The following is a 57,671-nucleotide window of genomic DNA, read 5'->3' as shown; positions in this document are numbered from 1 at the left end:
ATCACTTCGAGACGATCCACGAGACCACGGGCCTGCTGCCGTACTTCGATTTCATCCTCACGGCGAGCGACGTCACGCGCGTGAAGCCCGACCCCGAGCTGTACCTGAAGGCGGTGGAGCGCAGCGGCTGCCGGCCGGAGGAGTGCCTGGCGATCGAGGACTCCGAGCGCGGTCTTCGCGCCGCCCGCCTCGCGGGCGTCCCGTGCGTCGTCGTGCCCACGGCGCTGACGAGGGGCACGACGTTCGAGGGCGCGGCGCGCGTGCTGCGCGACGCCGGCGAGCTCCTGGATCTTCTCGAGCGTGACACCGCGGGCGAGCCCGCGAGGTTGACAGCCCATCCGTCCCGGTGATTAATTCCGGACACAATCCGTCGACGCAGGCGTGAACGCGGCCCCGGTGGCCTACCGGCGGCAACGGCACGGCTACGCCCGGCGTGGAGGTTCGTCCCATGTCCTATACCCGACGTGAAATCGGCAAGATGGCGCTCGCTTCGCTGGCCGTGCCGGGCGTGCTGTCCAGGACGCTCGCGGCCCAGATCAAGGACGCCCGGTTCAACGGCGTGACGCTCGGCGCCCAGACGTACAGCTTCCGATCGATCAACAACCCGGCGACCCGGATCATCGACGCGATGAAGACGATCGGCCTGTGGGAAGCGGAGCTGATGTCTGGCGACGCGGAGAACCTGGCCGGGATGCCGGCGCTGCCGAACGTCGGCCGCGGAGGACGCGGCCAGCAGATGACGCCCGAGCAGCAGGCGCAGATCAAGGAGGCGCAGGACGCGCAGCGCAAGTGGCGCCTGTCCACGTCGCCCGCCACCTGGGCGGCGGTGAAGAAGCAGTGGAACGACGCCGGCATCGACGTCCGCTTCCTCTGCTACAACATGAACCAGAACACGGCCGACGACATGATCGAGTACGGCTTCCAGATGGCGAAGGCGCTGGGCGTCAGAGCGATCACCACCTCGACGCAGGTGAGCATGGCGAAGCGCATCGCGCCCTTCGCCGACAAGCACAACGTCCTCGTCGGCGTCCACGGGCACGCGTCGGTGGAGAACGCGAACGAGATCTCGACGGAAGCGACGTTCCTGCAGTGCTTCGAGGCGTCGAAGAACATCTGGGCGAACCTCGACATCGGCCACTACACGGCAACCGACGCCGACCCGATCGCGTTCATCCAGAAGCACCACGGCCGCATCACGAACCTGCACGTCAAGGATCGGAAGAACAAGAAGAACGGGATGGCGAACCTGCCCTTCGGTCAGGGCGACACGAACATCAAGGGCGTCCTGCAACTGCTGAAGACCCAGAAGTACGACATCCCGGCGAACATCGAGTTCGAGTACGAGGGCGATCCGCTGGTCGAGATGCCGAAGTGCCTCCAATACATGAAGGATGCGCTGGCATAGGCGGAGGCTGGCGCGCCGGAGAGCTACACGTTGTCGATGGCGTCGCTCAGTTCGGTGAGCGTGCGGATCCGCGCGACGTCCATATCGCCGTAGAGGTCGTGCTCGTCGAGGAGGATCGCGCGAAGGCCGGCGCGCCGCGCGCCGACGACGTCCACGTGGAAGAGGTCGCCGACGTGGACGGTCGTCTCGGCGCGGCTGCCGGCCCGGGCGAGCAGCCGCTGGAAGAAGCGGGGATCCGGCTTCTCGACGCCTTCGAAGAACGAGTCGCAGATCACGTCGAAGTAGGGCGTGAGGCCCAGCCGGTCGAAGCATCGGTGCAGCACGCCGTTCGCGTTCGACGCAACGACGAGCTTCGCGCCGCGGGCCTTCAGCGCCTCCAGCGCGGGCACGACATGAGCCGGCGACCGTTCCCAGATGTTGTGCGTGGCGTGGTACGCGCGCACGTCGGCCATCGCGGCGTCACGCGTCTCGCCGGCGGGAACGCCGGCCCGATCGAGCACCGTGCCGAAGAAGTCGAGCATGCGCGACGCATCGGCCGACCCGGCGTGCCGTGCGGACTCGTCCATCAGCCGTTTGGCGCCGGGCTCCATGGCGAGAAGCGCGTCGCTCTCCGCCGCGATGCCGTGTGCGCGGAGCATGTCCGCGACGCGATGCCAGTTCGGGTAGATCAGGACGCCGCCGGCATCGAGGAAGATCGTGTCGACCGGGAGCGCCGCAGGCATCCCACTATTATTTCGTTTTGGTAGGCTGTGCGTCATGCGGTGGGCGGCGGTGTTCGTCGTGTTGTTCGCGCTGATCCTCGTGCCGTTCGTCCTCTTCGAAGACCGGTTCAACGCGCTTGGCGACCGGCTCCTCCACGCGAATGTTCCGCCGGCGTACGCGGCCGGCGCCGTCGTCGGGTTCCTCACGGCCGACGTGCTGTTGCCGATTCCGTCGAGCGTGGTGTCGGCCGGCGCCGGGCTGATCCTCGGGTTCTGGCGTGGCGCGGCCGCCGTGTGGGCCGGCATGACGGCGTCGTGCCTGGTCGGCTACGCGTTCGGCGCGGGCGCGGCGGGCGCGGCGCGGCGGTTCGTGGGCGAAGGCGGGATGGCGCGCGCCGGCGCCCTGTCGGCACGCTACGGCGACTTCGCGCTGGTGTTGTGCCGCCCCATCCCGGTGCTGGCCGAAGCCAGCGTCATCGTCTCCGGCATCGTCAAACGCCCGTTCGGCCGGTTCGTCCAGCTCACGACGTGGGCGAACCTCGGGGTCGCGATGGGATACGCGGCGATCGGCGCCTGGTCGATGCGCATGGAGAGCTTCCTGCTCGCATTCCTCGGTTCGCTGCTCGTGCCGGCGATCGGCATGCTCGCCTCGAGATGGTGGTTCCGGCGCGCGTGACCTATCGCCTGCAACGTGCAGTCGTCAGGGAGCTCACCCTCACGGCTTCGCTTCGGTGTCTCGCAGATGTCGCAGCAGGAGCGCGTAGACATCGGTGGAGCGGAGGCGCGTGCTGTCGAAGAGCGAGCGTGACCTGCTCATGATGACGGGGCCGTCCGGTCCGGTGCCGCCGGGCCGACCGTGCGAGCCGCGGACGAGCGTGGCGTCGAGCGGGATCACGTCGAGCAGGCTGCGGAAGCCCATCTTTCGCTTGGCAAGTTTCCAGCCGACGGCGAGCGAGGGCAGGCGGAGCGCCGGATCGACGAACAGCTCGGCCGGGTCGTAGCCCGGCTTGCGATGGATCTCGACCGTGCGCGCGTAATCGGGTGCGCGCCGATCGTCCAGCCAGTAGTAGTAGGTGAACCAGGCGTCCGCCGATGCGATCGCGACGAGATCGCCCGCCCTCGGATGGTCGATCTGGTGGCCGCGCAGGCCGTCACGGTCGAGCACCGTCTCGACGCCCGGCGTGTCGTGGAGCAGCCGGCGCACCTCCGCGAGCCGCGAGGCATCGTTCACGTAGACGTGCGCCACCTGGTGATCCGCGACCGCGAATGCGCCGCTCGCGCCCGGGTCGAACGCGTCGCGGCCGAGCTCCTCGCGCACGGCGACGAGCCCATGCTGCCTCAGCACCCGATTGAGATGCACCGGCGTCGACACGTCCGTGATCGCGTACTCCGACAGCACGACGACGCCGACGCCGCGCGCTTCGTAGAAGCCGATCAGGTCCGACGCGACCTCGTCGATGGCCGCGAGGTCGGCGTCCACCGCGGGTGACGAGGGGCCGAGCCGCTGGAGGTTGTAGTCGAGGTGCGGCAGGTAGACCAGCGTCAGCGTCGGGCTGTAGCGCTGCTCGACAATCCGGGCCGACTCGGCGATCCAGCGCGACGAGCGGATCGACGCGCGGGGGCCCCAGAACTCGAAGAGCGGAAACGTACCGAGCGCCGCCTGCAGATCGTCGCGCAGCGCGGTGGGCCTGGTGTAGACATCCGGGATCTTGCGGCCGTCGGCCGGGTACATCGGCCGCGGCGTCACGCTGTAGTCCGCGGTCGAGTACATGTTGAACCACCAGAACAGGTTCGCGACCGTGAACGCGGGATCCTCGGCGCGCGCGCGATCCCAGATCTTCGGCGCGGCGACGAGCGGGTTCGCCTGCTTCCAGAACCTCACCTCGCAGTCCTCGCGCGAGTACCACCCGTTGCCCACGATCCCGTGGCTCGACGGGGGCAGGCCGGTCAGGTAGTCCGCCTGCGCGGTGCAGGTGACCGCCGGGAACGCCGGCTCGACGTCCGCGTGTGCCGCTTCCTGCGCCCAGCGCGACAGGCGCGGCATCCCACGCTCGATGAGCGCGCGCGTGAGCCCGACGACGTCGAGGACGGCGATCCGGTTCACGGGGAGGGCCGGGCGGAGGCGGCCGCCAGTTCGCCGCGCACCCAGTCGTATTCGCGGGCGATCGACTCCAGCAGATCGATCTTGAGCGGCGCCGGCAGCACCTCCCACGTGTAGGTCTCGATCTCGAGGTGCGAGGTCAGCGCGCGCGTGGCCGCGGCGGCGAGCACGCGCCGCACGTCGGACTGCGTGGACTGCAGGCCGTCGTACTCTCCCGTGAAGAGCGGCACGTGGAAATGGATCCGCCATTCGCCGGCGGGCGGCCGATCGAGCGCGGCGTCGAGATCGGCGTAGTGGTGATCGGTGCGATCGTGCCGGCAGATCACCTGGTGGAGGTAGGTCGAGTCGGCGAACGGCCGAAGGCGCGCGGCGACGCGCGCCGCGGCGGACACGTCGGCCGGCATCTGGAGCCGCAGCGCCGAGCTGAGCTGCACGCGGCCGATCCTGATGCCGGCGGCGAGCAGCCGGTCGAGCGCCTCGATCGGATCCTCGTGCGCGACCGAGAAGTGGCAGCAGTCGAAACAGAGACGGACGTGATCGAGCACCGCACGCGCGACGTCCGCATCCGGCATGCCCAGCCTGGGCGAGAGCGTCGCGCAGGCGGCGGGGACCAGGCGGCGCTCGAAGAAGTCGAGCGTCTCGGCGGTGTTCTCGAGCACGCAATCGGGCTCGGGCTCGATGTCGAGGTGGATGACGGGTCCGCCGTCCGCGCGCAGCCGGATGAGCCGCTCGGCGATCGAGAGGACGTTGGCCGTCAGGCGTTCCCAGCCCTCCGCCGCGGCTGCGGCCATCCACGGTTTGTACGACAGCGGAACGGTCGACACGCCGCCGTCGACGCCGGGCGGCACGAGCGCGGCCAGGATGTCGACGAGCTGGGTCGTGTACGCGACGCGCTCGTCAGTGCGCCAGTCGGGCGCGTAGACGTCGGCCTTGACGGGCGTGCCGTGAAAGGCGCCGTACGGAAACCCGTTGATGAGCGCGACGTAGAGGCCCTCGCGATCGAGGAACGCCCGAAACTCGTCCAGGGCGCGGGGGGCCGACAGTTCGCTGGCATCGCGGGCGGAGAGGCGGAGGCCGATGCCGAACGGCGCGGCCGGCGAGAGGCGGGCCTTGAGCGCGGGCGCGTATCTGCCGATCGTCGCCCGCACGGCCGTCCAGCCATCGGCCGCGTGGATGTTCGTGCAGTAGGTGAGGTGCAGCGGCTGCGGCGTGGAGATGCGCAAGACGTCGCGTCAGCGGGCGATGGCCGGGCTGGAGTCGGGAAGGCCGCTGGGCACGACGAACTTCGGCGACTGGCCGAGGAAGCGGATCGGGTTCCACAGCACGATCTGCTCGATGAGCGACTCGGGGTGGCGCCGGCGGCGCATCTCCATCACGAGCTTCGGCACGGCGATGGGCTCGCTCGGGCCCCAGTCGCACGCGCCGGCCACGAGAATCCGATCCGGCCCGTACTGCTCGATCATGTCCACGGCGCGCTGCGCGGAGACCTTCGTCTGCGGGTACAGCGTGAGACCCGCCCAGTAGCCGTGATCGAGGATGGCCTCGATCGTGTGCTCTTCGGCGTGATCGATCAGCACGTGCCCGGGCTTCAACGCCGAGTGCCGCTGCAGCACGTCGATCGTAACGCGCGTGCCCTTCAGCTTGTCCTCGAGGTGCGGCGTGTGGATGAGCACGAGCTGCTGGAGCGCCTCGGCCAGCGCGACGTGCTCCGCGTAGGTGGCGATCTCGTTGCGCGTCACGCGGTTCAGCCCGATTTCGCCGATGCCGAGCACCGTGGGCCCCTCGAGCCACGTCGGCAGCCGGGCCAGGACCTGCCGGGACAGCTCGCGGTTGTCCGATTCCTTGGGGTTCATCCCGAGCCACGTGTAGTGCGCCACGCCGTACTGCGCCGCGCGCCGCGGCTCGAACCCGGTGAGCTGGCGGAAGTAGTCCTCCACGCCATCGACCGTGCTGCGATCCCAGCCGGCCCAGAACGAGGGCTCGGTCACGGCGAGGCAGCCGGTGAGCGCCATCTGGACGTAGTCGTCCGTCGTGCGCGACACCATGTGCGCGTGGTGGTCGATGTACTTCACGAGCGGTCTCCGCGTCCCGGTGGCTCGTACGCGCCGACCGCGCCCTTGCGATCCAGCGCCGGCCGCGGCTCGGTCGTCGGATCGCTGAAGATCAGTTGAATCCGGTGCAGCCGATTCGGACCGGCGGTCGTGAGCGCCACGAGCGCGTCGTGGAACGCGGCCATCCGGAAGTCCGGCGTCCCATCCGCGCCGGCTCGATCGAGCCGATCGAGGAACGCGGCGACCTCGAGCAGCCGGTTGCGGTTCTCGATGAAGTACTCGTCGACGAGTTGCGTGCCGTTCAGCGGCGACTGCAGTCGGGTCATGGCCTCCGTCCCAGCGGCGCGGCGACGGTCGCACCGCACACGCCGGCGCCGTTCGTGACGTCGAAATCTCGAAGCGTCCGGATCGCGCGCATCATAACGCTCGTCTCGATTTCGTGCACGTCCACCGCGCGCCCGATGGCTTCGAGCAGCATCACGGTCAGCTCGCCGCCGAGGTGCTCCCGGAACTCGGCGAGCCCACGGAACACCGATCGCGGATGGTCCGGGCGGTCGGCCTGCTCGTCCAATTCGGCGGCGTAGACCGGCAGTCGAAGCGCGAGCATCAGGTCGATCATCCGGCGCCACTCCGATTCGCCCAGCAGGCCGCGCAGCCACGAGTAGGTCGCGTCGAGCGCCATGCCGATCGACACGGCCTCGCCGTGCCGGAGCCGGTGGCCGCTGAGCGGCTCGAGCTTGTGCGCGGCCCAGTGCCCGAAATCGAGCGGGCGCGAGGATCCCAGCTCGAACGGATCGGCGCCCGCGATGTGCGCGAGGTGCAGGGCCGCCGAACGCCGCACGACCGTTTCCATCGCGGCGTCATCGCGCGCGACCAGCCGCGGCGCGAGCCGTTCCAGCTCGGCGAAGAACGGTTCGTCCTTGATCACGGCGACCTTGATGGCCTCCGACAGGCCGCCGAGCCAATCGCGGTCCTCGAGCGTCGCGAGGAAGCCGAAGTCGTTGATGACGGCGGCCGGCGGCGCGAACGTGCCGTAGTAGTTCTTCTTGCCGAACCCGTTCACGCCGTTCTTCACCCCCATCCCCGAATCGTCCTGCGCCAGCACCGTCGTCGGCACGCGAACGAGCCGGATGCCGCGGTGGGCGGTGGCGGCCGCGTAGCCGGCCACGTCCAGGACGGCGCCGCCGCCGACGGCGACGACGTAGGAGTGGCGGCAGAGGCCGCCGTCGTGGATGGCCTTGTGGACGGCCGCGAGGTGCCGCGGATCGTTCTTCGCGTCCTCGCCGCCGGGGATCACGAGCACGGGCGTGGCGAGCCGGAGCGCGTCGTGGCGGTGCCGAACGTAGCGGGCGATCGCGCCGGCGAGCCCCGGATGAGCTTCGACGACGCCGGCGTCGGCCACGACGACCAGCTCGGCGGGGAGCCGGGTCGCCCGCGCGCCGAGCACTTCGCGCAAGACGAGGTTGTCGATCGAGAAGACCCCGCGCGTGAAGTACACGGGGTACTCGAACGTAACGGTCACGGTCTGCCGAATCAGGTCCATCGAGCTACGTCACCGCGAAGAACCGCGCCAGGTACCCGGCGACGAGGCCGGTCGCGATGACGGCCAGCGCGCAGGCCGGTCCGGCATAGGCCGCCGCGAGGACTGCATCCAACAATACCAAGGAGAGGACCCCGCGCTTGACTGCCTGCCGGATCGCCGCGGGCGCAGGCTGCCGGTACGCCTGCCAGAAAGGAGGCACGACGCGCCAGGTGAACGCGGCCGTCAACACGAGTGCGAGCGCGATGGCACCGTCGTGCCGGAGCGCGACGACGGCGAGGGCGAGCGCGGTCGCGCAGATGAGCGCCAGGCTCGCGGCGGCTGCGGCGCGCGGCGCGCCGGAGACTTCGCCACGGCTGAGGAGGGTGACGCCCGCGATGTAGAGCACCGCGAAGAGCGCGACCGGCCAGCGCACTCGGAGCACGTCCGGCGCGGCGGCGAGGCCCAGGGCGAAGTTCAAGCCTCGGCAGCCGCCCATGACGAGCGGACCGGCGAGCGCGCTCCTCTTCGCCAGCGCGTCGTAGAGGAGCACGGCACCCGCCAGCGCGGCTGCGACGAGGCCAGCCGTCGGATTCGCCGAGGCGGCGGCGAGCGGGCCAGCCGCGACGAGCGTTCCGCCCAGCCAGCCCGCGCGCGCCGGCCGGATCCGTCCGCTCGGAATCGGCCGTTCCGGGCGCTCGCGGGCGTCCACGTGCCGATCGAACAGGTCGTTGAGCACGACGCCGCCGGCGTACAAGCAGGCGGATGCCGCGACGAGCCACGGCAGCCGGCCGACCTCCGGCGTGCCGGCCACCGCGTAGCCGGCCACCACGTCGGCTGCCGCCGTCGCGACGTTCGCCGGACGAAGGAGCTGGAGGACGGCGGTCGCCACGGCGTCGAGATCCTACAGCCGAGAGAGAGGCGGGCGCCGGGTTCGAGGCACCGGGACCGTCACTTGAATCGCTTCCAGTCGATCCCGAGCTTGCGGACCTTGTAGTTGAAGATCCGATCGGTCGTGCGCAGCAGCCGCGCGGCTTTGGCGCGGTTGCCGCGCGCGCTCTTGAGCGCGTCCTGCAGGATGTCGCGCTCGTACGCGTTGAGCGCTTCCTCCAGCGACACGCTCATCACCGTGCCGGACGCCTCCGCGGTCTGCAGCGTCGGCGGCAGATGGTGCGCGTGGATCACGTGGCCATCGCACACGAGCACGGCGCGCTCGATCACGTTCTGCAGCTCGCGGACGTTGCCGGGCCAGTGGTAGGCCGTGAGCATGTCGATGGCGGGCGTCGAGATGCGGCGGATGTCCTTGCCGTGCTCGGAGGCGAACCGCTCCAGGAAGTGATCGGCGAGCACCAGCACGTCTGGCTTCCGCTCGCGCAGCGGGGGAACGAAGATCGTGAACACGTTCAGGCGATAGAACAGGTCCTCGCGGAACGTGCCCTGCGCGATCGCCTGCTCCATGTCCTTGTTCGTGGCGGCGATCAGCCGGACGTTCACCTTCACCGGCTCGGTGCCGCCGAGGCGCTCGAATTCCCGCTCCTGCAGCACCCGCAGCAGCTTGACCTGCGTGCCGAGGTGCACGTCGCCGATCTCGTCGAGCAGCAGCGTGCCGTTGTTGGCCAGCTCGAAGCGGCCGCGCTTGCGATCGTTCGCCCCCGTGAACGCGCCCTTCTCGTAGCCGAACAGCTCCGACTCGATCAGCGTCTCGGGCAGCGCGCCGCAACTGACCTTCACGAATGGCCGCTTCGATCGCAGCGAGTTGTAGTGGATGGCCTGCGCGACCAGCTCCTTGCCGGTGCCCGACTCGCCGCGGATCAGGACGGTCGTGTTGGTGCGGGCGACCTGGGCGACGGCCTCGTAGACGCGCTGCATGGGCCCGCTGTTGCCGACGATGGCCGAGAAGTCGTAGCCCTCGCGCAGCTCCTGGCGGAGCCGCGCGTTCTCGTTGACGAGCTTGCGGTGCTGCGCGGCGACGAGCCGCTGCACCTTGACGGCCTGCGCGATGATCGAGGCGACCACCGCGAAGAACTTGGCCGAGCGCTCGTAGTTGCGGTCGGGCACGAAGTTGACCGCGGCGGCGAGCGCGCCCACCGGCTGGCGATCGATCGTGACCGGCACGCAGAAGAAGCTGTACTCGGCGCCGGGATCCTGGCGCCCGAACATCTGCGCCACGAGCGACGGCTCCTGCGTCATCCGATGGAGGAGGACCTGCCGTCCCGTCTCGATGACCTTCGCGATGGCGCCGTCGCCCGGACGGAGCAGGGTGTGCGTCGCGGTGCGGCTCGCGCCAGACGCCGCCTCGATCCGCAGCTCGCGCGTGTCGCGGTCGTGGAGCACCACGAGGCTCTTGACCGCGTCGTGATGGCGCGCCAGCAGGTCGAGCGCATCGTGGAGCGAGGCCTTCAGGTCCAGCGTTCCGGACAGGGCCTGGCTGATCTGCAGCAGCGTCGAGAGCTTCTGGATCTCCTTCGACCGGCGGGTCTCGAGACGTTCCTGCAGGCCTTTCACGTCCGTGGATCCTCTCGATGCGAACAGAAATGTCGACCGTCGACCGGCCGAGCTCACGATTGTTTCAGCCGGCGCGCTATCCGGTCAATGCCCTTGCCTGAAACCTGCGATGCCGTCTCGTGCCGGCGATAGGACAAAAGTGTTCAAGATTCGACCGTGCTCCACACGGTTGTCGACGCCGGCGACTTGCGATCTGCCGTGGGCTGGGCCTGTCGTCCGCTCCTGGACGAGACGTCTGCCTCACGCCGGGCGGCGCGTCAGAGCTCGCGGAGCGCCTGCGGGATCGGCAACCGCGCCGCGCGCATCGCCGGGAGGAACGCCCCGACGAGGCCCATGCCGAGCGCCCACGCGAAGCCCATGGCGAGCAGTCCCGGCGTGACGCGGAACGCGAACGCCACCTGGCTGAACGTCTGGAAGTTGATCGTCGACGTTTGGTAGCCGTTGAAGCCGACGTACGCCGCGGTGCCGCCGATGAGGCCGCCGACGACGGCGAGGGCGATCGACTCGGCGAAGACGGAGACGAGGACGGCCACCGGATGGAAGCCGAGTGCGCGCAGCGTCGCGATCTCCCGCGCCCGCGACGCCACCGCCGTGTACATCGTCAAGAGCGCGCCGAAGACGGCGCCGATCGCCATGAGGCCGGCGATCGTGACGCCGATCGTCGTGATCAGGGTCGTGAGCGTCTGCGACTGCGCCGTGTAGTACTCGCTCTCCCGCCGCACCACGACGTTCACCTGCGGATTGGCGGTCAGCCAGTCCTTGAGCGTCGTGAAGGCTTCGGGCGTGTCCAGCCTCGCGAGGACGCTCTGGTAGCTGTTCCCGCGGCGATAGGCGCCCTGCAACGTGCGCGCATCGCACCAGACCTCGGTCTCGGCCACCGAACCGTCTGCCTCGAAGATGCCGACGACCTTCCAGGTGACGTCGCCGGATCGGATCTCGGCGCCGACGTTCAGGTTGCTGAACTGGCGCGACGCCGCGAGGCCCGCGACGACCTCGTTCGTGCCGAACTGGAGCATGCGCCCTTGGACGATGGTCGCTTCGTTCCGCACGCCGAACGCCGCCGGTTCGATGCCGCGCAACGGCACGTTGGCCGGCGTGCCGGTGGACTGCTTCGGCAGATCGATGATCACGAACAGCTCGGCCGAGGCGAGCGGCCGCTGGCCATCACGCTGGATTCCCGGCGCCTGCTTGATGATCTCGGTCTCCGGCCCGGCGAGGCCGCTCGTCATCTCCGTATCCGATCCGGCGCGCATGATCAGCGCGCGGGACGTCGACCCGGCCTCGGTCATCGCGGCGCGAAAGCCCTCGGCGATCGACAGCACCGCGACCAGCACGACGACGACGCCCGCGATGCCGACGACGGCGACGAGCGACGAGCCGAGCCGGCGCGGGATCGTGCGCAGGTTCACGAGCGTGATGGCGGCGATCTGTCTCATCGCGAGATCTCCGGCGGCGGCGCGCCGGCTGCGCCGCCTCGCGCCGGCCCGGCCGGCGCAGGATGGACGGCCCGCTCGCCGCTCACCATCGGCACGGCGCACGCCGATCGCCGCGCGCCCGCGGCGTCAATTGCGGCGCAGCGCATCGGTGATCTTCAGGCGCATCGCCTGCACCGCCGGAATGGCGCCGGCGACCATCCCGAGCGCCAGCATGAGCACGATGCCGAGCAGAACGTCCCGGTCCGGCAGGACGAACGCGGGCAGCAGGCCGTTGGTCGGATCGCCCTGCTGCACGATCGCCCACGCGAGCGCGAGGCCCAGGCCGCCGCCGAGCACGGCGATGAACAGCGATTCGGCCAGCACGAGCGCCAGCACCGCGCCGTTCGAGAAGCCGAGCGTCTTGAGCACCGCCAGCTCGCTCGTGCGCTCGCGCACCGCCTGCGCCATGGTGTTGCCGACGACGAGCAGGATGGTGAACAGCACGGCCGACAGGATCGCGATCATCATCGTGCCGATGTCGCCGATCTGCTTCGCGAAGCTGTCCACGAACCCCTTCTCGGTCGTCGTCTTCGTCTCCTCCGGCGAGTTCGCGAACATGTCGTCGAACTGGCGGGCCAGATCCAGCGAGCGTGCGGGATCCGCGACCTTGACGATGTACCACCCGACGAGACCCTCGCCGAACTGCCGGTTCTCGTCGAAGTAGTCGTAGCGGAAGAAGAACTGCGTCTTGTCCACGCTCGGCTCGCCGTCGTAGATGCCGGCGAGGTTGAACTCCCACGTCGCGCCGTCGCCGCCCTTCGGCCGCCAGATGTCGCCCTGGATGGGGATGCGATCGCCCACCTTCCAGTTGAAGCGATCGGCCAGCGACCGGCCGGCGACCGCGCCCTGCCGGTCCGCGAGCCACGCCTTCATCTGGTCCGGGGGCAGGCGGTACTCGGGGTAGATCGCGAAGAACCTCTCGGGCTCCACGGCAATCTTGGCGAAGAACTGCGTCGGGTCCTGGTAGATCCCGCCGAACCACGTGTTGTGGGTGACCGACACGACGCCCGGGACCGCCGCGATCCGCGCCTGGTAGGAGACGGGCAGCGGCAGGATCAGGCTGACCTTGTGGATCAGCACCAGCCGGTCCAGGCCGGCCAGCTCGATGCCGAGGCTGAACGCGGCGCGAATCGTCATGAGCAGGCCGAACAGCAGGAAGGCGATGAAGATGCAGGCGAGCGTGAAGACGGTCCGGACCTTCCGCCGCCAGAGGCTCTTCCAGACGAGCGGGACGTACTTCACGCGGGCGCGCCCTCCAGCGCGCCTTTCTCCAAGTGGACGGTCCGCGTCGCGCGATCGGCAGCGTGCGGATCGTGCGTGACCATGACGATGGTCTTCCCGTGCTCGCGATTGAGCGCCTGCAGCAGGTCGAGAATCTCGTCGCCAGCCTTGCGGTCGAGGTCGCCGGTGGGCTCGTCGCACAGCAGGAGCGTCGGATCGGTCACGACCGCCCTGGCGATGCCGACGCGCTGCTCCTGCCCGCCCGACAGTTGTCTGGGGTAGTGCTTCGCCCGCTCCGCCAGGCCGACGACGCGCAGGGCGATGGCGACGCGCTTGCGGCGTTCCGCCTTCGAGAGCGAGGTCAGCAGCAGCGGCAGCTCGACGTTCTTCTCCGCGGTGAGCACCGGCAGCAGGTTGTAGAGCTGGAAGACGAAGCCGATGTTGCGCGATCGCCAGCGCGAGAGCGCGCCGCCGCCGAGTCCGCTGATCGTGACGCCGTCCACCTCGATCGTGCCGCCCGTCGGGGCGTCCAGCCCCCCGATCAGGTTGAGCAGCGTCGTCTTGCCGGAGCCCGAAGGGCCCATCAGCGCGAGGAACTCGCCACGGGGGATGTCGAGATCGACGCCCTCGAGGACTTCGATCCGCTCGCTGCCGCGGACGAAGTGCTTGTGGACGCCGCGCACCCGTACCAGCGGAAGGGCGGACGTCGCTGTCGGCGTCGAGTGCTGAGGTCTGATGGACGGGTCAGGTCGGTCGGCAGTCATGGCATCGGGTCATCGGATCAGCGGGACATCCCATCGGATCATCGGGCATCGGGCCATCGGGTTCAGGCCATCGCCCATCGTTCATCGATCATCGGGCCATCCGACGTGCACGGCCATCGGTGGTGCTGCGGGCTACGGATTCTGAACGGTCACGAGCGTGCCGTCCTGCAGCGCTGGCGGCGGCGCGATCACGACGCGGTCGCCGTTCTGCAGGCCCGCGGTGACCTCGACACGATCGCCGTCCCCGCCGCCGGTCTGGATGGCGCGCCGTTCGACGCGATCGCCACGGATCACGAAGACGATCGGCTTGCCGTTCTCTTCACGGATCGAGGCCTTGGGCGTGAGCACCGCGGGCTTCGCCTGACCCTCGTCGCCCGGCTCCGCCGATCGCAGGAACGTCACCTTGACGCCCATGTCGGGCAGGATTCTGGGGTCGAGCGCCTTGAAGCCGATCCGGACGAGCACGGTGGCTTTCTGGCGATCGGCGGTCGGCACCATGGTGATGACCTCGGCCGGAATCTGCCAATCGGGATACGCGTCGAGCACGGCGACGACGTCCTGGCCGCTCCGGACGCGGTTGATGTAGCTCTCGTTGACGTCCACCTCGATCTCGAGCGATCGCATGTCGACGATCGTGCAGATGCCGGTGCGCGTGAAGCCGCCGCCGGCGGAGATGGGGGACACCATCTCGCCGGGCTGGGCGTCCTTGGAGATCGCGACGCCGCTGAACGGCGCGCGGACGATCATGTTGTCGAGCTCCGCCTTCTGGAGCTCGACCTGGCGTTCGGCGACGGCAGCCTGCTGCTTCAGCGCGAGGATCCGCGCCTGGGTCGAGTCGCGGTTCGCCCGCGCGGCGTCGACCTCCGCGGCGGTGGCGGCGCCGATGTCGACGAGCTTCGTCAGCCGGTTCAGGTTGATGATCGCCTCGTCGAGCCGGACCTCGTTCTCGGCGATCGCGCGATGCGCCGCCTCGGCCTGCGCCTCGGCCAGCGCCAGCGCCGCTCGAGGCGTCGCATCGTCCAGGCGCGCGAGGATCTGGCCCTCGCGCACGGCCATGCCCTCCTCGACGTTCATCTCGACGACCTTGCCGGTGACTTTCGCGGAGACCGTCGCGCGGCGCCGCGCCGTGACGTACCCGGATGCGTTCAGGACCGCAGCCTGGTTGCCGGCAGCGCGCATCGTGACCGAGGCCACCTGCACCTCGACGGGCCGCTCGCGCGCGAACCACCGCCACGCGCCGGCGCCCGCGATGGCCAGGAGCAGGAGGACCAGCGCCCAGCCGATCCAGCGGCGTCGAGGCGGAGGCTCGGTGGACCGATCGATCCGCAGCGCCGACAGGTCTTCTCGAAGATCGGACATGGTGTCGCGGGCGGACGAGCAGCGGCCGCCAGAGGGCCACTATACCGGAGACGGCGCGTGCGAATGCGAGTCCGCGGCCGCAGAGGGAACGTTCTCGACCCTCCGCACGCCGCGCGTCCGGCGGCGGACCGTTCGAGGCGGGGGGCTTCAGCCCTCCACGCGCGGCACCTACCGTCCCGGCACGCCCATCCAGTGGCGGGTCATGTAGTCGTTGAGCGTCAGCCCGAACAGGATCAGCAGCCAGAAGAAGCCGGCGACGACGACGACCTTGGTCAGGGGCGTGTTGTAGCGCACGCCCATGAAGTAGATGACGACGAGGCTGGCCTTGACGAGCGCCACGGCGAGGGCGATCGGCGTGTTCATCACGCCGAAGTCCTGGAGCGCCACGAGATACGTGAGGCCTGTCAGCACCAGCAGCGCGGCGAAGATGGCGACGTACGTGCGGACCGGCGTGATGACGTGAGCGTGTTCAGTGGACATGGCGCGTGAATCCCAATCGCGAGAGGAGGCCCGCCGGCTCCGCTAGTGCGCTCCGAGGTGCGCGCCCAGCAGGTACAGGAGCGGGAACAGGAAGATCCAGACGATGTCGACGAAGTGCCAGTACAGGCCCGACACTTCGACGGGCGTGTAGTAGCTCGACGAGAAGCGGCCGCGCATCGCCATCGTCAGGATGACGAGCATCAGACCGATGCCCACCACCATGTGCGCCGCGTGCACGCCGGTCAGCATGAAGTAGATCGAGAAGAAGAGCTGCTGGTGCGGCGCCTCCGGCAGCGACATGTCGAAGTGCGGGCCCGGCACGAGGTGGTGCTCGAACTTCTCGGCGTACTCGAAGTACTTCACGATCAGGAACACCGACCCCAGCACGATCGTCAGGATCAGGTTCACGACCTGGCCCGACCGCGATCCGATCTGCGCGGATCGCACCGCGAGGGCCATCGTCAGCGAGCTGCAGATCAGGACGCCCGTGTTCAGCGCGCCGAGCGTGACGTTGAGGTGGTTGCTGCCCATCACCCACGCCTCGGGGTAGAGGACGCGGTACAGGATGTAGACCATGAACATGCCACCGAAGAACATCACCTCGGTGACGAGGAACACCCACATGCCCAGCGTGGACGCCTCGAGCTGCTGCTCCATGCTGTAGAAGTGGTGCTGCAGGTTCGGGTTGCGCGCGTGGGCGTCCTCCGCGGCGTGCCGGCCGAACGCCTGGGTGGAGATCGCGTGCGCCGCGCCGCCGGCGCCGTCGGGCGGCGCCGAGGCGACCGGCGTTCCTGGGAACGGGGTCGACCGCTTATCCAACGTGAACCTCCCGGGCCGGCTTGTAGTTGTAGGCCGGTTCGTCGACGACGACGTCGTCCTCGAAGTTGAACGTCGGCGGCGGCGACGGAATCGTCCATTCGAGGCCCTTGGCGCCCCACGGGTTCGCGGGCGCCTTCGCGCCCTTGATGAGCGAGTACGTCAGGTAGAAGGCCGGCAGGAGGTACCCGATCGCGAGCACGGACGCGCCCGCGCTCGACAGCACGTTGAGCACCTGCCACTCGGGCGGATAGGCGTGGTAGCGCCGCGGCATGCCCATGTAGCCGAGCAGGAACTGCGGGAAGAACGTCAGGTTGAAGCCGACGAAGACGAGGATGGCGGACGCCTTCGCGCCGGCCTCGGAGTACAGGCGGCCGGTCATCTTCGGCCACCAGAAGTGCATGCCGCCGAGGTAGCCCATGATCGCGCCGCCCACCATGATGTAGTGGAAGTGCGCGACGACGAAGTACGTGTCGGTCAGGTGGATGTCGAGGCCCATCGTCGCGAGGAAGAGACCGGTGAGGCCGCCGATCGTGAACAGCCCCATGAAGCCGACGACCCAGTAGGTCGGCGACTCCCAGGTCACCGAGCCCTTGTACATCGTGGCCGTCCAGTTGAACGTCTTCACGGCCGACGGGACGGCGACGAGCATTGTGATGATCGAGAAGACGAGGCCGGCGTAGATGGACTGGCTGCTCACGAACAGGTGGTGGCCCCAGACGAGGAAGCCGAGGACCGCGATCGCGAGGCTCGAGAATGCGACGAAGCTGTAGCCGAAGACCTGCTTGCGCGACACGGCCGCGACGAGCTCGCTCATCACGCCCATCGCCGGCAGGATCATGATGTAGACGGCCGGGTGCGAGTAGAACCAGAAGAGGTGCTGGAAGAGCACCGGGTCGCCGCCGCGCGTCGGGTCGAAGAACCCCAGGTGGAGCGCCCGTTCGGCCGCCACGAGCAGCACCGTGATGGCGACGACGGGCGTGCCGAGGATCATCACGAGACTCGTGGCGTAGATCGCCCACACGAACAGCGGCAGCCGGAACCAGGTGAGCCCCGGGGCGCGCATCCTGTGCACCGTCACGATGAAGTTGAGGCCGGTGAGGATCGACGAGAATCCGGTGACGAACACGCCGAGGGCCGCGACGGTGACGGACGATTCAGACGCGATCGAGCTGTACGGCGTGTAGAACGTCCAGCCGGTGTCGACGCCGCCGTTGAAGACGGCGGCGAGCGTGATGATGGCCCCGGCGATGAAGATGTACCAGCTCAGGAGGTTGATCCGGGGAAAGGCCAGGTCCTTCGTGCCGCACATGATCGGCAGCAGGAAGTTGCCGAGCACCGCCGGGATCGACGGGATCAGGAAGAAGAAGATCATCACGACGCCGTGCAGCGTGAAGATCTTGTTGTACATGTCCGAATCGAGCAGATCGCCCTGCGGCGTGGCCAGCTCGGCGCGAATCGTCGCCGCGAACATCGCCCCCACCGCGAAGAAGATCGTGATGGAGATCAGGTACAGCATGGCGATCCGCTTGTGGTCCTTCGTGAGGAGCCAGGAAGCGAGGCCGTGCGGGGCGTCCAGGTAGCTCGTGCCGGTGGTGCCGATGGCGTGGCTCATACGTGTGCTCGCTCATTCACTGCGCGACGGGCGCAGGGTCTTCAGGTACGCGACGAGCTCGATGAGCCGTTCCTCGCTCATCGAGCCCTGATAGGTCGGCATGATCGACGGGCTCGAGAAGCCGCGCGCGATCTTCGCGGACGGGTTCACGATCGACTCCCGCAGGTAGTTCTCGTCCGCCACGGCCGTGCGGCCGTCGGCGAGCTGCACGGTGCTGCCGAACAGGCCCGCCAGCGACGGTCCCCGGCCACTGCCGTCCTCCTTGTGGCAGGCGCTGCACTGCTGCCCGTGCTCGAAGAGCCGCTGCCCGGCTTCCACGAGGTTGATCGACGGCTGGTTGGCCGCGATCCAGGCCTCGTAGGCCTGCGGCGGCATGACGATCACCTGGCCGATCATCCCGGAGTGCTTCGTGCCGCAGTACTCCGCGCAGAACAGGTGATACGTCCCCGGCGTCGTCGCCGTGAACCAGAGCGTGGTGAGCTTGCCCGGCACGGCGTCCATCTTCACGCGCATGGCCGGGATGAAGTAGTCGTGGAGCACGTCCTCGGATCCGAGCGTGATGCGGATCGGGCGGCCCACCGGCACGTGCATCTCGTTGATCTCCCGCACGCCGGACGGGTGCTGCACCTTCCACATCCACTGCTTGCCGACGACGAAGACGTCCATGGCGTCGGCGGGCGGACGGCCGAGGCGGAAGAAGAGATCGGCGCCCCAGACGAACATCACCATGGCGATCGCGAACGGGATGAACGTCCAGGTCAGCTCGAGCACCAGCGACCCGTGGATGTCGGCCCCGACGTCCTCGGCGTGGCGGCGGCGGAACTTGACGGCGAAGATCACGACCAGCGCCGCCACGAGCACGACGAAGAAGGCGCTGATCGCCGCGATGAACAGGTAGAGCATGTCCATCTCGGTCGCGATCGTCGACGCGCTCGGGGGGAGCAGAGAGAAGGAAGAAGACATCTAGCGCACACCCGTTGCGGTCCGATCGACCGCGCTGTCCTGCCGCCGTTCGCGGCGCAGGTTCACCCAGATGAAGGTCCCGAGCGCGGCCACCGTGAGGACGCCGCCGAGGCGGACGAGGTTGGTGATGGCGACGCCGTACTTCCCGCTTTGCGGGTCGTAGTGGTAGCAGAAGAGGAGCATCTGGTCGATCGCCGAGCCGATGCGCCGTTCGCCGGCTTCCACGAGCGCGAGCCGCAGGTCGCGGGGCGCGAACTCGATGCCGAAGAGATACCGCGACACGCGGCCGTCGGGCGTCAGCACCGTCAGGACCGCGGGATGCGCGTACTGGTCGATCGCCGCGTCGTACGCGAACCGGAACCCGACGGCCTGCGTCAGCCGCTCGATCGACTCGGCGCGGCCGGTCAGGAAGTGCACGCCGCCGGCGCCGTCATGGCGGTAGCGCCGGAGAAACGCGTCGCGCTTCGCGGCCGCCATCGCTGGCGTCTCGCCGGCGTCGAAGCTCACGGCGACGATGTCGAACTCCTGGCCCGGGGTGAAGGGCAGCGCTTCCAGCGAGCCGGCCAGGCCGTTCAGCACCTGCGTGCACAGCATCGGGCACTCGTAGTACACGAGCGCGAGCACGACGGGCCGCGCGCCGAAGTACTGTCCGAGCGTCACGTCGCGGCCGGCCTCGTCCACGAACCGTGTGTCCAGCGGCACGGCGCCGTTGAGCTTCTGCTCGAGCCCGGCATCCTTGAGGATGGGAATCTGCTGCAGCGCGGCCGGCCCCGGCGGCGGGACCGAGAGCGGCGCCGACGGCTGCGCGGCCGCCGACACGAGGGTCAGCTCGGCGACGAGCAGGCCGATCGCCCCGCGCCGCACCGCCGTCCATCCGCGAGCCAGTCTCGACGTCATCCGCTGCTCAGTGTGCACTGCCGCCCGAGGCGTCGCGCGACGGCGCCGCCGGCAGCGCCGGGAGCGGCTGCGCGCCGCCGGGCCGATCGGACCGCGCGGCCAGGCCGCGCTCGAGCACGAGCGTCTTCGCCCGGGCGATCGGCAGCCGCACGACGCCGGCGGCCTTGTCCACCCACCCGTAGGTGGAGAGCGACGCGTCCTCCTGATGCCGGTACGTCCGCAGCACGCTCGGCTCGTCCACGAGCAGCCCCGGCGCGAACGCGCCGTGCGGGACGCCCTCCGTGCGCTCGAGCCCGGTGACGATACGTCCCTTGTCGGGCGTGTTGGTGACGATGTCCACGTGCGGCCGGACGGACGGCGTCGCCATCGGCGAGCGGACCACGCCCGAGTGGGTCACGTGCACGCGCTCCGCGATCTCGAAGACGCCCCAGACGAGGACCTGGCAGAACAGCGTCGTGACGGTCAGGATCACGACGAACCAGATGATGCCGCGATAGTTGACGCCGTCGCCCTCGACCGGGGCCTCGGCGTGCAGGTGCTCAGTGTCCGCCATGTGCCACTGCTTCCTTGAAATACGGGTCCCGCGTCGGCAGGAGCGATCGGCCGGCCAGGTTGCGCCAGAAGAGCGACAGCCAGATGCCGCCGAGCCCCAGCACCATCGCGAAGTCGAGCCAGTGCAGCGTCGATCCTTCGTGCCGGAAGACCGGCCCGATCGTCCAGGTGATGTCCACGACGCGCATCACGAGGATGATGATCGCGATCCAGCGCACGGCCGCCGGGTTGCGCTTCAGGCTGCGCGACAGCAGCAGCATGAACGGCAGCGTGAACTGGAGCAGCAGGATCGCGACGCTCACGCCCATCCACGGCCCGTGCAGCCGCTCGAGGTAGAACGGGATCTCCTCGGGCAGGTTCGCCGACCAGATGATGAGCAGCTGCGAGATCGAGAAGTAGGCCCACAGCAGGACGAAGGCGAACATGAGCTTGCTGTGATCGTGGATCTTCTCGGCGTCGGCGACGCGCGACATCGGCTCGAAGCGCACGAGCGCGGCCAGCACGACGATCGTGAACGCCATCGTCGACAATCCCTGGCCGCCGAGCGTCAGCACGCCGAAGATCGTCGAGTACCAGTGCGGGTCGAGCGACATGACCCAGTCGATGCTCATGAACGTGACGGTCAGCACGTAGAGGACGAGGCCGGGGCCGGAGAGGACGCGGAAGCGCCGGTCCTGCGGGCCGGTCGGCACGGCCGGCTGCTCGTCCTGCTCGCGGGACCACTTGTTCAGCAGGAACGTCAGGGCGCCCCAGATCAGGAAGAAGAGCAGGGCGCGCGCGTAGAAGAACGGGACGTTCAAGTACGCCGCCTTGAGGTGGACGGCGTGCGCCGTGGCCTCGTCCATCTGGTCGACCGGCCGCGCCCAGCCGTACAGCGCCGGGACTTTGATCGCGAGCGGGACGAACAAGGCGACCATCAGCGGCAGGTTGCGGGTCGCGGCCTCGAGCACACGGCGCGAGATCATCGTCCACGCGCCGCCCGAGAGGTGCTGGACCATCAGCACGGCCAGCGAGCCGACCGTCAGGCCGGTGAGGAAGATGTAGGCGATGAGGTACGACTGCCAGAACACGTCGGGCGCCGCGATGAAGCCGAGCCCGCTCAGCACCAGTCCCACCAGGCCGGCCATGAGCGACCGAGTGCTCAGCCGGCCGAGCGCGTCGGTCGGCCGCGCCGTCAGCACGGATTCTTCCGGCGTTCCTGTCTCGTGCATCGCCATCAGTCGTGTCCCCCAGACGGGCTCGTCGATCCGGCCGCCGGCGCGGGCGCAGCCGGTGCATCCAGTGTCGCCAGCTCGCTCGCCGGCACGTCGGCCGGCGTCGCGTTGCGGCTGAGCTGCAGCGCGCGGATGTACGCCACGATGCGCCACCGATCGTCCACGGTGATCTGCGCGCGGTAGTCGGGCATCACGCCGAAGCCGTTCCGGATGACCTCGTAGAGATAGCCGGGCTGCGCCTGGCGCAGGCGGTCGGTGTGCAGCGACGCCGCCTGGCGGTAGCCCCGCTGCACGACCATGCCGTTGCCTTCGCCGTCCCGCCCGTGACAGGGCGAGCAGTAGATGTTGAAGCGCTCCTCGCCGCGGTCGAGATCGGACGCCGCGATGGCGAACGGAAACACCGTCGCGAGCTGGCCGTTCACGCGGCCGGTCTCGAGCAGGTCGTCGGCGCGCAGCTCGCCGCGCGCCACCGTGCCGTCCACGAGCGGCTGGGCCGAGGCGCCCTGCGGCAGCACGGCGCTCGCCTCGAGCGGGTCGTAGCGCGGCGCGTCGTGCATGTCCTGCCGGCAGCCGGCGAGGATCAGGAGAAGACATCCGGCGCCGACGGTCCGCCGGTGATGCCGGCGGATCCGGCCCTGCCTTGGCGACACGACAGCCGGGCCAGCCGGCCCGCGGTGCTCGTTACTCATCGACAGCCACCACTTCACGGGCGTCGAGCTCCTGCAGAAACGCGCGCGTCCGCTCGACGTCGAAGCGCGGGTCGGCCGCCTCGATCGCCAGGAAGAACCCGTCCCGGCTCGCGCGGCGGAATCCGTCGTGGTTGAAGACCGGGTGATACGGCTGCGGCAGCCCGTTGAGCACGATCATCGAGATCGCCGCGGTGAACGCCGCGACGAGGATGGTCGTCTCGAACGCGGGCGGGATGAACGAGACCCACGCGAAGTAGGGCCGGCCGCCGATGTTCATCGGGTAGTCGATCACCTGCGTCCAGTACTCGAGGCCGTAGCCCGCCAGCGCGCCCACGATGCCGCCGGCGAGCACGAGCTTCGGGATCTTGTGCTCGCGGAACCCGAGCGCCTCGGCCAGGCCGTGGATCGGCATCGGCGAGAACGCGTCGGTCTTCGTGAAGCCGGCTTCGTGCACCCGGCGCGCCGCGCGCAGCAGCGTGTCGGCCGAGTCGAACTCGGCGAGCAGGCCGTAGAGCGTCGGAGACGTTGGCGTCGCGTGCGACATCAGTGCGCTCCCTGGTCGGACTTCGGCGTCGCGTCGGGCAGCAGCGTCCGCATCTCGAAGATCGAGATCATCGGCAGCACCCTCACGAACAGGAACATCAGCGTCACGAAGAGGCCGATCGTGCCGGCCAGCGTCAGGAAGTCCCACCGCGTCGGGTAGTACATGTCCCACGACGACGGCAGGAAGTCGCGGTGCAGGCTCGTGACGATGATGACGAAGCGCTCGAGCCACATCCCGACGTTGACGAACATCGACACCGTGAAGAGCACGGCGATGTTGCGGCGGAGCCGCTTCGACCACAGGAGCTGCGGCACGATGAAGTTGCAGAGCAGCAGCATCCAGTAGCTCCAGGCGTAGGGGCCGTAGTAGACGCGGTTCTTCAGCATGAACCGCTCGTACTCGTTGCCGCTGTACCAGCCGAAGAACGCTTCGCAGGCGTACCCGTAGACGACCACGAGCCCGGTCACGAGCGTCACCTTCGCCATGTTCTCGAGGTGCCGCATCGTGATGAAGTCCTGGAGCCCGTAGATCGCGCGGAGCGGGATCGCCAGCGTCAGCACCATCGCGAACCCGGCGTAGATGGCGCCGGCGACGAAGTAGGGCGGGAAGATCGTCGCGTGCCAGCCCGGCAGGACCGAGACCGCGAAGTCGAAGCTCACGACCGTGTGGACCGAGAGCACGAGCGGCGTCGACAGGCCGGCGAGCAGCAGGTACGCGTTCTCGTAGCGGGCCCAGTGCCGCGCCGATCCGCGCCAGCCCAGCGCGAGCACGCCGTAGATGCGCTTGAGCACCGGGTGCTCGGCCTTGTCGCGGAACGTCGCGAGGTCGGGGATGAGGCCGGTGAACCAGAACAGCGCGGAAACCGATCCGTAGGTCGAGACCGCGAAGACGTCCCAGATCAGCGGGCTCTTGAAGTTGGGCCAGAGGCCCATCGTGTTCGGATACGGGAAGAGCCAGTAGATCGCCAGCCACGGCCGGCCGGTGTGCACGAGCGGGAAGAGCGCCGCGCAGAGCACGGCGAAGAGCGTCATCGCTTCGGCGAAGCGGTTGATCGACGTCCGCCAGTCCTGCTTGAAGAGCAGCAGGATCGCGGAGATGAGCGTCCCGGCGTGGCCGATGCCGATCCACCAGACGAAGTTGATGATGTCGAACGCCCAGCCGACCGGGATGTTGTTGCCCCAGATGCCGATGCCGCGCGCGAGCAGGTAGGTCAGCGCGACCGTGAGGCCGATGAGGAACGTGAACGAGATCGCGACCACGACGAACCACACCGCCGGCGTGTGCTTCGTCAGCACCATCGTCGTGAGCTTGTCGGTGATGGTGCCGTAGTCGTGGCCCGGGCCCAGCACCGGCACCGGCGCGCGGAAATCGTCTTTCGCGTACTGTGAGGCTTCCACCAAAGGCTCCATGGATGTGCGGCTCCGGCCTCAGCCCAGCGCGGGGTTCGAGTTCTTCACGCGCGCGAGATAGGTCGTGCGCGGACGCGTGCCGAGATCCTCGAGCAGGCCGTAGTTGCGCTCCTGCTGCTTCAGCTTCACCACGCGGCTGTTCGGATCGTTCAGGTCGCCGAAGACGATCGCGTCGGCCGGGCAGGTCTGCTGGCAGGCCGTCTTGATCTCGCCGTCCTGGATCGGGCGGCCCGCCGTCTTGGCGTCGATGCGGGCGTGGTTGATCCGCTGCACGCAGTACGTGCACTTCTCCATGACGCCGCGGCTGCGGATCGTGACGTCCGGATTGCGCTGCGCCTTGACCTCCTCGGTGTAGAAGTCGGCGTAGAGCAGGAAGTTGAAGCGCCGGACCTTGTAGGGGCAGTTGTTGGAGCAGTACCGCGTGCCGACACAGCGGTTGTACACCATGTCGTTCAGCCCCTCGTCGCTGTGGACGGTCGCGGCCACCGGGCAGACCACCTCGCAGGGCGCGTTCTCGCACTGCATGCAGGGCAGCGGCTGGTGATAGACGCCGTCGGGCGCCTGCGGATTGGCGCCGCCGAAGTACGTGTCCACGCGCAGCCAGTGCATCTCACGGCTGCGATCGACCTGCATCTTGCCGACGACCGGGATGTTGTTCTCCGCGACGCAGGCCACCACGCAGGCGCTGCAGCCGGTGCAGACGTTGACGTCGATCGCCATGCCCCAGCGGTGCTGCGCGTGATTGTCGTGCGGGTGCTGGTCCGGCGGCGGGTAGAGCGTGAGCGTCCGCGGCGGGCGGCGCGGGCCCTGCTCCTCGACCGCCTTCGGGTTCCGCCGGAACTCCGCGGTGTCGACCACCCGCACGGGGTTGCGGCCTTCCATCACGAAGTGGTTCTGCGTCGAGACGATCAGATAGCCGTCGCCCGTGGACGCCACCTCGGCGCCGCCGTCGAACCAGGGCGCGCGCGACGTGCGCAGCCCGAAGACGTCGTGGCCGACGTTGCTGCCCACGCGGCCCGCGCGCTGGCGGCCGTAGCCGAAGTGCACGACCACCACGTCGTCGGCCGTGCCGGGCATGATCCAGACGGGGATCCGGGCGCGCCGGCCACCGTAGCCGACCTCGAGCAGGTCCATCTCGCGGTTGCCGTGGCGCACGACCGAGATGCCGAGGCGCTCGGCCGTGGCGGGGCTCATGTAGGCGACGTTGTCCCACGTCACCTTGGAGAGCGGCTTGGGCATCTCCTGCAGCCAGCCGTTGTTCGCGTTCCTGCCGTCGAGGATGAACGGGTCCGGCCGGAAGATGATCTCCGTGCCGGTCATCGTCGGCGCCGGCGTGGACGCGGCGGCCGAGGACGGAGCGGTGGCGACGCTGGCCGGCGGCGCGGCCGCGAGCAGCGTGGAGGTGCTGGCGACGAACCCGTCGTGGAGCGCGTGGCGCCAGAACGCGTCGACCGACGCGTACGACTGGCCGTCGGCGGTGCGGAGCGTCCACGACGGCTTCGTCTGGCCGTTGAACGCGCGCGCCCAGTAGTCCTTCACGAGCTCCTGGCTGCTCTGCACCTCGGCGCCGTTGAGCGCCGCGATCAGCTCGAGCGCGGTGCGCCCGTCGTAGAGCGGCGCGATGAGCGGCTGGACGAGCGAGACCGTTCCGTCGAACGCGCGCGCATCGCCCCACGATTCGAGGTAGTGCGCTTCGGGCGCGTGCCAATGGCACAGCTCGGCCGTCTCGTCGAAGTACTGCCCGAGGTGCACGCGAAGCGGTACCTTCTGCAGCGCGGTCCTGAAGTCGAGATCGGCCGGCGCCGTGAACACCGGGTTGGCGCTGACGATGACGAGCGTCCTGACGCGGCCGGCGTCGATGTCGGCGACGAGCTCGCCGATTGACGCGGCGCCGTCGAGCGGCGAGCCGACGACCGGCGCCGCGTAGGTGACGGTTGCGCCGACGTTGCCGAGCGCCTCGTTGATCGTGCGCGCGAGCGCGTGGACCGCGGCCGGCTGATGCTCGCCGGCGACGACCACGGAGCGACCGCGATGGGCCTGGAGGTCGTCGGCGATCGCCGGGATCCAGCGCGTGCGTGCCTCGTCGGGCAGCGCGCCGCCGGCGACGCCCGGCACCCCGACGGCCGCGGCGAGCGCGGCCGCGAACGCGTGAACGTCACGCGCCTTGAGCGGAAGGCGGTGATCCGCATTGGAGCCGGTGATCGTGAGGACGGGCTCGACCGCGTAGAGCCGGTTCGGCGTGTCCTCCGGCGTCGAGATCCGGCGGCGCGCCGCGAAATCCTTCGAGTAGCGCACGGCCGCCGGGCCGAAGCCGAGGAAGTCGCTGTCGAGCGACACCACGATCTCGGCCCGGTCGAAGCGGTAGAGCGCGTGTGAGGCTGGCGCGCCCCCCTGCACGGTGCCGTAGACCGGATCCCACTGATGCCACCTCGCCTGCGGCATGCCGGCGAGCAGCGTCTGGATCTGATCGAGCAGCGACGGCGAGGCGACCGGTTCGGTCAGCAGGCGGAACCCCGCGCCGGCCGTGGTGCGCTCGTTGGCTGCCGCCGCGGAGACGGCGGACACGAAGTCGGACCAGGTCCGCACGTCTCCGCGATGGACGACGTTGTGCGAGCGGTCGGGATCGTACAGAGAAAGGACGGACGCCTGCGCGAGCGCATCGGCCGCGCCGAGGCTCGCCGGGTGCTCGGGATTGCCCTCGATCTTCGTCGGCCGGCCGAGATGGTTTTCGGCGAGCAGCGGCATCCCGAGGCCGCCGATCGTCATCGAGGTTGCGTAGAACAGCGGCCGCCCGGGAACGACCTCCTCGGGCTGGCGTACGTACGGCACCAGCTTCTCGGCCGGCTGCCTCGTGCACGCGCTCACGCCGGCGAGCGCGAGCGATGCGCCCATCAGCTTGAGGAACGTCCGGCGCCCCGCCGGGTCGTTGAACTCGGAGGCCTGCGACGGGAATTCGCGGGTGACGTACTGGCGGAACTCGTCGGTGCCGGCGAGCTCTTCGAGACTGCGCCAGTAGGCCCGGCCTTCGAGGCCCTGGAGTCGCGAGCGGATGTCAGCGAGATTCATCGTGAGTTGTCGCGGAAACTGTCCAGCCGCCCTGCCGGCCGCTGGCGGCGGGACCCCACGTCCCGCCCTGGCGTTTCGAGCCTGCCTTCACGTGGCGACGGGTCACCGGTGACAAATCGAGCAGCTCGTCATGTGCTCGACGCTGGCGACGTTGTACTCCTGCTTCAACCGCAGGCCGAGCTCCACCTGGTTCGCGGGAGCCTCGTACGAGACGTTGAAGACCTGATCGCGCGGGCGCAGGTACTTCTCCGGCGCGCGATGGCAGCCGATGCACCACTCCATCAGCAGCGGCTGGGCCTGGTACATCAGCGGCATCTTGTCGACCGGCCCATGACACGTCACGCAGCCGACGCCCTGCCTGACGTGGATCTGGTGATTGAAGTAAACGAAGTCTGGAAGGTCGTTCACCCGAGTCCAGTTCAGATTGACGTTGTCTCGATAGCTCGCGCGCACCGGCTCGAGGATCGGAGCGTTCGTCCAGAGCTGCGAGTGGCAGTTCATGCAGGTCTTCGTCGGCGGGATGCCGGCGAACGACGACTTCTCCACGGACGTGTGACAGTAGCGGCAATCGAGCCCGACGCCACCCACGTGGTGCGCGTGGCTGAACTGGATCGGCTGGGACACGAACTCGTTCTGCTTCGTCGCCCACGAGGAGCGCATCAGGGTGAAGACGATCCACCCGATGATCAGCACGAGACCGAGCAGGCCGGCCAGGCTCATACGGGCGAGAGCGTTGGCACTCCGGGGGAAGATCTGGCTCATAGCGGCTGCGACGCGCCCGACGGACGGATCACATCGACGGCACGACGGACACGCGAACCTTCCCGGGCAGGCGCGCGGGGAGGCGACGCGGCACAGCGTACCGAAGCGAGCTGGACTGAGCGCATCCGGGCGGGCGAAGACCCGGAAGACGCCTATATGATGTGAAACCGTTCACAAGCTGTCAAATCGGCCGGCAGCACGTCACGCGCGTTGCGCGCGGCGCCTGCGGCTGCGCCGGCGGCGAAACACGCGAGAATAGGGCGCGCATGACCGCGATCGCGTTGGAGGACGTCTCGAAATCGTTCGGCGGGCACGCCGCCGTGTCGTCGCTCACGCTCGACGTGCCCGAGGGGAGCCTCTGCGGCTTCATCGGCCCGAACGGCTCCGGCAAGACGACGACGATCCGGATGATCCTGAACATCATCCTGCCCGACCGCGGCACGATCGCCGTGCTCGGCCGGCGCGGCACCGCGTCGTCGCGCGACGACATCGGCTATCTGCCGGAAGAGCGCGGCCTCTACAAGAAGATGCAGGTGCTGCGGCTGCTGCGCTACTACGGCCTGCTGAAAGGCCGCACCGTCGCCGAGCTGTCGCCCGTGATCGATCGGTGGGCCGAGCGGTTGGAGCTGTCGGCCTGGCTCGACAAGCGCGTGGACCAGCTGTCGAAGGGCATGGCGCAGAAGGTGCAGTTTCTCGCCGCGATCGTCTCGCGCCCGCGGCTGCTCATCCTCGACGAGCCGTTCTCCGGTCTCGATCCGCTCAACGCCGCGCTGCTGCGCGATGCGGTGCTCGACCTGCGCCGCGACGGCACGACGATCGTCTTCTCCACGCACGACATGGCCACGGCCGAGCAGCTCTGCGACCGGATCGTCATGATCTTCCGCGGCCGCAAGGTGCTCGACGGATCGCTCGACGACATCCAGGCGGCGTACGGTCAGGACACGATCCGGCTCCGGATCGCCGGCGGCGTCGACGTGCTGCGCCGGCTGTCGGCGGTCGAGTCGATCACCGACCACGGCAATGCGCAGGACGTGCGCGTCGCGGGCGATCCGCAAGCGTTCCTCCGGCAGCTCGCCGCCGCCACCGCCGTGGAGCGCTTCGAGATCGCGCGGCCGTCGCTCGCCGACATCTTCGTCCGGCTGGCCCGCCCCGACGATCAGGAAGTGCGATCGCTCAGCGGAGCGGCGTCATGAGGCGCGTCGCGGCCGTTGCGCACACGGAGGTGCTGGCGCTCGTCCGCACGAAGTTCTTCGTCATCAGCCTGTTCTTCATGCCGATCGTCGGCGCGATCGCCTTCGGCGTGATGGGCTACGCGAGCCGCCACGCCGATACGGCCGATCGCCGCTTCGCCGTCGTCGATCGCACCGGCGTGCTCTATCCGGCGATTGCCGCCGCGGCCGCGCGGCACAACCGCGAGGGGGAGGACGGCGCGAGCCGTCAGGGGCCGCACTTCCTGCCAGTCTCGATCGACGCCGATGGCCGCCCGCCGGACGACGTGCGCCTGGAGCTCTCGCGGCGCGTGCGTGAGAAGGACGTCTTCGCCTTCGTGGAGATCCCGGCAGGCGTGCTCCGGCCGGGCTCGAGCGAGGCGATCAGCTACTACAGCGAGAACACGTCGTACGAATCGCTTCGAACCTGGCTCCGCACCGAGCTCGGACGCGAGATCGAGCGCCGCCGGTTCGAGGCGGCCGGTGTCGATCCGTCGCTCGTGCCGCTGCTGATCGCCCGGCCCGAGGTCGCCACGTTCGCGCTGATCGATCGGCGCGCCGACGGCGGCATCACGCCCGCCCGCCGCGTCGACGAGCTCGAGCGCTTCGGCGTGCCGATGTTCTTCCTCGTGCTCATGTTCATGACGATCATGTCGAACGGCCAGCACCTCATCCACACGATCATCGAGGAGAAGATGAGCAAGATCAGCGAGGTGCTGCTCGGCTCCATCTCGGCGTTCAAGCTGCTCCTGGGCAAGCTGCTCGGGATCGCGGCGGTGACGTTCGTGCTGGCGCTCGTGTACCTCGCCGTGGGCGTGTACGCGGCGGCGTCGCTCGGCCGGCTCGCATCGATCGATCCCTGGCTCGTCGCGTGGTTCCTCGTCTTCCTGCTCGCCGCGTCGCTGATGTACGGCGCCGTGTTCCAGGCGCTGAGCTCGGCCTGCTCCGATCTGAAGGACGCGCAGAGCATGCTCCAGCCGGCGATGATGCTGCTGATCCTCGCGTACATCTCGTCGTTCGTCGTGATTCGTGCGCCCGACTCGCCGGTGTCCGTGGCCCTCTCGTTCGTGCCGCCGATCACGCCGTTCGCCATGCTGCTGCGGATCGCGATGCCGCCCGGGCCGCCGCTCTGGCAGATCGTCGTTTCCGTGGTCTTGCTCGCCGGCGTCACTGCCGCGGTCGTGTGGTCGGCGGGGCGGATCTTTCGCGTGGGGTTGCTGATGCAGGGCAAGCCGCCGAATCTGCCCGAGCTCCTGCGATGGATTCGGTACTGACGGGGCCGCCTCGGGCTGATGGACCGAATGCTGAGTGACGAGCGGTGCGCGATGAGTCGCGGGTCGGAGTGCCGGCGCTCGCCCGACGTGAGGGTATGGACGAATGAACGTGCAAGCGAGCCGTGCGAGTGAGCCACGCGCGCGGATCGAGGCTGGCGGCCCCGTGATCGAGCCTGAAGAAGGCGGCGGCGGCACGGCGCAGCCCTCAGGTGCGAGGTACGACGTGATCGTCGCCGGCGCCGGCCCGGCGGGAGCCGTCGCGGCCCGGACCCTCGCCGCGGCCGGACTGTCGACCGTGCTCGTCGACCGCGCGGCCTTTCCGCGCAACAAGCCGTGCGGCGGCGGCATCAGCGCGCGCGCGCTGCGTCGGCTGCCCTGGCTGGAGCCGGCCTTGGACGGCGTCGACGTCCATCGTTTGTCGAAGCTGCACCTCGAGGGCCCCGGCGGCGCGCGCGCGGACGTCGACGGCCACCGCGACTGCGTGCTGCTCGTGCGCCGCGTCGAGTTCGATCACGCGCTCGTGCGCGCGGCCATCGACGCCGGCGCGCGGCTCGAGGCGCCGTTCGAGATCACCCAGGTGTCCGCCGGCCCGGCGGCCGTGACCCTGCAGGCGCGCGACGGCCGCCGGCTCTCGGCACCGCACGTGATCGCCGCCGACGGCGTGCACAGCGTGATCGCGAAGCGGCTCGGCGTGAACGCGCGCTGGCCGCGGCACGGTCTCGCGATCGACATGATGGAGGAGACGCCCGTGACGCGGCTCGCCGCGGCCGAGCCGGACGTCCTGTGGGTCGCCTACGCCTACGACGGCCTCGACGGCTACGCGTACGTCTTCCCGAAGACGCGGCACGTCAACGTCGGCATCGGTTGTCTGCTCTCCCACTTCGACGCCGAGGTGCCGCAGCGGCCGTACGAGCTGCAGGAGGCGTTCGTCTCGTCGCTGGCGGCTCGCGGCGTCCTCCGCGGGCAGTCGGACCGCTCGTGCTTCACGCCGTTCCTCATCCCGGTCGGCGGGCCGCTGCGCCGCGCGTGGTCCGGCCGCGTGCTGTTCGCGGGCGACGCCGGCGGATTCGTGCACGCCGTCACGGCGGAGGGGATCTACTACGCGATGGTCTCGGGCGAGCTCGCCGGCCGCGCGCTGGCCGACGCCCTGCGCCGCGGCACGGACGATGCGGGGCCACGCTACGAACGATCGTGGCGCGCGGAGATCGGCGCGGAGCTTCGAGAAGCCGTGCTCGTGCAGCGATACCTCTTCGCCAGCCACGCGCGCGTGGCCCGGGTCATCCGCGGGATCGCGGGCGGCACCACGCTGACCGAGGCCGTCCTGCAGTTCGTGCGCGGGGAGACGACCTACGCGGCTCTGCGGCGCCGCATCTTCTGGCGCCTCCCGATGGCGGTGTTGCAGATGGCGCGCGAGCGCATCCGGGCGCGCGCGTCCTGAGGAGGCCCGATGTCCCGACAGGCTCGGCGTGTGGTGATCGCGGGCGTGCTGGCGATCGCCGGTCTCACGGTCGCGGCCGCGCCGCCGGCTCAACAGGGCTCGCCGGTGACCTACCGCGTTTCTTTCCCCGCCGCCGAGCACCACTCGATGCGCGTGGAGGTCGTCTTTCCCGACGTCGGCGGCGATCCGCTCCACGTCCGGATGAGCCGGTCGTCGCCGGGCCGGTACGCCGCCCACGACTTCGCGAAGAACGTGTCGCAGGTGGAGGTGTTCGACGGCGCGGGACGCCGTCTCACGCCCGCCCGTCGCGACCCTGACGAGTGGATCGTCGCCGGACACGACGGCACGGTCCGCGTCGTGTACCACGTGTTCGGCGACCACGCCGACGGCACGTACCTCGGCATCGATACGACGCACGCGCACCTGAACATGCCCGCCGCATTCCTGTGGGCCGACGGCCTCGACCTGCGTCCCATCCGCATCACGTTCGATCCGCCGGCCGGGTCGTCCTGGAGCGCCGCCACGCAGTTGCTGCCGGCCGAGTCGCCCTGGACCTTCACCGCGCCGAACCTCCAGTACTTCATGGACAGCCCCGTCGAGCTGGCGGCGCTCGAGATCGCCGCCATCGATCTTCCGGCCGGAGCGGCGCCGCCGGCGAAGTTCCGGATCGCGGCGCACGTCGACGCGCCGGCCGGCGACCTCCAGGCGCTCGCGGCGTCGACCGCGACGCTCCTGCGCGAGCAGGTGGCCGTCTTCGGCGAGTTCCCGGCGTTCGAGGGCGGCACGTACACCTTCCTGCTCGACGGCATGCCCTGGACGTTCGACGATGCGATGGAGCATCGCAACAGCACGATGGTGACGGTGCCGGGGCTCTCGCTGGGCACGGCCTCGGGCCGCCTGCGCGCGCTGTCGTCGATGTCGCACGAGTTCTTCCACGTCTGGAACGTCGAGCGGATCCGTCCCGTGGGGCTCGAACCGTTCGACTTCACGCGCGCGAACGTCACCTGCTGCCTCTGGCTCGCCGAAGGCTTCACCCAGTACTACGGCGTGCTGCTGCTGCACCGCGCCGGGCTCGGCAACGGCCTGCCGGTCGGCGTCGTCGATCCGGTCGTGAACGGCTCCGGCCGTCGCGTGCGCTCCGTCATCGAGATGAGCGAGTACGCGCCGTTCGCGGACGCCGCCGTGTCGAACGACATGACGGATCAGGCGCGCAGCTTCATCTCGTATTACACGTTCGGCGCGGCGATCGCGCTCGGCCTCGACCTTTCGCTGCGCGAGTGGTCGCGCGGGACGATCTCGCTCGACGACTACATGCGGCGTCTGTGGGAACGCTACGGCAAGCCTGCGGATGTCCGTCCCGGTTACGTCGCGCGTCCCTACACGCTCGAGGATCTCCGCCGTGAGCTGGCCGAGCTGACGACGCCGCCGTTCGCCGACGAGTTCTTCGATCGGTTCGTCGCCGGCCGTGACGTGCCCGACTTCCAGCGGCTGCTGGCCCTGGCCGGCTTCGTCCTGCGTCCTGCCGCTTCCGGGCGGGGATGGATTGGCGACGTGCCGGTGAGCGAGTCGGCCGGAGGGCTGCTCGTGGGCGTGGCCGGGTTCGGCAATCGCGCGCTCACGGCGGTCGGTTCGCCGCTGTACGACGCCGGCATCGACGGCGGCGACGTCGTCACGGCGATCGACGGCCAGCCGGCGACGCGCGCCGCGTGGGAGGCGATCGGGCGCAGGCGTCCGGGCGACGTGGTGACGCTGGCCATCCGGCGCCGCGACGGCCGTCGCGAGGACCGGCGCGTCGAGGTCGGGGCGCAGCCGCGGCTCGAGGTCGTCGCGCTCGAGAGCACCGGCGCGACGTTGACGGCCGCCCAATCCGCGTTCCGCCAGGCGTGGCTCGGATCGCGCGTCCGGTAGGCGGCCGTCAGCGGAGGCGCGTGGTCGCTTCGAAGCGGCGGTAGTTCGCGTACTCCGACACGCACGTCGTGACGAGCGCCCGGCCGTCGCGATGCGACGCGTAGCGCTCGACGAAGCGGGTCGGTACCCAGACGTCCAGCCGCGCGTCGTGCGAGTACGTCGTGGACAGCACCGCATGGATGCCGTCGTGGCTCAGCTCGATGCGCGTCCGCAGCACGCGGCCGGTGCCGGCGTCCACGTCGACCTCGCCGCGCGAAAAGACTGGCCGCCCGCGCGTATCGCGGACGAGCGTGGGGCGGCCGCGCTCGTTGAACGCGATCGTCGCCACCCGGCGGTCGCTCGGTGCCGCTTCGGGACGGATCCTGGTCGAGAAACGGAAGTCCCGGCGCCGAGGCTCGCTGAACGGCATCAGCGCCAGGAAGGGATCGTTGAAGTTCCGGACGACGGGCCCGAGGTTGTACCGCGCGTTGAGCGCGAACACGGCGCGCGCGATCGACGAGATCTCCGACTCGCGCATCAGCGCCGTGAGATCCGGCCGCACGGTCACCGGCTCATCGTCGACGAACGCGATGTCGTGGACGACCGACCAGTGGCGTTCCGTCGAGAGATACGTCAGGAACATCTCGCCGCGCGTCGTCCGGCGCTCGATCGGATCGTCCGGCCGCTCCGCGACAGCCACCCGTTGCTCCGACGTCTCGTCGGCGATCAGGTATCGGAGCGACGATTCGTAGTCGGCGACGTAGGCGAACGCGCGCTCGAGCGGCGACGGTGCGAACGCGACCGTGCCCGGCGGCACCGTGAGCCAGCTCGCGGCGAAACACGCGATGACGAGCGCCGATCGCGGATCGATCGTCATCGTGGGCCTACGGCGACGCCGCACGCTCCTCAATTAGGAAGCGCCGGTAGTCCGCGTCGGGCTCGACCGTGACGCGGCCGCGCATGCGGAAGTGCGCCAGCCCGCACAACTGCGAGCAGGCGATGTCGTAGGTGCCCGCTGCGGTCGGCGTGAACGACACCGACGCCCGCGCGCCGGGAATCGCATCCTGCTTCACGCGCATGGCCGGCACGCCGAAGCTGTGGATGACGTCCTTGCTCGACAACTCGACGACGACCGGCCGGTCGACCGGCACGTGCAACTGGTTCTGCACGACGATGTCGTCGGCGCCTCCGTCCGAGCGGCGATCGAGCCCGAGCGGGTTGTCCGACGTGACGAGCGCGGTGGACGTCCGGCCGAACCGGCCATCCGCGCCGGCATAGTGCACGTTCCACGCGAACTGTTCGGCAACCACTCGAATCACCAGGCTGCCGGCCTCGGCGCGGTCCGGGCGCGTGCGCGCGTACCAGACCGGCAGCGCGAACACCACGAGCAGCACGGCTTCGGCGGCGACGACTCCGGCCTCGACGCCGAGCACCCAGCCGGCGGCGGCGCCCGCCGGATTCGCGCGCGGCTGTCGGGCGCGCCGGAAGCGAATCAGCGCCCACACGAAGTACAGCCCCCAGCCGGCGAAGAGCACGGCCATGAGGACGTGCACCAGCGTCAGGACGAGATCGATCTGCGCGGCGTGCGCCGACGCCGCAGGCGGCAGGAACGCGCTCATGGATCGACGGCCGGCGACGAAGAAGCGCCGTCGCGTCGCGCGAGCCGCAAGGCGAACGCCGCGCACGGCACGAGCACCGCGATCGTGACGGCGGCCAGGACCAGCACGGCTGCCGACACGCCAGCGGATGCCGAGGGGTCATCGATCTGGAAACAGACGGGACACGCGTCGACGACCGTGCCGCCGCCGGCCCAGACGAGGGCGATCGCCGCCGCGTCGCGCACCCGGCCGTTCATCGTCGTCATGACAGGTAGAACAGCACGAAGATGACGATCCAGATGACGTCCACGAACGTCCAGTACAACCACAGCGCCCGAACGCGGCCGCGAAGCTGACCGTCGGGCCCGCGCCGGCGTGCTGCGGCCCAGACGTTGGCGAGCAGGCCGCCGATCACGTGCAGCGCGTGGAGTCCGGTGAACGTGAAGTACGTCGCAAGGAACGTGCTCTGGGCCGGGCGCAGGCCGCGGCCGAGCTCGCCGGCGTACTCGGTGGCTTTCAGCACGACGAACAGCGCCGCGAGCCCGGTGCCGGCCCAGAGCCACGGCGGCGGTTCGGCGACGCGGGCGCGCCACACGCACGTGGTGGCGCCGAGCAGCACGATCGTGTGGACGAGACCGAACCTCACGTCGAGCGCGGCACGCGGATCGACCCAGGCAGCCGCGCCGGTCCGCAGCAGCGCGTACGCGGAGAACAGCGCGCCGAACAGCATCGCCTCGGAAGCGAGGAACAGCCACACGCCGAGCGTGACGTTGTTCACGCCCGTGTCGGGCCGCCGTTCGATCGTGTACGGGATCACGGCTGGGTCTGCGGGAGGAAGTCGGCGTCGGTCCCGGGCGGGCTGTAGTCGTACGGCCCTCGCACGACGGCCGGAATCGTCCCGAAGTTGTCGTGCGGCGGCGGCGAGCTCGTCGTCCACTCGAGCGTCGTCGCATCCCACGGGTTGCCGGCCGCGCGGGCGCCACGCGCGAGGCTCCACGCGAGGTTGCCGATGAACACGAGCTGCACGACGCCGAGGGCGAGCGCGAACCAGGCTTGCGCCGCGAAGGATCCGTCGAATCCCGCGAAGGCGGTGTACGTCCGCCCGCCATCGTAGAGCCGGCGATTCATGCCCGCCAGCCCCTGGAGGAACATCGGCAGGAAGATGCCGTTCATCGCGACGAGCGATCCCCAGAAGTGCACGTGCCCGAGCGTGTCGTTCATGCGCCGGCCCGTGACCTTCGGGAACCAGTAGTAGATCCCGGCGAAGAGCGCGAACAGCGTGCCGGGCGCGACCACGTAGTGGAAATGGCCGATGACGTAGTAGGTGTCGTGCAACGGGATGTCGGACGCGGCGAGCCCGAGCGGCAGGCCGGTCAGGCCGCCGATGCCGAACATGGGCAGGAAGGCGAGCGCGAACAGCCCCGGTACCGTGAACCGGATCGAGCCGCCGTAGAGCGACAGCAGCAACGCCGACACCAGCACGACCGACGGGATCGAGATGATCATCGTCGTCACCTGGAAGAACGCGCTCATCGCCGGGCCCATGCCAGTGAGGAACATGTGGTGCGCCCACACCAGGAAGGACATGAACGCCATGAACACGGCCGCACCGACCATCGCGCGATAGCCCCACAGCGGCTTGCGCGTGATGTTGGCGATGACTTCCGAGACGATGCCGAACGCCGGCAGGATGAGGACGTAAACCTCCGGATGCGCGAGGAACCAGAACAGGTGTTGCCAGAGGATCGGGCTGCCGCCACCGGAGACCGCGAGCGGCTCGCCCGAGACGACGAGCCCGCTCGGGAGGAAGAAGCTCGTGCCCGCCAGCCGGTCCATCAACTGCAGCACGGCAGCGGCTTCGAGCGGCGGAAACGCCAGCAGGAGGAGGAACGACGTGACGAGCTGCGCCCAGATGAAGAACGGCAGCCGCATCATCGTCAGGCCCGGCGCCCGGAGCTGCAGGATGGTGACGACGATGTTGATCGAGCCGAAGAGCGAGGACGTGATCAGCAGCAGCATGCCGGCGAGCCACGCCGTCTGCCCGCTCGTCGCCAGAACGGAGAGCGGCGGGTAGGACGTCCACCCCGAGCCGGCCGCGCCGCCCGGCAGAAAGAAGCCCGACAGCATGACGGCGCCGCCCGCCGCGTACAGCCAGTAGCTGGCCGCGTTCAGGCGGGGGAACGCCATGTCGGGCGCGCCGATCATCAGCGGCACGAGGTAGTTGCCGAAGGCGCCGACGGCCAGCGGCACGACGGCGAGGAACACCATGATCGTGCCGTGCATGGCGCCGATCTGGTCGTAGAAGTCGGGCTGCAGCACGCCGCGCAACGTCGCAGGGCTGCCGAGCAGCGCGCCGGCGATCGGCACGGGCAGGGTCGGCCACGCCAGGTGCCAGCGCAGCGCCAGGATCAGCAGGAACCCGATCAGCAGGAACAGCAGGCTCGTCAGGCCGTACTGCAGCCCGACGACCTTGTGGTCCGTCGAGAACACGCGCATGCGTCCGCGCGCGTCAGTCCAGGATCGACGTCAGCGGCACGATGCGGACAGGGCCGAGGTTCGCGTCGCGAACCGGCTGCTCGATTTTGGACAGATCGCCGACGATGACGACCGCGAACGTGTCGGGCGTGATGTGCTGGCGCACGACGCGGCCGATGTCCTCCGGCCCGACGGCTTCGATCTTCGGCACGAACTCCGTGAAGAACGACGGGGCGAGGTCGTAGACGGCCAGCTCCGTCAGCCGCTGCGTCATGTCGCTCGTCGTCTCGAACTCGCCCGGGAAGCTCAGCGCCTCGAGATTCCGCACCCGCGTCAGCTCGGCCGGAGGCGTCGGCTCGCGCATGCCGTTCAGCTCGTTGAAGAACTCGCGCAGCGACTCGACGGTCTTGTCGGTCTGCACGCCGGCGCCAGCGACGAACGGCCCCGCGGTCGCGCGCATGTCGAACATCGACGAGGCGCCGTAGGTGTAGCCGTGCGCCTCGCGCAGGTTCTGGTTCAGCCTCGAGGAGAACGAGCCGCCGAGCATCGTGTTCATGACGCGCAGCGGGAAGTAGTCCGGCGTGGAGCGGGCGACGCCGATGCCGCCGATCCGGATCTGCGACTGCGCGGCGCCCGGCTTGTCGACGAGGTAGATCTGACGCGCGGCCGGCTTCGCCACCGCGGGCAGCGTCGGGCGCGCGACGGCGGCGCCGCCGGACCAGGTGCCGAACGTGCGGTCGAGCTGCGGCATCAGCTCGGCGGGGCGCACGTCGCCGGCCACCAGCAGGATCGTGTTCTGAGGCCGGTAGTGCGCGCCATGGAACGTGCGGAGGTCGGCCGCGGTGATCGCCGTGTTCGACGCCTGCGTGCCCATCGTCAGCGTCCCGTAGCGGTGCTCGGGGCCGAAGACGAGACGCGCGAAGGCGGCCGATGCGAGCGCAGCCGGGTTGTCGCGCGTCTGCACGAGCGACGTCAGACGCTCCTTGCGGACGCGCTCGAGGTCCCCGTCGGCGAAGCGCGGCCGCAGCACCGTGTCGGCGAGCAGCGGCAGCGCCTGCGACAGCTTCGACGCGGGCGTGTGCAGGTTGACGAGCGACGAGTCGAAGCCGGCGGCCGTGCTCAACGACGCGCCGAGGAAGTCGATCGCATCGGCGAGCTGCAGGGCGTCGTAGTTCCCGGCCCCTTCGTCGAGCATCGCGGCGGTGAAGTGCGCGAGCCCGTACCGGCCGGCCGGATCCGCGGCCGCGCCGGACTTGACGATGGCCGTGAGGTGCACGACCGGCACCTCGTGCATCTCGACGATCCACACCTGCAGCCCGTTCGGCAGCGTGCGCCGCTCGATCGGCGGGAGCCGCAGCGACGGCGGCGCGCCAGGCGCCGGGGGCGTGCCGCGATCGGGCAACTGGCGGGCGTCGATTCCGGGGACGGAGAGCAGCACGCTCGCGAGCAGCACGGCCGCGCTGCGCGCCACGACGCGCCGGACGAGAGCAGGTGAGAGACGTGTCATGGCGGCGCTCACTTTCCGGCCGGAACGACCGACAGCTCCAGCCGGCGATCGGCCGGCAGCCACTGCCTCACCGCCGCCTGCACGTCGGCGGGCCGCAGCGCCTGATACCGGGCGAAGTCCTGCGCGAAGTAGTCGGGATTGCCCGTGTTCACGTAGTAGCCGTTCAGCCGATCGGCCTTGCCCTCGACCGTTTCCATCTCGCTCAGGAACGACGCCTCGTACTGGTTCTTCACGCGGTCGACCTCACGCGCGTCCGGCGCCGCCTGCCGCAGTTTCCCCAGCTCCTCGTCGACGATGCCGGTCAGGCGGGCGAGCACGGCCGCGGGCGGATCGGAAGAGGGACGTGCCGTCACGGTGATGAGGTAGATCGAGCCGTAGCGCGACGAGTACTGCGCGGCCGATACGTCCTGCGCGAGCTGCATGTCGAACACCAGGCGTTTGTACAAGCGGGAGTTCTTGCCGTTCGCCAGCACGCCGCTCACCAGATCGAGATCGGCATCGCCCGTGGCGTAGAGCGCGGGCGTCGGCCAGCCGAGGTAGATCCGCGGGAGCTGGACCTGGTCGGTCAGCGTCTCCTTGACCACCGACGAGAGCGAGGCGGGCGGCACGGCGAGCGGCTCGACTTTCGGACCGGCCTTGACGTCTCCGAACCAGTACTCCACGCGCTTGCGCGCCGCCGCCGGATCGATGTCGCCCGCGATGACGAGGCTCGCGTTGCCCGGCGCGTAGTACTTCTTGAAGAACTCGACGACGTCCTCGTGGCTGGCGGCCGTCAGGTCGTCCATGTAGCCGATCGTCGGCCAGTGATACGGATGATTCGGCGGATACATCAGCTCGCCGATCCGCGGGTACGCCATGCCGTAGGGCGCGTTCTCGTATCGCTGGCGCCGCTCGTTCTTCACGACGTCGCGCTGCCCGTCGACGGTGGACGGCGTGACGACGTCGAGCAGGTAGCCCATGCGGTCGGACTCGAGGAAGAGCGCGGTGTCGAGCGCGTTCGACGGCACGACCTCGTAGTAGTTCGTCCGATCGCTCGTCGTCGACCCGTTGTTCGTGCCCCCGACCGCCTCGAGCAGCGTGTCGAACTCCCCCTCCTTGACGTGCTTCGAGCCCTCGAACATCAGGTGCTCGAAGAGATGCGCGAAGCCCGTGCGGCCCGGCTTCTCGTTGGCCGACCCGACGTGGTACCAGACGTTCACCGCGATCTTCGGGACGCTGTGGTCCTCGTGCAGGATGACGGTCAGACCGTTCGGCAGCGTGAACTTCGTGTACGGCACCGACAAGGCCGGCGTCGTCTGCCGGGCGGCCGTGGGCCAGCTCAGCGTCGCGACGACGATCGCGGCCATCGCGACCGGGAGGCTTCTCGACATTGGTGGGCTCCTTGGGGACAGTCTAAGCTGATCGCGTGTTCTCGTCGCGGCTGCCGTCCCATTTGACGCCGAACGCTCTCGCCGGGTTGGTGGCGCGCACGCGGGCGGCGGGAGGCCTCTTCGACGATCTGACGGAGACGAACCCGACGATGACCGGGCTGACCTGTCCTCGCGGACTGCTGGGCGCGCTCGCGGATCCGCGCGGCGTGGTCTATCGGCCGGATCCGCTGGGGCACGTCGAGGCTCGGGAAGCGGTGGCCGCTTCCTACGCTCGTCAGGGCGCCAACGTATCGCCGGCGGATCTGGTCCTCACGGCCAGCACGAGCGAGGCCTACGCGTTCCTGTTCAAGTTGCTCTGCGATCCGGGCGACCGCGTGCTCGTCCCTCGGCCGAGCTATCCGCTGTTCGAGCTGCTGGCCGGTCTGGAGGGCATCGAGCTGGCGCCATACCGGCTGGACCCGCTCGCCGGCTGGCGGATCGATCGGGCGGATCTCGAGCGCGCCCTGACGCCGCGCGTGCGTGCCGTCCTCGTCGTGAGCCCGAACAACCCGACCGGCTCGATGATCCAGGACGACGAGCGCGATTGGCTGACGAGGCTCGCGGCCGATCGCGACATGGCGATCGTGGCAGACGAGGTGTTCGGCGACTACCGGCTGAGCCCGCGCCGCACGGCCGCGTCGTTTGCGGGGCACGCGTCGCGTGCGCTGACGTTCACCCTGGGCGGGCTGTCGAAATCGGCCGCGCTGCCCCAGCTCAAGCTGGCGTGGATGGCGATGAGCGGGCCAGCCGATCTGAAGGATGCGGCGCGCGAGCGGCTCGAGCTCGTCGCCGATACCTACCTGTCGGTGGCGACGCCGGTGCAGATTGCGGCCGCGGCGCTCGTCGAGTCGGGCGTGGAGATGCGCCGGCGCATCACCGAGAGGCTGATCCGGAACCTCGGCACGCTGAGGGCGGCCGTCGCCCGGCACCCGTCCGTCACGCTTCTCGAGCCTGAGGGCGGCTGGTCCGCTCTCCTTCGTGTGCCGGCCACGTCGTCGGAGGAAACGCTCGTGCTGCGTGCGGTCGAGGAGGCGCAGGTGCTCGTGCATCCTGGATATTTCTTCGACTTCCCCGGCGAGGCGTACCTCGTCGTGAGCCTCCTGCCCGAGCCCGCGCGATTCGAGGCGGCCGTCGCCCGGCTGCTGCCCGTCGTCGCGGGCCACGGTGCGAGATGAGCCGGCATGTCGGGTTGAGCCTGCCGCTGTTCTCCATACGCTCGTCCGAGAGCTGGGGGATCGGTGAAATCGGGGATCTGCCGCGGCTGACGTCGTGGCTGGCTCGCGGAGGATTCAGCCGGGTGATGGTGTTGCCGCTCGGCACGCTGCCGGCGGGAGAGACGTCGCCGTATTCGGCCACCTCGACGCTCTCGATCGATCCCATCTACATCAGCGTGCGTGACGTTCGCGACTTCACGCACGCGGGAGGCGAGCGCGCGCTGTCCGCTCGCGCGCGCGCCGCCCTGGCCGCCGCGCGCGACGCGCCAGCCGTGGACTACGACGCGGTGCGCACGGCCAAGCACGAGGCGCTCGCGCTCGCGTTCGACGCGTTCCTTCGCCGCGAATGGCGGCGCAAGACAGGACGTGCCGCCGCGCTCGCGGCGTATGCGGAGCGCGAGCACGCCTGGCTCGACGACTACGCGCTCTTCCAGGCGCTGTCGTCGGCCCACGGCCAGGCGTCGTGGCGCGAGTGGCCGGCGGCGCTGCGCGATCGCGATCCGGCCGCGCTCGATCGTGCGCGGCGCGAGCTCGCCGACGATCTGCTGCGCCATCAGTACTGGCAATGGATCGCCGAAACGCAGTGGCAGCGCGGCCGCGAAGCGGCGCGCGCGGCGGGCGTCGCCGTCTACGGCGATCTCCCGTTCGTCGCGAACCTGCAGAGCCCGGAGGTCTGGGCGCGCGCCGGCGAGTACCTGCTCGACGTGTCGGCCGGCGTGCCGCCCGATGCGTTCAGCGAGACCGGCCAGGACTGGGGGCTGCCGACCTACCGCTGGGACGCGATTGCCGCGAGCGGGTACGCGTGGACGTTCCAGCGCGGCCGACGGATGGCGGCGTTGTACGACGGCCTGCGCGTCGACCATGTCATCGGCATCTACCGCACCTACGGCCGGCCGCCCGGGGGCGTGCCGTTCTTCAGCCCTGAAGGGGAAGCCGCGCAGGTGGCGCAGGGCGAAGCGGTGCTCCGCGCGCTCCAGCAGAGCGGGCTCGCGCTCATCGCCGAGGACCTCGGCGTCGTGCCCGACTTCCTGCGTCCGTCGCTCGCCCGGCTCGGCATTCCAGGCTGCAAGGTGATCCGGTGGGAGCGCGACTGGCACGCCGACGGCCAGCCGTTCGTCGACCCGGCCACCTATCCTCCCGTCTCGGCCGCCATGACCGGCACCCACGACACCGAGCCGCTGCCGCTGTGGTGGGCGACCGCACCGCTCGAGGAACGCCGCGCGATGCTGGCGTTGCCGCTGCTCGCCGCGAGCGGCCTCACCGATCCGGAGTGTCGCTGGAGCGAGGCGCTGCGCGACCGGCTGATCGAGCTCGCGTATCGCGCCGGGTCGAACGAGGTCTTTCTCCCCGTGCAGGATTTCTTCGGCTGGCCCGGCCGCATCAACACGCCCGGCACGGTGGGGCCCGAGAACTGGCGCTGGTGCCTGCCCTGGTTCGTCGATCGCGTGAACGACGTCGACGATGCCGTGGAGCGGGCGCGATTCGGGCGAGCGCTCGCCGAGGCGACTGGCCGGCTGCCGGCCTCGGATTACACTAATCCCCCGAAGTCGCAGGACGTGACGTCGGAGGGATGAATTCGGCAGTGACCAGATTCCACTACTCGATTCGCGAATACCCGCTGCAGCAGGGCGCGCTCGAGATCGCGTACATCGAGGAGTTCTTCAACGAGTTCCCCACCCGGAAGACCGCCAACGAGATCATGCAGCGGCTGGAAGGCCGCGAGGCGCAGATCCTGATGGCCGAGGCGCCGTCTCCGGAGGACGGCTCCGCGATCGTGCCGGTCTCGTACAAGGTGTCGCACGAGCTGCGGCCCAACGAAACCGATCCGAAGCTCGCGGACCTCGTCGACCGGCTCCGCGACGTGATCGACTTCGACGGGGAGCGCGTGCTCTACAACTGGCTCGGCGCAACGCGCATGGATTGGCGGGGCCAGGGCCACTTCCGCGCGCTCACCGAAGAGCAGGAAGTGTGGGCCGTCGCCCAGGGCTACGACGTCGTGGTCGTCAAGACGAAGAACCGCTACTACGACATGCGCGGCACGCTCGACAGCCTGCAGTTCAACGTGATCAAGCTGGAGCCGGCGTCCGACCTGCTCGACTCGAAGGTGTACCTGAGCAAACGGCTCGGGCCGTTCGTGCTCGACGCCCATCGCAGCCGTCGTCAGGTGACCCGCGTCTGATCTCCACGTGACCCGGGCGACCGCGTCTCAATCGCAGCGGCTCGCCGCCGTCCAGGCGCCGGTGATCCCGATCATCGCGCGGTGGATCGCCGAGACGCCGGGCACGATCGCGCTCGGCCAGGGGCTCGTGTCGTACCCGCCGCCGCCGGAGGCCGTCGAGGCGGCACGCCGGTTCGGCACCAGCCTCGAGGACCATCACTACGGGCCGATCGAAGGTCTCCCCTCGCTCGTCGGCGCGCTCGAGGACAAGCTCGCGCGTGAGAACGGCATCGCGGTGCGTCCCGCCAGCCGGGTCGTCGTGACGGCCGGCGCCAACCTCGCGTTCATGAACGCCGTGCTCGCCGTCACCGATCCGGGCGACGAGGTCATCCTGCCGGTGCCGTTCTACTTCAATCACGAGATGGCCGTGACGATGGCGGGAGCGCGGCCGGTGGCGGTGCGCTCGACCGACCGCGACCAGCTCGACGTGGAGGCGATTGCCGCGGCCATCACGCCGCGCACGCGCGCCGTCGCGACGGTCTCGCCGAACAATCCGACCGGCGCCGTGTACCCGGAATCCGATCTGCGCCGCGTCAACGCGCTGTGCCGCGAACACGGGCTGTTCCACGTGCACGACGAGACGTACGAGTACTTCGTCTACGGCCCCGAGCGCCACTTCTCGCCCGGCGCGATCGACGGCGCGGCGGATCACACGATCACGCTGTTCTCGCTGTCGAAGGCCTACGGCCTCGCGAGCTGGCGGGTGGGATACATGGTGATCCCCGAATCGCTCTGGGAGGCGATCGACAAGATCCAGGACACGATGGTGATCTGCGCGCCGTCCGTCTCGCAGCACGCCGCGCTCGCGGCGGTCGCCTGCGGGCGGCCGTACACCGAGCGCCAGCTCGGACCGTTGCGGGCGGCTCGTGCGATCATGCAGCGGGAGCTGGGGCGCGCGTCGCAGGTGTGCGAGGTGCCGCCCGCGGCCGGTGCGTTCTACTTCTTCGTGCGGGTGTTCACCTCGATGGACTCGCTCGTCCTGACCGAACGGTTGATCCGCGAGCACGGCGTCGCGGTCGTCCCCGGCCGCGTCTTCGGCGAGTCGTCCTGCGCGATCCGCGTGTCCTACGGCGTGACCGACGCCGCGACGGCCGAGGAAGGCGCGCGGCGGCTGGCGGACGGGCTCCTCGCGATGGTCCGACCGTGAAGATCGCGACCTGGAACGTGAACGGCATCCGCGCGCGGCAGCAGGAGGTCGCCGACCTCATCGGCCGCGAGGCGCCCGACGTGATCTGCCTGCAGGAGATCAAGGCGCCGCAGGGCAAGGTGCCCGAGCTGCTGCTCGCCGCCGGAGGATATTGGTGCTACTGGCATGGCGCGAGCGCCTATTCGGGCGTGGCGCTCCTCGTGCGTCACAGTTTTTTCACGGAACGCCCCGCCTTCGCCCATCCGTCTTTCGACCATGAGGAGCGGATCGTGATTGCGGAGCTTGGACCGCTGACCCTCGCGTCCGTCTACGTGCCCAACGGCGGCAAGGACTACGACGCGAAGCTCCGGTTCCTCGAGGCGCTCGGCGACTGGGCCGGTTCGACGCTGGCGGCCGGCAGAGCGCTCGTCATCTGCGGCGATCTGAACGTGGCGCGCGAGGAGCGAGACGTGCACCCGAAGGAACGCAAGCCCAACCAGATCGGCACGCGCCCCGAGGAGCGTGCGCTCTTCGGCCGGCTGCTCTCCGCTCCGCTCGTGGACGTCGGGCGCACGCTCGATCCCGGCAACGATGCGCTCTTCACCTGGTGGGCCCCGTGGCGCAACCTGCGCCAGCGCAACATCGGCTGGCGCATCGACTACGTGCTGGCCACGCCGGTGCTGGCGGGCACGGCTCGCTCGGCGATCTCCATGCGCGAATTCGGCTCGAGCGATCACGCGCCCGTCGTCGCGACCTTCGAGGGATGAGGCGGAGCCGCCATGAGCTTACGTCTGCGGCTGATTTTGGCGTTCTTCCTGCTGTCGGTGGTGCCGCTCGGCGCGCTGACGCTCTACGCCTACACGAGCAACGCGAGGGCGGCGCGGGAGGCGGCGCGTCACGAGGCCGAGCTGCTCGCCGGCGAGCTGACACAGCGGATGCAGGTCGTGACGGCGCAGCTCAGCGAGCGCGTCGAGTACCTGATGAACCTCGCGAATGCGACGGCCGCGGTCGACACCGCGCAGCAGTCGACGCGTGAGACCGCGGCGGCCGTGGCGCCGGCCACGGAGTTGGCCAGTGCCACGGCCGCCTCCCAGACGCTCAGCAGCATCGCGATGCTGCTGAACAACGTCGAGCTGCGAGACGGCTTCCGCGGCCGGCGTGGCGGCCGCGGGCGCGGATTCTTGCCGCCCGACGGCCGGGGCATGCCGCCGGTCGGCGCGCCGCCGGCCGGCAACGGCCGGGCCGCCACGTCGGCGGCCGGCGTCGCCGCCGGCCCCGAGCTGCCGGTCGCCGGCGCCGGCACGCCAGACGACGCTCGCCGCGCGGATCGTGCGCGCGGCCGGCGCGGCGAGCCGCCCGCGCCGGCGCTCGCGCCGGCAGGTCCGGGCGCGCCCGCTCCGCCGAGCGCGCCCGAGGCGGCCAGCCGCGGAGCCGCCGCGGACCGCCAGCCGCCGGCGGCACCCGAAGGACCGCCGGCGCCGGCGTCGCCCGCGGCCGCGCCCGACGCGCCGCCCAGCCCTGACGAGCGGATCGCCATCGACATGATGCCGATCCGGCGCGAGATCATGCAGCAGTTCGCGTCGCAGGAGGAGTTCGCGGCGCTGCCCGAGGCCGAGCAACAGCGGATCATCGGCGAAGTGAACCAGCGGATGCTCGGCATCCGCATGGGCATCCAGATGGGCACGGCCGAAGTGCAGCGCCGCATCGCCGACGCGCAGCGCGCGGCCGAGGCCAAGGCCCGCGAAGCCGCCGCCGCCGTCTCGGTCGTGACGGCACCATCCGCAGCGTCCGCCCCGCTGCAGCGCAGGAGCACGCTCTCGGGCAGCCGCCTGGACGTCACCATGGAGCGCAACGGCGAGGTGGTGTCGCGCGCGAACGCCGAGATCAACCTGCAGAACCTGCTCGGCACCGTGTTCTCGACCACTCGCCGCGATCGGGGCGAAGTGCCGTTCGCCGTCGCGAAGGACGGCCGGCTCTACACGCCGACCGATGCGGACCGGAAGATCATCGAGTCGATCGGCGGTGTCGCGCTTCGGCCCGAGACGCCGCCCGGGACTGCCGTGCTCAACGACTGGATCGTCGTCACGACCGCGGATCCGACCGGGGCCGGATTGAAGTTCGGCATCGCACGGCCGGTCGGCGACTCGCTCGCCGAGCTTCGCCGCACGGCCGCGCGCAACGTCGGCGTCGGCCTCGGGTTCTTCGGGCTGGCGCTCATCGGCATCGTGCCGCTCTCGATGCGCCTCACGCGCAATCTCTCGGTGCTCAGCGAGGGGGTGCGCCGCATCGCGCAGGGCGACTATCGCGCGCGCGTTCAGGTGTCGTCGAAGGACGAGATCGCGCAGCTCGCCGCGGCGTTCAACCAGATGGCGCACGACGTCGAGGTGCACCAGCGTGCGGCGATCGAGCAGGAGCGCATCCGGCGCGAGCTCGAGCTCGGCCGGCAGATCCAGCACGACATGCTGCCGCAGGTGCCGCTGCGGCTCGGCCTGACCGAAGTGCGGGGCGTGTCGGTGCCGGCGCGCGAGGTGGGCGGCGACTTCTTCAACTACTTCCAGTTGCCGAACGGACAGTTGTCGCTCCTCGTCGGCGACGTCTCGGGCAAGGGGGTGGGCGCCGCGCTCCTCATGGCCAACATCCAGGCGTCGCTGCGCACGCGCCTCGCGCTCGGCCAGGATCTCGCCGCCATCGCCCGCGAGCTCGACGCCGAGATCGAAGCCGGCACGCCCGGCGGCGTCTACGCGACGCTCTTCGTCGCGATGCTCGATCTGCAGAGCTACGTGCTCCGCTACGTGAACGCCGGCCACAACCCGCAGTACGTCATCCGGCGCGACGGCACGCTCGAGCAGATGCCGTCCTCCGGTCTGCCGGTCGGACTGCTGTCGGGCCGCGGCTACTTCGAGCAGACGGTGCGGCTCGCGCCCGGCGACCTGTTGTTCTTCTACACCGACGGCTGCGTCGAAAACGAGAATGCGAGCGGTGAGGCCTTCGGGTCCGATCGGCTCGAGGAGTTGCTGCGCGCGACGGCCAAGAGCGGCACCGAGGACCTGCTCGCGCGGGTCGAACGCGAGGTGACGGCCTTCCGTGGCGCGCGCGAGCCGTTCGACGACGCGACGATGATGGTCGTGACGATCGGCTAGCGGCGCAGGCGCGCGAGATCGGATCGTCGCGGATCGGTCAGTTCGTCAGATCGCACGTGCCGTAGGCTTGCGACGTGCGCGGCACATCCGACGTTTCGCCGATGTGCCGCGAGTGCACGGCGCGGAACGTCTTGCCGTCGCCGCCGGCCGAGAACACCGTCGTCAGCGTGAAGTTGCCGATCGGCGTCTGCTCGATGACGTTCAGCCCGGTCTCGGCCAGCCGCACCGTCACCGGCACGGTGCCGGCGGCCACGATGCGCGCCTGGTTCTTCTTGTAGTCGATGCCTTCGATGCGGAACGAGAATTCCTGCGTGCCGCTGATGGCCTGGGGCGCCGCGCCGTCCCACCGCGCCGCGCCGTAGACCGGGAACGAACAGGTGAGGGCCTTGGCGGCGGCGAACGGGCCAGGCGCCGGGCGGCCGCGTTGCGCCACCACCGGCGCGGCGGCCAGGACGCCCACCACCACCACGCCGACGTAGAGCGACGAACGTCCGAGCCTCACCGGCATGTCACGCTCCTTCAAGAGGCCAGGCGAACCTGGCGCGGCGTCTCGTGCTTCGCGCGGTCGCGGCGGAAGAGCCGGCCGACCCGATCGCGCCATCCCGACAGGATGTCGTAGAACGTCGGGATGACCAGCAGCGTCAGCAGCGTGGAGGTGATGACGCCGCCGATGATCGCGCGGCCGAGCGGCGCGCGGAAATCGGCGCCCTCGCCGTGCCCGAGCGCGACCGGCACCATGCCGGCGATCAGCGCGAACGTCGTCATCAGGATGGGCCGCAGCCGCGCGCGTCCCGCTTCGACGATGGCCTCGTGGCGCGGCACCCCGCGCTCCTCAGACCATTTCGCGAAGTCGATGAGCAGGATCGCGTTCTTCGCCACGATGCCCATGAGCAGGATCACGCCGATCATGCTCATGATGTTCAGTGTATCGCCGGTCAGCATCAGCGCGCCGACGACGCCGATGAGCGAGAGCGGCAGCGAGAGCATGATCGCGAGCGGATCAAGGAACGAGTTGAACTGCACGACGAGGACCAGGTACATCAACAGCACCGCCACGCCGAGCGCGGTCAGGATGCGCGTGAAGACCTCGATCTGTTCGCGCGTCTGGCCGCCCTGCGTGATCGTGTAGCCGGGCGGGAGCGCGACGCCGTCGATCCTCGACTGGATGTCGGCGACGACGTCCGAGAGAGGCCGACCCTCGGTGTTGGCCTGCACGGAGATCACCCGCTCGCGGTCGAGGTGATCGATCCGGTTCGGCCCGAGCGACGGCCGCACCGAGGCGACTTGGCCGAGCGGCACCGTCGCGGGCCGGCCGTCCGGCCCGGGCACGACGAGCGGCAACGTCGCGAGATCGGCCGCGCGGGCGCGCGATTCGGGCGCCAGGCGCACCGTGACGTCGCGCGTCTTGCCGGTCGGATCGACCCAGTCGCCGACGTCCACGCCGGCGAACGCCGGCCGCAACGCCTGGGCGATATCGGCCACGCGCAGGCCCAGATCGCCCGCGAGCGCGCGGTCGATCGTGATGTCCACTTCCGGCTTCTGGCCTCGGGTCGACAGGCCGACGTCGACCGCCCCCGTCACCTGCCGCGTGGCGGCCAGCACCTCGTCGGCCAGCTTCGACAGCACGGTGCTGTCCGGCCCGCGCAGTTCGATCTGGATCTGCTTCTGGTTGTCGAACCCGCTCGTCTGCACGGACGCCGTGACGCCGCCGATCTCCGGCAGCCGCTGGCGCAGGGTGCGCGCGATCGTCTCCTGGTGATCCGCCCGCTCGGCCTTCGGCGCGAGCCCGACGTACACGCGCGCTTCGTCGACCGCGCCCGACGTGCCGCCGATGGTCGCGTAGGTGTGGTCCACGCCGGGGATCGAGCGCGCCAGCGCGACCACGTCCTCCACCTTCTTGTTCGTGTACGCCAGGTTCGAGCCCGCCGGCGTCTCGATGTTGATCGAGAACTCCGAGTTGTCCGAGACCGGAAAGAACTCGCCGCCGAGCAGGCCCATCGCCGGCATCGCGAGGGCGCCGCCGAACGAGGTGATGGCCAGCACCACCATCGCGAACCGGTGGCGCAGCGCCCAACCGATCACGCGCTTGTAGCGATCCGCCTGCCGGTTGAACCAGATGTTGAAGTACGCGAGCTGCCGCGCCAGGAACCAGCGCTGGTCGGTGGGCAGGTGCGGGTCGGGCCAGTAGGCCGAGAGCATCGGGTCGAGCGAGAACGACACGAACAGCGAGACCAGCACCGAGCACGCGATCGTGAGCGCGAACGGCGACATCCACTGCTCGGCGACGCCGCCCATGAACGCAATCGGCACGAACACGACCACGATCGAGAAGGTCGTGGCGGCCACCGCGAGCCCGATCTCGGACGTGCCCTCGTGCGCGGCCTGCAGGTGATCCCGGCCCAGCTCGACGTGCCGCACGATGTTCTCGCGCACCACGATCGCATCGTCGATCAGGATGCCGATCGCCAGCGACAGGCCGAGCAGCGACATCGTGTTGAGCGTGAACCCGAACGCCAGGACGGCGATGAACGAGGCGATGACGGAGACCGGCAGCGCGAGGCCGGTGATGATCGTGGACCGCCACGAGTTGAGGAAGAGGAACACCGTGAGCACGGTCAGCACGGCGCCTTCGACGAGCGCCCAGCCGACGTTCGCCACGGAATTCGCCACGCGCTCGCCGGAATTCCGCACGATGCTGATCGACACGCCCGCCGGCAGCGTCTTGCGGATCTCCCCGATCTCGCGCAGGACGGACGCCGAGACCGCGGTCGTGCTGTAGCCCTTCGTCTTCTTGACGTCGATGCCGACCGCCTCGCGGCCGCCGAAGAGGGCGGCCGTCCGCGGCTCCTCCACGCCGACGTGCACGGTCGCGACGTCGCCCAGCCGCACGAGCCGGCCGTCGCGGTTCGCGACGACGATGGCGGCGAACTGATCGGCGGTGGTGACGCGCCCGCCGAGCCGGATCGTGCGCTCGTCGTGGATGCCGAGCAGCCGGCCGACCGGCGCGGCGAGGTTCTGCGCCGACACGGCGGCCACGACCTCGCCCATGCTCACGCTGGCCGCCTGCAGCGCGTCGGGCCGGACGTCGATCGTCATCTCGCGCGTGTTGGCGCCGGCGATCTCGACCTCGCCGACGCCGGCGAGCGCGCGCAGCCGGCGCGAGATGCCCGGATCGGCGAGCAGCGTGAGCTGCGCCACCGACAGGCGCTCGGACGACATCGCGAGCGACACGATCGGGAAGTCCACCGGATTCACCCGCGTCAGGACGGGCTCCTCCATCTCGGGCGGCAGGTCGTTGCGGATCGAGTTGATCTCGTCGCGGATCTCCTGCGTCGCGAGCTGCAGATCCTTCTCGTAGTCGAACTCGACGAGCACCGTCCCGAAGCCGTCGAGCGAGTTCGACGTGACCTTCGTGACCCCGCTGATGCCGGAGATCGCTTCCTCCATGGGGTCCACGATCTCGCGCTCCACCTGATCCGGCGAGGCGCCGGGATAGGGCACGGCGACGACGACGAGCGGGACGGCCACGTCGGGAAACTCGTCGGTCTGGAGCAGCACCAGGGACACGAGCCCGAAGACCACCAGCGTCAGCATGCTGACGACGGTGATGACCGGCCGGCGGATGGCGAAATCAGAGATGAACATGCGTCACCCGATCACTTTCACGCGCGTGCCCGGCGCGATCGCCTTCGACGAGCCGACGACGAGCACGTCGCCCTCGGCGAGACCGGCGATCACCTCCACGCGCTCCGCGTCCGGCATCCGCACGCCGAGCGTGACGGTCGCCCGTTCGGCGGTGCCGTCGGGACGGATGCGTGTCACGGTCGGCGTGGGACCCGTCTCGTCCACGGCCGACAGCGGGACGACGATCCCGCGGCGGTTCGTGGCCTCGATGCGCCCGTCCGCGAACAGGCCCGCGATCAGGCGGCCTTGCACGTTGGGCACGGAGACGTAGAGCGACACTTGGCGCGTGACCGGATCGGCCGCCGGGCTGATCCGATCGACGATGCCCGTGAACTCGCCGGGCACGCCGCGAATGGAGAAGCGGGCGGTGGCGCCGCGTCTCACCTCGTGAATCTGATCGGAGCGGACGGAGGCCTCGAGGCGCAGGCTCGACGGATCGATGATCGTCAGCAGTTCGGCGCCGGGCGCCACGACGTCGCCGAGGTTCGCGTGGCGGGAGCTGACGATCCCGGAGAACGGGGCCGTGATGGACGTGTCCTCGATCTGCTGGGTGACCGACGTTCGGCGCGCGCGCGCCGCGGCCACCTGCGCCTCGGCGTTCGACACGGCGTTTCTCGCCTGCTCGAGATCGCGGGCGGCGAGCGCGCCGCCTTTCACGAGCACCTCGGTGCGCTGCAGCTCGGCGGTCGCGACCGCGAGCGCGGTCTCGCTCGACTTGACCGCGACGTTCGACGACTCGAGCGCCATGTCGAGGTCGCGCGACGAGATGCGGGCGAGCACGGTGCCGGTGCGCACCGGCTGGCCGCGGTCGACGTTGAGCGCGACGATCGAGCCGCCGACCTGGGCGCGGACCGTCGCCTCCCGCGCCGGCGTGAGCTGCCCCGAGATCGTCGGCCCGGCCGAGATGTCGGACATCGTCGCGGTCGCGACGTTCTCGGGCGCGAGCTGGATCGTCAGGGGAGCGGACGTGGCGGCCGGTGCGGATGCGGCGGAGTTGTCGCATCCGGAGGCGGCCCCCGCCAGGGCGAGGACCGTCAGGCCGGAAAGCACGGAGTGAAAACGCAGCGGCATGGAGACTCCTGAAGAGGCGCTCAACGGGCGCCGAGAGGCAGCGTGGGCAGCAGCGCGACACGCGCGCGGGCGACCTGCACGTCGCGGGCGGCCTGCGCCCGATTGGCTTGCGCGACCTGCAGTTGCAGGCGCGAGTCGTTCAGCTCGAGCTGCGTCGAGAGCCCTTCGCGATTCCGCAGCTCGGCGATCTCGTAGGCGCGGCGCGCCTGTTCCACGGTGCCGGCGCTCGCCTCGAGCGCCGCTTCTGCGGCCGTCAGATCCTGCAGGGCCGTGGCCGAATCGAGCAGCGACAGCTCGCGCGCCTGCTGGAGCTGCGCTTCCGCTTCGGCGAGCGTGGCGCGCGCGGCGCGCTCGCCGGCGCGCAGGCGTCCGCCCGTGAGGATCGGAACCTGCAGCGTGGCGCTCGCCGACCAGTTGGTGCGGAAATCGCCGACGCCGGGCAGCACCCCTTCGCTCGGATAGCCCACGCGGGCGAGCGACGAGTTGAGGGCGACCGAGGGGAGGCGTTCGGCGCGGGCCGCCGAGATCGCCGCCTGCCGGAGGCCGACGACCGTCTCGGCCTGGCGCACGCTCGTGCGGTCGTCGCTCGGCCCGGCCGCGCGCGCCGCCGCGAGCGCGCCGGCGAAGGGCGGCGGCGGCGCGATCTCGGGCGCCTCGAGATCGACGTCGAGAACCAGAGGCTCGCTCGCGGGCAGATCGAGCAATTGACGGAGACGGAGGTAGGCGACGTCGCGCGACGCGCGGCTGCGGATCACCTCGGGGCGCTGGTTGTCGCGCGCGACCTGCGCGCGCAGCAGCTCGAACTCGGGCTGCCGGCCGGCCTCGTAGGCGAGCTTGACCTGGTCGTAGGTGGCGCTCGCCTGATCGAAGCCCGACTCGGCGATCGCGACCATCCGATCGCTCAGCGCCGCGTCGTAGAAGGCCTGCGTCACGTCCAGCAGCACCTGCGCCTCGGCGGTCGTCGTCGCGAGCGCAGCCGCGCGCTTCGAGAAGCCCGCCTGCGCGCGCTGCGCGCCGAGCCGGCCGCCGGTGTAGAGCGACTGCGAGAACGAGAAGGCCGCCTGATAGATGTTCTTCTGGCCGAACGGCAGCGTGCCGAAGCTGAACGACGGGCCGATGGCGCCGCACGTGGCGGCGCGTTCGAGCTCGGCGACGCGGGTGGCGAGCGGCTGGCCCGCGTCGACGGCGAGCGGATCGCAGACGGGCCCCGTGGATTGGAACGCGCCGCTGAACTCCGAGGCGAGCGTGCGCGTGTAGGTGCTCGCGAGGCTCAGTTGCGGCAGCCGCTGGCTGAGCACCTGCTGCTCTTCGGCGTCAGCGCGCTGCTCGCCGGCGCGCGCCGCGCGGATGGCCGTGCTGTGCGACCGCGCGAGGTCGAGCGCCTGCTGCAGCGTGAGCCGCGGCGTCTGCGCGAGCAGGAGCTGCGGCGTGGCGAGCAGCAGCCCGGCGGTCGCGAGCGGGAGAAACGAGCGTCGTAGCGTCATGGTGCGTTCCTGGAGTCGGAGAAGTGACGGCCGCCGTGGCGCCAATCGCCTGGAGCAGCAGGTCGACGTAGCGATCGACGGCGTCGCGCATCGCGTGCGGATAACGCTCCGGCATCGTGTCGCGGCCGAGCGCGTCGGTGAAGAGCGCGCCCATCAGCATGTTGGTCGCCGTGCGCTCGTCGAAGGCCGGCGACGCCAGGCCGTTCGCTTTCAGGCGCCCGAGATAGCCGGCCAGATCGTTCGCGATCCGGATCGAGGCCTGCATGCCGTGCGCGCAGTTCTGGGGGTGCTCGCAGTACTCGCCGAGCGAGCGGCGGATGAGGGTCCGCAAGCGGTACAGCTCGCGATGGTGCTCGCGGCCCCAGGCGATCAGCTCCACGCGCGGATCGACCGGGTCGTCCGGCAGCGTGCGGCGGATCGCCTGGGTCGCGAAGCCCTCGAGCGCCGTGCGGAGCAGGTCGTCCTTGCTCTTGAAGTGCCGGAACAGCGTGACCTCGTTGACGTTCGCCTCCCCGGCGATGCGCCGCGTGGTGGCGCCCCGCCAGCCGGTCTCCGCGAACACCTTGATGGCGGCCTCGAGCAGCGCCTGCCGGACGGTCATCCGTCCACCTTACCGGGAGATCGCCGAGTGTGCAAGTAATTACTTGCACGCCGACCGCGCCGGCCGGCGCGGCGCCGCTGCACGGCGACGCCGACTTCGGGTAGGGTGGTGCCGTGCCCGAGGCTCCCGTTGCCCGCCGGCGCGCCGCGGCGCACGCCGTGACCGTCGGCCAGCGCGTGTTTCCCGTGGATCTCGCCCGCCACCCGCGCGCCCGGCGCTACGTGCTGCGCGTCTCGCCCGACGGGCGGCTGCGCCTCACCGTGCCGCGCGGCGCCTCGATCGCCGGCGCGCTGTCGTTCGCCGCGCGCGAGCAGGCGTGGATCGACCGCGAGTGGGCGCGGCTGGAGCTGCGCGCCGCGGCCTGGCGCGACGGCGCCGGCCTCTGGTTTCGCGGCGAGCGCGTCGTCCTTCGGCTCGGCGACGGCGCCGCGCACTTCGCCGGCGAGCGCGTGGCCGCGTCCGAGCGCGACCTGCGGCCGGCCGTCGAACGGCACCTGCGCGCGATGGCGCTCCGCGAGCTGCCGACGCGCACGCACTCGCTCGCGCGCGCGCACGAGATCGCCATCGCGTCCGTGTCGGTGCGCAATCAGCGGTCGCGCTGGGGCTCGTGCTCGCCGCGGGGCGCGATCGCGCTCAACTGGCGGCTCGTCCAGATGCCGCCCGACGTGGCCGACTACGTGATCCTCCACGAGCTCGCCCATCGCCTCCACCCGAACCACTCGCGCCGTTTCTGGCGCGCGGTCGAGCGTCTCTGCCCCGCGTGGCGCGCCGCGGAACGTTGGCTGCGCGCGCACGGACGCGATCTGTTCTGACGATCGCATCCGGATACGTCGCTGTTTCGGTATTGATTCTGGAATTCGGCGGCTGGGAGGCGCATCGGGCCGGTGATCGATTGATCTACTCGGGATGCGCGATCCGATCTCACGTGCGAGGTGTCGAGATCGCCGCCGGCCCGCTCGTGCCGCTCGCCTGGACGTCGCCGGCGAGCGAAAGGAGCTCCGCGAGAATCATCGCCGTCGCGCCCCACACGTCGTGGCCGTGCACGTGAAAGGCCGGACACGCGATCGTCAGACCGTCGCGCGTGTGCTCGATCCGGCGCACGCAGGCCGGGTCGCCCAGCTCGGCGATTCCGACTTCGAGCAGCGCTGACACTTCGCGTGCGTGCAGGCGGAACGCCGGCTCGCGATCGGCGATGCCGACGACCGGATGGATCACGAAGTTGCTCACCGGCACCCAGAGCGTCGACAACGCGCCGAGCACGCGGACGTCCGCCGCGGCGACGCCGATCTCCTCGTCGGCCTCGCGCAGTGCCGCGGCCTGCGGCGACTCGCCGCGATCGATCGCGCCGCCGGGGAGGCTCACTTGGCCGGCATGCTGCGGCAGCGTGTGATGGCGCACGGTCAGCGGCAGCATGACGCCCTCGCGCCGCGCGTACAGCAGCACGAGAGCCGCCGCATGGCGCGCGGTGTCGGGCCGCTGGTCGGGCGACCAATCGGCGCGTTCGGGGCGCGGCGCGAAGCGGCGCTGCGCCGCGGCGCCCGGCAGCGGCATCGCCAGCCGCCGGCGGAGCGTCGTTTCGAGCGCCGACAACGCGACGGTCATGGGGCGAGCCGGCGCGGTTCCACAAATATGTCGCCGCGCCGCGGATCGATTCTGCAAGATTGTCGAACTCGGCGCCCGAGGCGCATCTCGGCTGGAAAAATCGGCTCCGATCGCACGCTTCGCCCCTTTACTTTTGATCGCTTCTGTACAGAATTAAGACCGCTGCCCGCCGTGCCGGCCGGGATTTTTCACGTCGCCATTTTCCGTCCACCCAAGACCGAAGGAAGGACATCGCCAATGGGTTCGTCAGCGCTCCAGGACGCCAGCAAGAACATCATCGAGTGGGAGAAGACGGTAGGCAAGTCGCCGACGTGGCCGCAGGCCACGGAGATCTTCGGCTCGCTCACCTTCAACGAGCAGGTGCAGCGTCAGCGCCTGCCGCGCGATGTGTTCAAGGCGTTGCGCCGCACGGTGGCGCAGGGCGTGCCGCTCGACGGCTCGGCCGCCAACGTCATCGCGGCGGCGATGAAGGACTGGGCGATCGAGCACGGCGCGACGCACTACACGCACTGGTTCCAGCCGCTCACCGGCATCACGGCCGAGAAGCACGATTCGTTTCTGTCGCCGACCAACGACGGCCGCGCCGTCGCCGAGTTCAGCGGCAAGGAGCTCATCAAGGGCGAGCCC

The 57,671-nt window shown here is 70.0% G+C and carries 51 protein-coding genes (2 of these 51 cut by a window edge); 15 read left to right on the top strand and 36 right to left on the bottom strand.

Annotated elements, in window-relative coordinates:
• Both IT184_04980 and IT184_04975 read left to right on the top strand, forming a co-directional pair.
• A protein-coding gene (locus IT184_04980) for an HAD-IA family hydrolase (GenBank protein ID MCC7008148.1) crosses the window boundary here: on the top strand, nucleotides 1–350 show its 3' portion. The gene continues 334 nt to the left of window position 1, outside the view; only the last 350 of its 684 coding nucleotides appear in the window; its start codon lies off the left edge, out of view; its stop codon occupies nucleotides 348–350.
• A 98-nt stretch (nucleotides 351–448) separates the two neighbouring features.
• Complete coding sequence (locus IT184_04975) at nucleotides 449–1,405, top strand: sugar phosphate isomerase/epimerase (GenBank protein MCC7008147.1); 957 nt, start codon at nucleotides 449–451, stop codon at nucleotides 1,403–1,405.
• A gap of 23 nt (nucleotides 1,406–1,428) precedes the next feature.
• On the opposite strand, the gene IT184_04970 is transcribed toward IT184_04975, so the two are convergent.
• Nucleotides 1,429–2,127: an HAD family hydrolase gene (locus tag IT184_04970; GenBank protein MCC7008146.1), complete on the bottom strand. Its 699-nt coding sequence runs from the start codon at nucleotides 2,125–2,127 to the stop codon at nucleotides 1,429–1,431.
• Between the two features lie 34 nt (nucleotides 2,128–2,161).
• On the opposite strand from IT184_04970, the gene IT184_04965 reads away from it, so the two are divergent.
• Nucleotides 2,162–2,782 (top strand): VTT domain-containing protein, encoded by a 621-nt coding sequence (locus tag IT184_04965; protein MCC7008145.1) that lies wholly within the window; start codon nucleotides 2,162–2,164, stop codon nucleotides 2,780–2,782.
• A 39-nt stretch (nucleotides 2,783–2,821) separates the two neighbouring features.
• Here IT184_04965 and IT184_04960 read toward each other — a convergent pair whose 3' ends face one another.
• From IT184_04960 to IT184_04850, 23 genes are all read right to left on the bottom strand, one after another.
• On the bottom strand, nucleotides 2,822–4,210 hold the full coding sequence (locus IT184_04960; protein MCC7008144.1) for an alkaline phosphatase family protein: 1,389 nt from the start codon (nucleotides 4,208–4,210) through the stop codon (nucleotides 2,822–2,824).
• Nucleotides 4,207–5,424: a metabolite traffic protein EboE gene (gene eboE / locus IT184_04955; protein ID MCC7008143.1), complete on the bottom strand. Its 1,218-nt coding sequence runs from the start codon at nucleotides 5,422–5,424 to the stop codon at nucleotides 4,207–4,209. The genes IT184_04960 and eboE overlap by 4 nt, the downstream gene beginning before the upstream one ends.
• 15 nt (nucleotides 5,425–5,439) lie before the next feature.
• Nucleotides 5,440–6,279: a TatD family hydrolase gene (locus tag IT184_04950; GenBank protein ID MCC7008142.1), complete on the bottom strand. Its 840-nt coding sequence runs from the start codon at nucleotides 6,277–6,279 to the stop codon at nucleotides 5,440–5,442.
• Nucleotides 6,276–6,584: a hypothetical protein gene (locus IT184_04945; protein MCC7008141.1), complete on the bottom strand. Its 309-nt coding sequence runs from the start codon at nucleotides 6,582–6,584 to the stop codon at nucleotides 6,276–6,278. Before IT184_04945 ends, IT184_04950 begins: the two co-directional genes overlap by 4 nt.
• A complete protein-coding gene (locus IT184_04940; GenBank protein MCC7008140.1) occupies nucleotides 6,581–7,801 on the bottom strand; it encodes a 3-dehydroquinate synthase in 1,221 nt (406 codons plus the stop codon). Before IT184_04940 ends, IT184_04945 begins: the two co-directional genes overlap by 4 nt.
• Before the next feature lie 4 nt (nucleotides 7,802–7,805).
• Nucleotides 7,806–8,669, bottom strand: coding sequence for a UbiA-like protein EboC (gene eboC, locus IT184_04935; protein MCC7008139.1), 864 nt, complete (start codon nucleotides 8,667–8,669; stop codon nucleotides 7,806–7,808).
• Between the two features lie 59 nt (nucleotides 8,670–8,728).
• A complete protein-coding gene (locus IT184_04930; GenBank protein MCC7008138.1) occupies nucleotides 8,729–10,273 on the bottom strand; it encodes a sigma 54-interacting transcriptional regulator in 1,545 nt (514 codons plus the stop codon).
• 266 nt (nucleotides 10,274–10,539) lie between these two features.
• Nucleotides 10,540–11,718 (bottom strand): ABC transporter permease, encoded by a 1,179-nt coding sequence (locus IT184_04925; protein MCC7008137.1) that lies wholly within the window; start codon nucleotides 11,716–11,718, stop codon nucleotides 10,540–10,542.
• A gap of 126 nt (nucleotides 11,719–11,844) precedes the next feature.
• Nucleotides 11,845–12,999 (bottom strand): FtsX-like permease family protein, encoded by a 1,155-nt coding sequence (locus IT184_04920; protein ID MCC7008136.1) that lies wholly within the window; start codon nucleotides 12,997–12,999, stop codon nucleotides 11,845–11,847.
• Nucleotides 12,996–13,742 carry an ABC transporter ATP-binding protein gene (locus IT184_04915; GenBank protein ID MCC7008135.1) on the bottom strand — a complete coding sequence of 249 codons (747 nt, stop codon included), beginning with the start codon at nucleotides 13,740–13,742 and terminating at the stop codon, nucleotides 12,996–12,998. The genes IT184_04920 and IT184_04915 overlap by 4 nt, the downstream gene beginning before the upstream one ends.
• Nucleotides 13,743–13,874: 132 nt before the next feature.
• Entirely contained in the window at nucleotides 13,875–15,101 is a 1,227-nt protein-coding gene (locus tag IT184_04910) for an efflux RND transporter periplasmic adaptor subunit (GenBank protein MCC7008134.1), read from the bottom strand.
• A gap of 168 nt (nucleotides 15,102–15,269) precedes the next feature.
• Entirely contained in the window at nucleotides 15,270–15,581 is a 312-nt protein-coding gene (locus tag IT184_04905) for a cytochrome C oxidase subunit IV family protein (protein ID MCC7008133.1), read from the bottom strand.
• Between the two features lie 42 nt (nucleotides 15,582–15,623).
• The gene (locus IT184_04900; GenBank protein ID MCC7008132.1) at nucleotides 15,624–16,238 is read right to left on the bottom strand and encodes a cytochrome c oxidase subunit 3 family protein; all 615 of its coding nucleotides are present in this window, start codon (nucleotides 16,236–16,238) and stop codon (nucleotides 15,624–15,626) included.
• 154 nt (nucleotides 16,239–16,392) lie between these two features.
• Entirely contained in the window at nucleotides 16,393–18,012 is a 1,620-nt protein-coding gene (locus IT184_04895; protein ID MCC7008131.1) for a cbb3-type cytochrome c oxidase subunit I, read from the bottom strand.
• A 12-nt stretch (nucleotides 18,013–18,024) separates the two neighbouring features.
• Complete coding sequence (coxB, locus tag IT184_04890) at nucleotides 18,025–18,921, bottom strand: cytochrome c oxidase subunit II (protein ID MCC7008130.1); 897 nt, start codon at nucleotides 18,919–18,921, stop codon at nucleotides 18,025–18,027.
• Nucleotides 18,922–18,975: 54 nt separating this feature from the next.
• Entirely contained in the window at nucleotides 18,976–19,872 is an 897-nt protein-coding gene (locus IT184_04885) for an SCO family protein (protein ID MCC7008129.1), read from the bottom strand.
• A gap of 7 nt (nucleotides 19,873–19,879) precedes the next feature.
• The gene (locus tag IT184_04880) at nucleotides 19,880–20,425 is read right to left on the bottom strand and encodes a hypothetical protein (GenBank protein MCC7008128.1); all 546 of its coding nucleotides are present in this window, start codon (nucleotides 20,423–20,425) and stop codon (nucleotides 19,880–19,882) included.
• Entirely contained in the window at nucleotides 20,412–21,635 is a 1,224-nt protein-coding gene (locus IT184_04875) for a hypothetical protein (protein ID MCC7008127.1), read from the bottom strand. The genes IT184_04880 and IT184_04875 overlap by 14 nt, the downstream gene beginning before the upstream one ends.
• Before the next feature lie 5 nt (nucleotides 21,636–21,640).
• Nucleotides 21,641–22,327 carry a cytochrome c gene (locus tag IT184_04870; GenBank protein MCC7008126.1) on the bottom strand — a complete coding sequence of 229 codons (687 nt, stop codon included), beginning with the start codon at nucleotides 22,325–22,327 and terminating at the stop codon, nucleotides 21,641–21,643.
• Complete coding sequence (locus IT184_04865) at nucleotides 22,320–22,871, bottom strand: DUF3341 domain-containing protein (protein MCC7008125.1); 552 nt, start codon at nucleotides 22,869–22,871, stop codon at nucleotides 22,320–22,322. Before IT184_04865 ends, IT184_04870 begins: the two co-directional genes overlap by 8 nt.
• Nucleotides 22,871–24,280: a polysulfide reductase NrfD gene (nrfD, locus tag IT184_04860; protein MCC7008124.1), complete on the bottom strand. Its 1,410-nt coding sequence runs from the start codon at nucleotides 24,278–24,280 to the stop codon at nucleotides 22,871–22,873. Before nrfD ends, IT184_04865 begins: the two co-directional genes overlap by 1 nt.
• A gap of 18 nt (nucleotides 24,281–24,298) precedes the next feature.
• Nucleotides 24,299–27,346, bottom strand: coding sequence for a TAT-variant-translocated molybdopterin oxidoreductase (locus IT184_04855; protein ID MCC7008123.1), 3,048 nt, complete (start codon nucleotides 27,344–27,346; stop codon nucleotides 24,299–24,301).
• Nucleotides 27,347–27,448: 102 nt separating this feature from the next.
• Complete coding sequence (locus IT184_04850) at nucleotides 27,449–28,108, bottom strand: cytochrome c3 family protein (protein MCC7008122.1); 660 nt, start codon at nucleotides 28,106–28,108, stop codon at nucleotides 27,449–27,451.
• Between the two features lie 266 nt (nucleotides 28,109–28,374).
• Between IT184_04850 and IT184_04845 the strand changes: the two genes are divergently transcribed.
• The 4 genes from IT184_04845 to IT184_04830 all read left to right on the top strand — a co-directional run bounded on the left by IT184_04845 (nucleotide 28,375) and on the right by IT184_04830 (nucleotide 33,936).
• Nucleotides 28,375–29,301, top strand: a complete 927-nt coding sequence (locus IT184_04845; protein ID MCC7008121.1) for an ATP-binding cassette domain-containing protein — start codon at nucleotides 28,375–28,377, stop codon at nucleotides 29,299–29,301.
• Complete coding sequence (locus tag IT184_04840) at nucleotides 29,298–30,590, top strand: ABC transporter permease (GenBank protein MCC7008120.1); 1,293 nt, start codon at nucleotides 29,298–29,300, stop codon at nucleotides 30,588–30,590. Before IT184_04845 ends, IT184_04840 begins: the two co-directional genes overlap by 4 nt.
• Before the next feature lie 163 nt (nucleotides 30,591–30,753).
• Nucleotides 30,754–32,028 (top strand): NAD(P)/FAD-dependent oxidoreductase, encoded by a 1,275-nt coding sequence (locus IT184_04835; GenBank protein ID MCC7008119.1) that lies wholly within the window; start codon nucleotides 30,754–30,756, stop codon nucleotides 32,026–32,028.
• Nucleotides 32,029–32,037: 9 nt separating this feature from the next.
• Complete coding sequence (locus IT184_04830; protein MCC7008118.1) at nucleotides 32,038–33,936, top strand: M61 family metallopeptidase; 1,899 nt, start codon at nucleotides 32,038–32,040, stop codon at nucleotides 33,934–33,936.
• Between the two features lie 7 nt (nucleotides 33,937–33,943).
• Here IT184_04830 and IT184_04825 read toward each other — a convergent pair whose 3' ends face one another.
• Genes IT184_04825 through IT184_04795 form a run of 7 tightly spaced genes read right to left on the bottom strand, consistent with a single transcriptional unit; the run spans nucleotide 33,944 to nucleotide 40,865 of the window.
• Nucleotides 33,944–34,792, bottom strand: coding sequence for a hypothetical protein (locus tag IT184_04825; GenBank protein ID MCC7008117.1), 849 nt, complete (start codon nucleotides 34,790–34,792; stop codon nucleotides 33,944–33,946).
• Between the two features lie 7 nt (nucleotides 34,793–34,799).
• Nucleotides 34,800–35,534 (bottom strand): hypothetical protein, encoded by a 735-nt coding sequence (locus IT184_04820; protein MCC7008116.1) that lies wholly within the window; start codon nucleotides 35,532–35,534, stop codon nucleotides 34,800–34,802.
• A complete protein-coding gene (locus tag IT184_04815; protein MCC7008115.1) occupies nucleotides 35,531–35,779 on the bottom strand; it encodes a hypothetical protein in 249 nt (82 codons plus the stop codon). Before IT184_04815 ends, IT184_04820 begins: the two co-directional genes overlap by 4 nt.
• Entirely contained in the window at nucleotides 35,776–36,330 is a 555-nt protein-coding gene (locus IT184_04810; GenBank protein MCC7008114.1) for a cytochrome c oxidase subunit 3, read from the bottom strand. The genes IT184_04815 and IT184_04810 overlap by 4 nt, the downstream gene beginning before the upstream one ends.
• Nucleotides 36,327–38,009 carry a cbb3-type cytochrome c oxidase subunit I gene (locus IT184_04805; GenBank protein ID MCC7008113.1) on the bottom strand — a complete coding sequence of 561 codons (1,683 nt, stop codon included), beginning with the start codon at nucleotides 38,007–38,009 and terminating at the stop codon, nucleotides 36,327–36,329. The genes IT184_04810 and IT184_04805 overlap by 4 nt, the downstream gene beginning before the upstream one ends.
• A 13-nt stretch (nucleotides 38,010–38,022) precedes the next feature.
• Nucleotides 38,023–39,495 (bottom strand): insulinase family protein, encoded by a 1,473-nt coding sequence (locus IT184_04800; GenBank protein ID MCC7008112.1) that lies wholly within the window; start codon nucleotides 39,493–39,495, stop codon nucleotides 38,023–38,025.
• 8 nt (nucleotides 39,496–39,503) lie between these two features.
• A complete protein-coding gene (locus tag IT184_04795) occupies nucleotides 39,504–40,865 on the bottom strand; it encodes an insulinase family protein (GenBank protein MCC7008111.1) in 1,362 nt (453 codons plus the stop codon).
• Between the two features lie 149 nt (nucleotides 40,866–41,014).
• Here IT184_04795 and IT184_04790 point away from each other — a divergent pair, with 149 nt between their 5' ends.
• From IT184_04790 to IT184_04765, 6 genes are read left to right on the top strand one after another with little or no spacing between them, the layout of a single operon-like run.
• Nucleotides 41,015–42,079: a pyridoxal phosphate-dependent aminotransferase gene (locus tag IT184_04790; protein MCC7008110.1), complete on the top strand. Its 1,065-nt coding sequence runs from the start codon at nucleotides 41,015–41,017 to the stop codon at nucleotides 42,077–42,079.
• Complete coding sequence (gene malQ, locus IT184_04785) at nucleotides 42,076–43,692, top strand: 4-alpha-glucanotransferase (protein MCC7008109.1); 1,617 nt, start codon at nucleotides 42,076–42,078, stop codon at nucleotides 43,690–43,692. Before IT184_04790 ends, malQ begins: the two co-directional genes overlap by 4 nt.
• An 8-nt stretch (nucleotides 43,693–43,700) precedes the next feature.
• Nucleotides 43,701–44,297, top strand: a complete 597-nt coding sequence (locus IT184_04780; GenBank protein ID MCC7008108.1) for a hypothetical protein — start codon at nucleotides 43,701–43,703, stop codon at nucleotides 44,295–44,297.
• A gap of 7 nt (nucleotides 44,298–44,304) precedes the next feature.
• Nucleotides 44,305–45,483: a pyridoxal phosphate-dependent aminotransferase gene (locus tag IT184_04775; protein MCC7008107.1), complete on the top strand. Its 1,179-nt coding sequence runs from the start codon at nucleotides 44,305–44,307 to the stop codon at nucleotides 45,481–45,483.
• Nucleotides 45,480–46,229, top strand: coding sequence for an exodeoxyribonuclease III (gene xth, locus IT184_04770; GenBank protein ID MCC7008106.1), 750 nt, complete (start codon nucleotides 45,480–45,482; stop codon nucleotides 46,227–46,229). The genes IT184_04775 and xth overlap by 4 nt, the downstream gene beginning before the upstream one ends.
• Before the next feature lie 12 nt (nucleotides 46,230–46,241).
• Complete coding sequence (locus IT184_04765) at nucleotides 46,242–48,602, top strand: PP2C family protein-serine/threonine phosphatase (protein ID MCC7008105.1); 2,361 nt, start codon at nucleotides 46,242–46,244, stop codon at nucleotides 48,600–48,602.
• A 37-nt stretch (nucleotides 48,603–48,639) separates the two neighbouring features.
• On the opposite strand, the gene IT184_04760 is transcribed toward IT184_04765, so the two are convergent.
• Genes IT184_04760 through IT184_04745 form a run of 4 tightly spaced genes read right to left on the bottom strand, consistent with a single transcriptional unit; the run spans nucleotide 48,640 to nucleotide 54,841 of the window.
• Nucleotides 48,640–49,110 (bottom strand): hypothetical protein, encoded by a 471-nt coding sequence (locus IT184_04760; GenBank protein MCC7008104.1) that lies wholly within the window; start codon nucleotides 49,108–49,110, stop codon nucleotides 48,640–48,642.
• Between the two features lie 11 nt (nucleotides 49,111–49,121).
• A complete protein-coding gene (locus IT184_04755) occupies nucleotides 49,122–52,247 on the bottom strand; it encodes an efflux RND transporter permease subunit (protein MCC7008103.1) in 3,126 nt (1,041 codons plus the stop codon).
• Between the two features lie 3 nt (nucleotides 52,248–52,250).
• On the bottom strand, nucleotides 52,251–53,357 hold the full coding sequence (locus IT184_04750) for an efflux RND transporter periplasmic adaptor subunit (protein MCC7008102.1): 1,107 nt from the start codon (nucleotides 53,355–53,357) through the stop codon (nucleotides 52,251–52,253).
• A 20-nt stretch (nucleotides 53,358–53,377) separates the two neighbouring features.
• Nucleotides 53,378–54,841: a TolC family protein gene (locus tag IT184_04745; protein MCC7008101.1), complete on the bottom strand. Its 1,464-nt coding sequence runs from the start codon at nucleotides 54,839–54,841 to the stop codon at nucleotides 53,378–53,380.
• A gap of 714 nt (nucleotides 54,842–55,555) precedes the next feature.
• Here IT184_04745 and IT184_04740 point away from each other — a divergent pair.
• Nucleotides 55,556–56,254, top strand: a complete 699-nt coding sequence (locus tag IT184_04740; protein ID MCC7008100.1) for a M48 family metallopeptidase — start codon at nucleotides 55,556–55,558, stop codon at nucleotides 56,252–56,254.
• A gap of 109 nt (nucleotides 56,255–56,363) precedes the next feature.
• Here IT184_04740 and IT184_04735 read toward each other — a convergent pair whose 3' ends face one another.
• Nucleotides 56,364–57,044: a CoA pyrophosphatase gene (locus IT184_04735; GenBank protein ID MCC7008099.1), complete on the bottom strand. Its 681-nt coding sequence runs from the start codon at nucleotides 57,042–57,044 to the stop codon at nucleotides 56,364–56,366.
• Nucleotides 57,045–57,281: 237 nt separating this feature from the next.
• On the opposite strand from IT184_04735, the gene IT184_04730 reads away from it, so the two are divergent.
• Nucleotides 57,282–57,671: the 5' portion of a glutamine synthetase III gene (locus IT184_04730; GenBank protein MCC7008098.1), read on the top strand. The gene runs 1,788 nt beyond the window's last position; 390 of the gene's 2,178 nt are visible here — the first part of the coding sequence; it begins with the start codon at nucleotides 57,282–57,284; the stop codon falls past the right edge of the window.

The organism is Acidobacteriota bacterium, assembly GCA_020853395.1.
In the GTDB taxonomy this organism is placed as follows: domain Bacteria; phylum Acidobacteriota; class Vicinamibacteria; order Vicinamibacterales; family SCN-69-37; genus JADYYY01.
The sequence above is the reverse complement of the archived record's forward strand: the minus strand, read 5'-3'. Positions and strand labels throughout refer to the sequence as shown.

Coding starts and splice junctions, on each gene's coding strand:
- IT184_04790 (MCC7008110.1), top strand. CDS start 41,015: ATGACCGGGCTGACCTGTCCTCGCGGACTGCTGGGCGCGCTCGCGGAT.
- IT184_04735 (MCC7008099.1), bottom strand. CDS start 57,044: ATGACCGTCGCGTTGTCGGCGCTCGAAACGACGCTCCGCCGGCGGCTG.
- IT184_04865 (MCC7008125.1), bottom strand. CDS start 22,871: ATGTCGCACGCGACGCCAACGTCTCCGACGCTCTACGGCCTGCTCGCC.
- IT184_04850 (MCC7008122.1), bottom strand. CDS start 28,108: ATGAGCCAGATCTTCCCCCGGAGTGCCAACGCTCTCGCCCGTATGAGC.
- IT184_04875 (MCC7008127.1), bottom strand. CDS start 21,635: ATGCACGAGACAGGAACGCCGGAAGAATCCGTGCTGACGGCGCGGCCG.
- IT184_04760 (MCC7008104.1), bottom strand. CDS start 49,110: ATGCCGGTGAGGCTCGGACGTTCGTCGCTCTACGTCGGCGTGGTGGTG.
- IT184_04945 (MCC7008141.1), bottom strand. CDS start 6,584: ATGACCCGACTGCAGTCGCCGCTGAACGGCACGCAACTCGTCGACGAG.
- IT184_04975 (MCC7008147.1), top strand. CDS start 449: ATGTCCTATACCCGACGTGAAATCGGCAAGATGGCGCTCGCTTCGCTG.
- IT184_04905 (MCC7008133.1), bottom strand. CDS start 15,581: ATGTCCACTGAACACGCTCACGTCATCACGCCGGTCCGCACGTACGTC.
- IT184_04840 (MCC7008120.1), top strand. CDS start 29,298: ATGAGGCGCGTCGCGGCCGTTGCGCACACGGAGGTGCTGGCGCTCGTC.
- IT184_04885 (MCC7008129.1), bottom strand. CDS start 19,872: ATGACGTCGAGACTGGCTCGCGGATGGACGGCGGTGCGGCGCGGGGCG.
- IT184_04820 (MCC7008116.1), bottom strand. CDS start 35,534: ATGAGCGCGTTCCTGCCGCCTGCGGCGTCGGCGCACGCCGCGCAGATC.
- IT184_04900 (MCC7008132.1), bottom strand. CDS start 16,238: ATGGAGCAGCAGCTCGAGGCGTCCACGCTGGGCATGTGGGTGTTCCTC.
- IT184_04915 (MCC7008135.1), bottom strand. CDS start 13,742: ATGACTGCCGACCGACCTGACCCGTCCATCAGACCTCAGCACTCGACG.
- coxB (MCC7008130.1), bottom strand. CDS start 18,921: ATGGACATGCTCTACCTGTTCATCGCGGCGATCAGCGCCTTCTTCGTC.
- IT184_04855 (MCC7008123.1), bottom strand. CDS start 27,346: ATGAATCTCGCTGACATCCGCTCGCGACTCCAGGGCCTCGAAGGCCGG.
- IT184_04910 (MCC7008134.1), bottom strand. CDS start 15,101: ATGTCCGATCTTCGAGAAGACCTGTCGGCGCTGCGGATCGATCGGTCC.
- IT184_04815 (MCC7008115.1), bottom strand. CDS start 35,779: ATGACGACGATGAACGGCCGGGTGCGCGACGCGGCGGCGATCGCCCTC.
- IT184_04845 (MCC7008121.1), top strand. CDS start 28,375: ATGACCGCGATCGCGTTGGAGGACGTCTCGAAATCGTTCGGCGGGCAC.
- nrfD (MCC7008124.1), bottom strand. CDS start 24,280: ATGGAGCCTTTGGTGGAAGCCTCACAGTACGCGAAAGACGATTTCCGC.
- IT184_04795 (MCC7008111.1), bottom strand. CDS start 40,865: ATGTCGAGAAGCCTCCCGGTCGCGATGGCCGCGATCGTCGTCGCGACG.
- IT184_04750 (MCC7008102.1), bottom strand. CDS start 53,357: ATGCCGCTGCGTTTTCACTCCGTGCTTTCCGGCCTGACGGTCCTCGCC.
- IT184_04825 (MCC7008117.1), bottom strand. CDS start 34,792: ATGACGATCGATCCGCGATCGGCGCTCGTCATCGCGTGTTTCGCCGCG.
- IT184_04745 (MCC7008101.1), bottom strand. CDS start 54,841: ATGACGCTACGACGCTCGTTTCTCCCGCTCGCGACCGCCGGGCTGCTG.
- IT184_04940 (MCC7008140.1), bottom strand. CDS start 7,801: ATGGACCTGATTCGGCAGACCGTGACCGTTACGTTCGAGTACCCCGTG.
- IT184_04805 (MCC7008113.1), bottom strand. CDS start 38,009: ATGCGCGTGTTCTCGACGGACCACAAGGTCGTCGGGCTGCAGTACGGC.
- IT184_04755 (MCC7008103.1), bottom strand. CDS start 52,247: ATGTTCATCTCTGATTTCGCCATCCGCCGGCCGGTCATCACCGTCGTC.
- IT184_04895 (MCC7008131.1), bottom strand. CDS start 18,012: ATGAGCCACGCCATCGGCACCACCGGCACGAGCTACCTGGACGCCCCG.
- IT184_04800 (MCC7008112.1), bottom strand. CDS start 39,495: ATGACACGTCTCTCACCTGCTCTCGTCCGGCGCGTCGTGGCGCGCAGC.
- IT184_04965 (MCC7008145.1), top strand. CDS start 2,162: ATGCGGTGGGCGGCGGTGTTCGTCGTGTTGTTCGCGCTGATCCTCGTG.
- IT184_04970 (MCC7008146.1), bottom strand. CDS start 2,127: ATGCCTGCGGCGCTCCCGGTCGACACGATCTTCCTCGATGCCGGCGGC.
- IT184_04870 (MCC7008126.1), bottom strand. CDS start 22,327: ATGAGTAACGAGCACCGCGGGCCGGCTGGCCCGGCTGTCGTGTCGCCA.
- IT184_04830 (MCC7008118.1), top strand. CDS start 32,038: ATGTCCCGACAGGCTCGGCGTGTGGTGATCGCGGGCGTGCTGGCGATC.
- IT184_04765 (MCC7008105.1), top strand. CDS start 46,242: ATGAGCTTACGTCTGCGGCTGATTTTGGCGTTCTTCCTGCTGTCGGTG.
- malQ (MCC7008109.1), top strand. CDS start 42,076: ATGAGCCGGCATGTCGGGTTGAGCCTGCCGCTGTTCTCCATACGCTCG.
- IT184_04880 (MCC7008128.1), bottom strand. CDS start 20,425: ATGGCGGACACTGAGCACCTGCACGCCGAGGCCCCGGTCGAGGGCGAC.
- IT184_04925 (MCC7008137.1), bottom strand. CDS start 11,718: ATGAGACAGATCGCCGCCATCACGCTCGTGAACCTGCGCACGATCCCG.